34 protein-coding genes and 12 pseudogenes are annotated in these 44740 nt (G+C 59.6%); 27 read left to right on the plus strand and 19 right to left on the minus strand.

The annotated features are described in order from the left end of the window. A partial coding sequence (locus tag GGD61_RS40265) for a hypothetical protein (RefSeq protein WP_210311332.1) occupies positions 1-235 on the plus strand: 235 nt, incomplete at its 5' end. A gap of 138 nt (positions 236-373) precedes the next feature. On the opposite strand, the gene GGD61_RS37610 is transcribed toward GGD61_RS40265, so the two are convergent. Continuing rightward, entirely contained in the window at positions 374-598 is a 225-nt protein-coding gene (locus tag GGD61_RS37610) for a hypothetical protein (protein ID WP_183232265.1), read from the minus strand. Between the two features lie 2194 nt (positions 599-2792). Here GGD61_RS37610 and GGD61_RS37615 point away from each other — a divergent pair. Both GGD61_RS37615 and GGD61_RS37625 read left to right on the plus strand, forming a co-directional pair. Beyond that, positions 2793-4490, plus strand: coding sequence for an outer membrane beta-barrel protein (locus GGD61_RS37615; RefSeq protein ID WP_183232247.1), 1698 nt, complete (start codon positions 2793-2795; stop codon positions 4488-4490). A 579-nt stretch (positions 4491-5069) separates the two neighbouring features. Beyond that, positions 5070-5201: pseudogene (locus GGD61_RS37625) on the plus strand (IS5/IS1182 family transposase); the annotation flags it as partial. 1264 nt (positions 5202-6465) lie between these two features. Here GGD61_RS37625 and GGD61_RS37630 read toward each other — a convergent pair. After that, positions 6466-7490 (minus strand): annotated as a pseudogene (locus tag GGD61_RS37630) (IS110 family transposase). A gap of 212 nt (positions 7491-7702) precedes the next feature. Between GGD61_RS37630 and GGD61_RS40930 the strand changes: the two are divergent. The 3 genes and pseudogenes from GGD61_RS40930 to GGD61_RS37640 form a co-directional block, all read left to right on the plus strand. Beyond that, positions 7703-7825, plus strand: a pseudogene (locus GGD61_RS40930) (IS110 family transposase); the annotation flags it as partial. A 367-nt stretch (positions 7826-8192) separates the two neighbouring features. Then, positions 8193-8471: a helix-turn-helix domain-containing protein gene (locus GGD61_RS37635; protein WP_183232248.1), complete on the plus strand. Its 279-nt coding sequence runs from the start codon at positions 8193-8195 to the stop codon at positions 8469-8471. A 124-nt stretch (positions 8472-8595) separates the two neighbouring features. Further along, the gene (locus tag GGD61_RS37640; RefSeq protein WP_183232249.1) at positions 8596-8769 is read left to right on the plus strand and encodes a hypothetical protein; all 174 of its coding nucleotides are present in this window, start codon (positions 8596-8598) and stop codon (positions 8767-8769) included. A gap of 188 nt (positions 8770-8957) precedes the next feature. Here GGD61_RS37640 and GGD61_RS37645 read toward each other — a convergent pair whose 3' ends face one another. From GGD61_RS37645 to GGD61_RS41745, 4 genes are all read right to left on the minus strand, one after another. Continuing rightward, the gene (locus tag GGD61_RS37645; protein ID WP_246786151.1) at positions 8958-10010 is read right to left on the minus strand and encodes a recombinase family protein; all 1053 of its coding nucleotides are present in this window, start codon (positions 10008-10010) and stop codon (positions 8958-8960) included. Between the two features lie 84 nt (positions 10011-10094). After that, positions 10095-10403, minus strand: coding sequence for a recombinase family protein (locus tag GGD61_RS40935; RefSeq protein ID WP_312012793.1), 309 nt, complete (start codon positions 10401-10403; stop codon positions 10095-10097). A gap of 11 nt (positions 10404-10414) precedes the next feature. Beyond that, the gene (locus GGD61_RS37650) at positions 10415-10801 is read right to left on the minus strand and encodes a hypothetical protein (RefSeq protein ID WP_183232270.1); all 387 of its coding nucleotides are present in this window, start codon (positions 10799-10801) and stop codon (positions 10415-10417) included. 218 nt (positions 10802-11019) lie between these two features. Then, positions 11020-11382: a hypothetical protein gene (locus tag GGD61_RS41745; RefSeq protein WP_409362493.1), complete on the minus strand. Its 363-nt coding sequence runs from the start codon at positions 11380-11382 to the stop codon at positions 11020-11022. Here GGD61_RS41745 and GGD61_RS41750 point away from each other — a divergent pair. Continuing rightward, positions 11263-11634 (plus strand): transposase, encoded by a 372-nt coding sequence (locus tag GGD61_RS41750; RefSeq protein ID WP_409362492.1) that lies wholly within the window; start codon positions 11263-11265, stop codon positions 11632-11634. The two genes, GGD61_RS41745 and GGD61_RS41750, sit on opposite strands and share 120 nt — an antisense overlap. Before the next feature lie 14 nt (positions 11635-11648). On the opposite strand, the gene GGD61_RS37660 is transcribed toward GGD61_RS41750, so the two are convergent. After that, on the minus strand, positions 11649-12230 hold the full coding sequence (locus tag GGD61_RS37660; RefSeq protein WP_246786153.1) for a 50S ribosomal protein L11 methyltransferase: 582 nt from the start codon (positions 12228-12230) through the stop codon (positions 11649-11651). 1278 nt (positions 12231-13508) lie between these two features. Here GGD61_RS37660 and GGD61_RS37665 point away from each other — a divergent pair. The 10 genes and pseudogenes from GGD61_RS37665 to GGD61_RS40950 all read left to right on the plus strand — a co-directional run bounded on the left by GGD61_RS37665 (position 13509) and on the right by GGD61_RS40950 (position 20662). Further along, entirely contained in the window at positions 13509-14588 is a 1080-nt protein-coding gene (locus GGD61_RS37665; RefSeq protein ID WP_183232252.1) for an ABC transporter substrate-binding protein, read from the plus strand. Continuing rightward, positions 14557-15617 (plus strand): annotated as a pseudogene (locus GGD61_RS37670) (ABC transporter permease). Before GGD61_RS37665 ends, GGD61_RS37670 begins: the two are co-directional and overlap by 32 nt. Positions 15618-15621: 4 nt before the next feature. Next, a pseudogene (locus GGD61_RS37675) lies at positions 15622-16386 on the plus strand (ABC transporter ATP-binding protein). Then, positions 16380-17547, plus strand: a pseudogene (locus GGD61_RS37680) (acyl-CoA dehydrogenase family protein). Before GGD61_RS37675 ends, GGD61_RS37680 begins: the two co-directional pseudogenes overlap by 7 nt. A 15-nt stretch (positions 17548-17562) precedes the next feature. Next, entirely contained in the window at positions 17563-17703 is a 141-nt protein-coding gene (locus tag GGD61_RS41755; protein ID WP_409362489.1) for a hypothetical protein, read from the plus strand. Beyond that, a pseudogene (locus tag GGD61_RS41760) lies at positions 17648-18230 on the plus strand (LLM class flavin-dependent oxidoreductase); the annotation flags it as partial. The gene GGD61_RS41755 and the pseudogene GGD61_RS41760, both read left to right, overlap by 56 nt. Then, on the plus strand, positions 18125-18658 hold the full coding sequence (locus GGD61_RS41765; RefSeq protein WP_409362490.1) for an LLM class flavin-dependent oxidoreductase: 534 nt from the start codon (positions 18125-18127) through the stop codon (positions 18656-18658). The pseudogene GGD61_RS41760 and the gene GGD61_RS41765, both read left to right, overlap by 106 nt. After that, positions 18612-19524, plus strand: a pseudogene (locus GGD61_RS37690) (ABC transporter substrate-binding protein). Before GGD61_RS41765 ends, GGD61_RS37690 begins: the two are co-directional and overlap by 47 nt. 519 nt (positions 19525-20043) lie before the next feature. After that, positions 20044-20220, plus strand: a pseudogene (locus tag GGD61_RS41770) (ATP-binding protein); the annotation flags it as partial. Between the two features lie 70 nt (positions 20221-20290). Next, a complete protein-coding gene (locus GGD61_RS40950) occupies positions 20291-20662 on the plus strand; it encodes a hypothetical protein (protein WP_246786154.1) in 372 nt (123 codons plus the stop codon). Between the two features lie 155 nt (positions 20663-20817). Here GGD61_RS40950 and GGD61_RS37700 read toward each other — a convergent pair whose 3' ends face one another. Then, positions 20818-21840 carry a PAS domain-containing protein gene (locus GGD61_RS37700; RefSeq protein ID WP_183232253.1) on the minus strand — a complete coding sequence of 341 codons (1023 nt, stop codon included), beginning with the start codon at positions 21838-21840 and terminating at the stop codon, positions 20818-20820. Positions 21841-22177: 337 nt separating this feature from the next. On the opposite strand from GGD61_RS37700, the gene GGD61_RS37705 reads away from it, so the two are divergent. Then, positions 22178-23527, plus strand: a complete 1350-nt coding sequence (locus GGD61_RS37705) for a globin-coupled sensor protein (protein WP_183232254.1) — start codon at positions 22178-22180, stop codon at positions 23525-23527. A 240-nt stretch (positions 23528-23767) separates the two neighbouring features. On the opposite strand, the gene GGD61_RS40955 is transcribed toward GGD61_RS37705, so the two are convergent. Continuing rightward, entirely contained in the window at positions 23768-23917 is a 150-nt protein-coding gene (locus GGD61_RS40955; RefSeq protein WP_246786155.1) for a hypothetical protein, read from the minus strand. Between the two features lie 28 nt (positions 23918-23945). Here GGD61_RS40955 and GGD61_RS40960 point away from each other — a divergent pair, with 28 nt between their 5' ends. Then, positions 23946-24149 (plus strand): hypothetical protein, encoded by a 204-nt coding sequence (locus tag GGD61_RS40960; protein WP_246786156.1) that lies wholly within the window; start codon positions 23946-23948, stop codon positions 24147-24149. A gap of 1670 nt (positions 24150-25819) precedes the next feature. On the opposite strand, the gene GGD61_RS37720 is transcribed toward GGD61_RS40960, so the two are convergent. From GGD61_RS37720 to GGD61_RS37730, 3 genes are all read right to left on the minus strand, one after another. Then, the gene (locus tag GGD61_RS37720; RefSeq protein WP_183232255.1) at positions 25820-26314 is read right to left on the minus strand and encodes a hypothetical protein; all 495 of its coding nucleotides are present in this window, start codon (positions 26312-26314) and stop codon (positions 25820-25822) included. A gap of 422 nt (positions 26315-26736) precedes the next feature. Beyond that, a complete protein-coding gene (locus tag GGD61_RS37725; RefSeq protein WP_183232256.1) occupies positions 26737-27066 on the minus strand; it encodes a DUF3768 domain-containing protein in 330 nt (109 codons plus the stop codon). Positions 27067-27161: 95 nt separating this feature from the next. Next, entirely contained in the window at positions 27162-27770 is a 609-nt protein-coding gene (locus GGD61_RS37730) for a hypothetical protein (RefSeq protein WP_183232257.1), read from the minus strand. Between the two features lie 33 nt (positions 27771-27803). Here GGD61_RS37730 and GGD61_RS37735 point away from each other — a divergent pair, with 33 nt between their 5' ends. Next, positions 27804-27971, plus strand: a complete 168-nt coding sequence (locus tag GGD61_RS37735) for a hypothetical protein (RefSeq protein WP_210311333.1) — start codon at positions 27804-27806, stop codon at positions 27969-27971. A 244-nt stretch (positions 27972-28215) separates the two neighbouring features. Here GGD61_RS37735 and GGD61_RS40965 read toward each other — a convergent pair whose 3' ends face one another. From GGD61_RS40965 to GGD61_RS37755, 4 genes are all read right to left on the minus strand, one after another. After that, a complete protein-coding gene (locus GGD61_RS40965) occupies positions 28216-29190 on the minus strand; it encodes a hypothetical protein (RefSeq protein ID WP_246786157.1) in 975 nt (324 codons plus the stop codon). 74 nt (positions 29191-29264) lie between these two features. Further along, positions 29265-29840 carry a site-specific integrase gene (locus tag GGD61_RS37745; protein ID WP_183232268.1) on the minus strand — a complete coding sequence of 192 codons (576 nt, stop codon included), beginning with the start codon at positions 29838-29840 and terminating at the stop codon, positions 29265-29267. Positions 29841-30380: 540 nt separating this feature from the next. Then, positions 30381-31550 (minus strand): sensor histidine kinase, encoded by a 1170-nt coding sequence (locus GGD61_RS37750; RefSeq protein ID WP_183232259.1) that lies wholly within the window; start codon positions 31548-31550, stop codon positions 30381-30383. A gap of 235 nt (positions 31551-31785) precedes the next feature. Beyond that, the gene (locus GGD61_RS37755) at positions 31786-32604 is read right to left on the minus strand and encodes an AraC family transcriptional regulator (protein ID WP_246786158.1); all 819 of its coding nucleotides are present in this window, start codon (positions 32602-32604) and stop codon (positions 31786-31788) included. 968 nt (positions 32605-33572) lie between these two features. Between GGD61_RS37755 and opgC the strand changes: the two genes are divergently transcribed. The 3 genes from opgC to GGD61_RS37770 all read left to right on the plus strand — a co-directional run bounded on the left by opgC (position 33573) and on the right by GGD61_RS37770 (position 37840). Then, positions 33573-33956: an OpgC domain-containing protein gene (opgC, locus tag GGD61_RS37760; RefSeq protein WP_409362491.1), complete on the plus strand. Its 384-nt coding sequence runs from the start codon at positions 33573-33575 to the stop codon at positions 33954-33956. Positions 33957-35510: 1554 nt separating this feature from the next. Next, positions 35511-37199, plus strand: a complete 1689-nt coding sequence (locus GGD61_RS37765) for an outer membrane beta-barrel protein (protein WP_183232260.1) — start codon at positions 35511-35513, stop codon at positions 37197-37199. Positions 37200-37438: 239 nt separating this feature from the next. Beyond that, complete coding sequence (locus GGD61_RS37770) at positions 37439-37840, plus strand: hypothetical protein (protein WP_183232261.1); 402 nt, start codon at positions 37439-37441, stop codon at positions 37838-37840. Positions 37841-38652: 812 nt separating this feature from the next. Here the strand turns inward: GGD61_RS37770 and istB are convergent. Both istB and GGD61_RS37780 read right to left on the minus strand, forming a co-directional pair. Then, complete coding sequence (istB, locus tag GGD61_RS37775; protein WP_183232262.1) at positions 38653-39414, minus strand: IS21-like element helper ATPase IstB; 762 nt, start codon at positions 39412-39414, stop codon at positions 38653-38655. 14 nt (positions 39415-39428) lie between these two features. Beyond that, positions 39429-40208: pseudogene (locus GGD61_RS37780) on the minus strand (Mu transposase domain-containing protein); the annotation flags it as partial. A gap of 11 nt (positions 40209-40219) precedes the next feature. Here GGD61_RS37780 and GGD61_RS37785 point away from each other — a divergent pair. The 4 genes and pseudogenes from GGD61_RS37785 (at position 40220) to GGD61_RS40980 (ending at position 43370) form a co-directional block, all read left to right on the plus strand. Then, a complete protein-coding gene (locus tag GGD61_RS37785) occupies positions 40220-40522 on the plus strand; it encodes a DUF5372 family protein (protein ID WP_210311334.1) in 303 nt (100 codons plus the stop codon). Positions 40523-40678: 156 nt separating this feature from the next. Beyond that, positions 40679-40987, plus strand: a pseudogene (locus GGD61_RS41335) (helix-turn-helix domain-containing protein); the annotation flags it as partial. Positions 40988-41421: 434 nt separating this feature from the next. Beyond that, positions 41422-41859, plus strand: a pseudogene (locus tag GGD61_RS40975) (recombinase family protein); the annotation flags it as partial. A gap of 302 nt (positions 41860-42161) precedes the next feature. Then, entirely contained in the window at positions 42162-43370 is a 1209-nt protein-coding gene (locus GGD61_RS40980; RefSeq protein ID WP_312012797.1) for a recombinase zinc beta ribbon domain-containing protein, read from the plus strand. Positions 43371-43473: 103 nt separating this feature from the next. Here GGD61_RS40980 and istA read toward each other — a convergent pair whose 3' ends face one another. Next, positions 43474-44250 (minus strand): IS21 family transposase, encoded by a 777-nt coding sequence (istA, locus tag GGD61_RS37800; protein WP_183232264.1) that lies wholly within the window; start codon positions 44248-44250, stop codon positions 43474-43476. Positions 44251-44740 lie beyond the last annotated feature (490 nt).

Genomic DNA, 44740 nt, shown 5'->3' on the forward strand with positions numbered 1-44740 from the left:
TCGCCCATTGGGCATCAGTCAAAACGAATCGGTTCATTCCAAGCTTGAATCACAATCAAGCGGGAATGAGAATCCTGAATCCAAACAGACCCTAGCGCAACTACCAGGAAAGGGCGAAAGTCTCACAGGCATCCCACCCGAACCGGCTGGTACACCGCGACGCCCATTGGAACGAGGGCACGAAATCACCATCGGCCCTTTGCCACGTGCCCACGGCAGTAACCAGCATTATTGAGGATTAGGTTGAGGCGTCATCATCTTAACCGACAACGATGAGAATCTGGAGGAGGTTTCCGCGCGCTTCACTAGGGCAACGGGCCGACCTGTATGGCGCAACCTGACCGAAATCCTAGTCATAGTGGGGCGTGCGCCACTACGTCTTGGCTGACGCGCGGAATTTTTCAGCGTTCTCCGCGGCCACAGCTAAGGATCGAGATAACTCACGTGCCTGCCCCACCGTCACCTGGAGGTGTACGCCGACGACGCTCGCGATGGCAATGGAGATTTCATCATCTATCTGCTCAACTATGATGGCAGCCGACTTGTCGATCTTGATCTCGGCAATACGCCCAATGATAACATCCTGTTCATTCGCCATCACGACACGGCGTCCATTTGTGGTCGGCTCGGCTGGAGGTGGAGCGGCGGGACCCTATCCGTAGAATCAAATCAAAAGGCGGATAGCAAAGAGCGCCCCGCACCTACCACTGCCGGCATGGCTATCGCGAAAGCTATTCTAGCGGCTTGGATGGCGGTCTCTTGGCGTTAATTCGAGGGTGGCGATCTTGGTGGGCAGATTCACATGCTTCCTCCCCTTACGAGTGACAGTCGCGAGTGGCATTATCGCCGAAGGCGACCTGCGACGCACCTACCAGGATAGTGGGTATTATGAAGATTTACCGGCCTTGTGTGGCAATACCATCCGCTCAATCCTGCCTTTTGACCTACTGAAGGAATATACCGGCGGGACAATTTGCCTTACACAATCGTCTTTACACAACGCCTCCACCCCAGCCACTGACCGTCCTTTCTGCGGCGAGCGGCCACAGGCCTACCATGGTCTTTGCACCATTACAGCCATCTCCACCGTTGAGGCCAGCAGTGCCATTCAAGGCCCGGAAAGCTACGGGTCCAACCGCGAAATCGCGATCGGCCACAAACGGTAGTCGTCCGGAATTCCCTCAACCTGAGGATGGCTCTACAAAGGCATCGCGACGCTTGTTGAGTTTCGGAATAATGTGGGAAGCGCCAACAAGAATAACGGAGAATGAGGGATATGAGCCTGGAGCGCCAGTACCGAGAGCTAAAGCATTTGCAGGAAAAGGTCCGTCAACGGGAACGGAAGAATTGGTCCCGGCGCTCGCTCGAAAGGCAGTCGGTGTGGCGAGAGGTTCTTCTCTCAATTCCGGGACACGTCGCCTCCGAGCCATGCCTGGTGCGGGATCTATCCAGTAGAGGCGCTGGCATTCAGCTTAACGGACTCACGCTTCTGCCGACGGAGTTTTCGATTTCTTTCGATGGGTTTCGCACCACCTCTCCTTGTAGCCTCATCTGGCGACAGGGAGACTTCATCGGGGTGGCGTTCCAAGACACGGGCCGATATCCAGCCCTTGCGGAACCAAATACGAAGCCTGTTTTGCGGTAGTAGCGCCTTGCGTCAGCTTCCAGGCACCGAGAAAATGAGTAGTTGCTAAATTGCGCAAGTTGAGATGAAGACGCCCCCCTGGCTGGAGGCAAAGCCCCAGAGGCCGGCTATGCCAAAGACCATAGCGTTCGATTGCCGAGCACCTCAGGGAGCTCCACGACAAGCGCATCTTGCTTGACGAGCTTGAAGAATGACTTAGTGCTTCGCCGCCGTATGCATACGATGAAGGCGCCAATTGGCACATGCACGTGAGAGTCGGGCTTGCCAAAATACCTCCCGGCCCGGGGCGGGCGTACGCACGTCTTCCGCTGGGGGAACGAACACTGGTGCTACACAACACGGACAAAAAGACACTCAAGTCGTCTTATGGGTCTTTCGGAAAGACGCCTTGGCGACTGCTGGCGCAAATTGCGCTAATTAAGGCCGCATTCGCCCGATGAGCCACAGCTCGACTGCGGCTTTGTGCGTCCATTTCCGCGCCAATTTTCCTCGCGTTTTCTGGCCGTTTTCTAGCTGGTTCGCGGCGCAATCAAAGGCCGAAAGGAAAGCGCGAGATATGCGCAAGGTGCGCGGTCCCGCGATCCCGGGCCGCCTCGGCCTTCCCAAAGTACCTTTGATGGCCCTCGGCGGCCTCGCGGGTCGATCGACCCACGTCGCGGGCCATCCCTTGCGCTCGGCATCAGAGACCACGCGCTGCCGATCCCAGCCGAGCATGTAGCTGAGGATGGGGTGCGTTCGGATCACGCGGCTTGTCGGTCCTAGAACACAGCAGCGTGGAAGTGCGGCGCATCGATCACGATCATCGGCCGTGCCCTTGTCGGCGCGGTTCTCGTCTAATCCGACGAGCTCGATCTTGAGCCTTGGTCCCGGTAGCCGAATGTAGTGCACCGGCTGCGCTGGCTGTTGGCATTGAGACCATTGTCAGCAACTTGACGCCGGACGCCGCGACGAGTGCCTGCAGAGCTCGCGAATTCACTTCGGCACGCGACTTGCTCTCTTTGCCGCATCATCACTAATCGCAGTGCGATGGTCTTCGGGACGGACTCGGCGCGCGTCACTGTTAGCGTCTGATCCGCCCCGACGGTTTTGCTGCGCGATAACTTAAGGGCGCTCGGTCGTGGACCGAGAAAATACAGGGACGTGTTGGATGCGATCTGGAGTTCTTCTTTTGGGAGCCGCGACAATTGCGCTCGTCGCAACGGGTGCAACGAATGCGGCAGACCTCGAGCCAGGAGTGAAACTGCCGCCGGCGGTGTGGTACTGGTCCGGAGGCTATATTGGCGGGCACGTCGGCGGTGGCTACGGCCGGACCTTCTTCAGCAATCCTTACGGTCCCTCGATCTATGGCGATGTCGTCGACACCCCAGTGTTCCTCGCCGGTGGCCAGATCGGCTACAATTGGCAGAAGAACGGCTGGGTGTTTGGCGTCGAACTCGAGGCCAGCGGTGCTATCTCCGATGGCACCAATACTTGCTTCGCGGCGTCCGGCTTTATCTTGAGCGCAAACTGCAAGGCAGGCCCCAACGTATTTGCCACTGGGACCGGTCGCATCGGCTACTCGTTTGGCGCGCTGGGCCGCACGCTGGTCTATCTTAAGGGAGGCGTCGCTTGGCAAAACAACCGGGCCGACGTCATCAACCGCTTCCAAGGCGGCTGGTCACAGGAGAAAGCCCATTTCGACTATGGTCGCCTTGGTGCCACCATCGGGCTGGGCGTCGAGCAAGCGCTTACGCCCGCATGGTCGGTGAAAGCTGAGTATGACTATCTGCATTTCGGCGGACCGAGCGTCGCAACGCCTCCGACGGTGCAGGACCCGCCGTTCGCAATTCTTCCGGAGAACACAACGGGCCTGTCCAGCAACTATCACATCGGAAAGATTGGGTTGAACTACCATTTTGGCGCCGACCCGTGGACGGCGCAATGGTCCGATGCACCGCCGTACGCGAAAGCACGCGCTGGCGTGGCACCGATTGCTTACACGGCCGGTTGGTCGTTCGAAGGCGGATCGCGACTCTGGCTCAGCCGGGGACGATTCCAATGGGACGCCAGCGCCCTCGGTGCTGGCGGTCTTGAAGACCCCAGCATCCTCATATCGAGGCTCACCTATCACGGGCTGGACGGACTGTCCGGGGAATTATTTGGCCGTCTTGACAGCCCGTGGGGAGTGTTCCTGAAGAGCAACATTGGCACCGGACGCTTCAACAAAGGAAACATGAACGATGAAGATTGGGTCGTCCCGCCCTATCTCAACACGATATCAGGCCAGGCAAACGGAAGGTTCACCTATTACACGACCGATGCCGGTTACGATTTCCTGCGCGGCGCCAACTACAAGATCGGGGGATTTATCGGTTGGACGTACTACGAACAAAGCTCCGACTCGACGGGCTGTGTACAGATCGCCAACCCAATCGGTACATGCTTGTCGCCCGGCGACGACAGGGTCATGGGCAGCCAGAATACACAGTGGAATGCACCTCGTGTCGGCCTGAGCGCCGAAACCATGCTGACCGAGCGTTGGCGTTTGAGCACGGACGTGGCTTACTTACCCTGGACCGATTTCAAAGGCCGTGACAATCATCTTTTGCGCTGGGACACCACCTTCGTTGAACAACGGGGCAATGGTGGCGGCGGCGTCCAGGTCGAAGGCGTGCTGTCCTACTTCATCACCAAGAACTTCAGCGTCGGCGTCGGCGGGCGCTATTGGGCAATGTGGACCCAAAGGGACAGCCATTTGAGATGCATAGGCTGTGGTGGTCCGGGAACCATCAGCGGTATTCAGTTTTCGAAGTACAGCATGGAGCGGTGGGGTACGTTCTTTCAGGCGTCCTATAGGTTCGATTGAAAAGATCACACCTCCAGCCAAGCTCCAGGCCTTTTCGATGCTAAGAAATGCCGCGCATCGAGTAAGGTTCATTCGCCGAGCGCCTCATGCGCCAGCACAATGTTAGCGCCAACACGATCGCCTCCTACAGGGGCGCGTTCCGGCTGCTGTTCATGTTCGCACAGGTGCAGCTGCGGAAGCCCCATCGGCCCTGACGCTCACCGATTTGGACGCAACGTTCATGGGCGCGTTCCTAACCGATCTCGAAGTAAAGCGCGGCGCCAGCGCGAAGACGCGTAACCTGCGTCTGACCGCCATCCGATCCGTCTTCAGGTTCGTGTTTCTTCGAGGAGCCGGCACACAGTGCGCTGATCCAGCGCGTGCTCGCCATGCCGACTACCCGACGCCATCGGCGACCCAACTCATCCAGAACATGAAAATATGCGCCTCTGGGGGCCGAACAGTTCGATCCCAACGTCGTCGACCGGAAGACGCTCGAGGCCGCCGTCAACGCATTGCCCGGAATTTGGAAGCCGCGGCGTCGCGCCACGCGGCTCAAATAGACGTCAAGCGTCGATCAAAAAGGGCCGCAGAGCTACGCTTACGCTTGAGCGTGAGTTTGCCGCGCTCCATTCGCCGATTGGACGGCCGTCGATCCAGCCGGAGAAACTGCTTCGGGCGATGCTGTTGCCGACGTTTTATTCCAAACGCTTGGAGCGGCTTCTGATGGAGAATAATTGTAGGCCACCTTTTCATCGAAGACCTTGTTGGGGATTCCCACGTGATAAGCTCGTGGAAATTCAGGCATGCGTGCACAGTCTTGGCCGACTGGAATGTGTTGCGGCTGATCACGCTATGGCTGCAAGCACCAGTCGAGGAGCGAGATAGCAACGGGAAATGGCGCATGAGCGGCGGTAAGAGCAACGAGCCTTGCACGCCGCAGGGGGGTGTCGCCAGCCCGCTGCTCTCCGTCATCTACATGAATCGGTTCCCGAAGCATTAGCGTCTCAGCGCTCGGCGTGAAGCATTCCGTGCCCACGTCATCTCCTATGGCGACGAATTCGTCATTCTCAGCCGCGGCCACGCGGAGAAGGCACTGACGTGGGCGAGAGCGTTGTTGACCAAGCTCGGGTTGAGCCTCGCCGTCACGAATTTCCCTAAGCATCTTGCCCTGATCAATTAACCCGCTCACGACCACCACGTGTTCGTCGCATGTTTGAAACAGCTTTACGATCACACTGTCGGCCTTGCGCTGAAGTTGTCCCGCTGCATACCCTCGGGTTCGTGGCGCGGTGTCGCGTTGATGCGGGCTCAGTTTCCTCTCCCTGCTCATCAAACCAGACGTGCAGTGTTCTCGCATCCGGCTTTTCGACAGGCTTCATCACGAGGCCCACGTCGGCGACACTTTGCGCACGCGGTTCAGCACAAGCACGCCAGGACTCCCATAGATATCACGAGAGAGCCGTCTGACGCCACGGCTGGGCGCATTGTGGCGCCTGCGCAGAAAGGCGAGCACGCGGTTCGGGACACAAGATCTTCCCGTATCTCCTGCGCCATTTGATGGACCCACCGAATCAAGTGTGGGCGGCCGATATCACCTATATGCCGACCGGCCAGGGCTTTCTTGCGGATTCCGATGATCTCGCCCGGGGCGCGAGGCGTTCTGGCTGTTTGGTTTCTGGCATCGGTGAAGCCGCGGGGTCAACCTTGAATCGCGGCTCGAGGCCCTTCTTGGTCTGCTGTTGGTCTGCTGTGATGGGGTTGTCTAATCGCTGCTGAAAGGTCAACCATATGATCTTGTTGAAGTGCTTGCCGGGTGCGCGGTTGTCTTCGCGGTCGACAGTAGCCGCCGCATGATGGAGCTTCGCTGGACGAGCCTTCAATGTGGACGACGCACTTTGCTGAGTCAGCGGTGCAACCCCATCAGCGGAATGGCTCGGCTCACGTCCCAGCAAGGGAACACCTCAAGCGTACAGCTTCAGAACGCTAATCGGATTCACGCCACGGCTCCGGCTTTCGGATTGAACAGCTCGCCAGTCTTAAGCATTGTATGCATTATCACTGCTAGCTTGCGCGCCACAGCCACGGCAGCTCTTTTGAAGCCGATTCTTTTCCGGAGTTGCAAACCTCACGTGCGCAACGTGCTTTCGCTTGAGCTGCGCGTGAGAATGACCGTCGCTGCTTCGTACAGAAGCCCTCGTAAAATGACGGTCGCCACGTCGGGATATATGGCCGTCATAATCGACTTCTCCGGATTGATAGCGGCGCGTCGTCAGGCCGATCCACGCACCAACAGATCGGGATTTCTTAAAGTTGTCCGGCTCCTCAATGGCCGTGGCAAAGGCGGTTGCGGTGATCACACCGATGCCGGGAATGGACATCAGGATGCGGCAAGCCTGGCTCTGTCGCGCGTCGCGGACCAACTGGCGTCCGAGTTCGGCGGCGCGGATTCGAATGCCACGCCAGGCTTCCAACATCGGAAGCACGATCGATGCAAGTCCGTCTTGATCGACAAGAAGGCTCCGGACGTTCTTCTCGAAGGTGCTTCCCTTTCCGGCTGGAACGACCAGACCGAGGGTTTTCATGACACCGCGGATCTGGTTGGAAAGCTCGGTAGCGATTCGGACGAGCCGCGTGCGCGCCGCCACAAAGCGTGCGGGTCAGCATACTGTCGAATCCCTTCACTCGCACCTCACGAAAGAACCCGACTTCCTAGCTGGGCCAGCCCATCGGCATCGTTCGCGTCCGTCTTGTTCGCCGCCATATCGAGTGCCGCTTTAGCATGGCGCGCATCGATGCAGATCGCCGGCAATCCTTCCGTGCGCAGAGAATGATAGAACCATACGGACAGCGTCCGGTCTCGAACACCACTCGTTTTACGGCCGGCGCCCGCTTGCGGATGAGTTCGGCGATGATTCTGGGATCCGATGCGCACTTGCCGCGCCAGATTCGTTCACCCGATCGACGGATTGAGACTGCCGTCTCTTTCATCGACACGTAGAGACCGATATACTCGTCCATGGCTGTTCTCCACTCGATGCTTTGGGCCCGGCGTCCAGTCGTGAGCCCGTATTTCCATCCTATCGGGGAACAGCCGCCCTCCAAGTCTTGTGATTGGTTGTAGGGCAGCGCGCTCCTGCGATTACCCCATGTGGACGCCCCCTCGACGGCATCGATGTGCCAAAGTGAAGGGTGTTGAACAGCCATCACGAGAGAGGAGAGAGGAAGCGTCCGTGAACGAAGTTAGCGCGATTGGACTAGATTTAGCGAAGTATGTCTTTCAGGCCCATGGAGCCGATGCCACCGGAAAGGTCGTTTTTCGCAAACAGCTGCGCCGGAATAAGCTGCTGGCATTCTCAATCCGTTGCTCAACTTTACTCAACTCTTAGACTTCATTGAGACATTGGTGGCTATTATAAATCCTCGCGGCGGGTCGGTTCGCGTCGGGATCGCTGTGCAGGAGAGATTGCGCAACTTCACGGGACTTGGTGCCCCTCCGCATCGGTACCCAGCAGACGCAGATAAGTTAAGGCGTATTCAGGAAAGGCAAAGATGCCCTCGGCAGCTCATCAGTGACGTCATCAGCTCTAAGCGGTTGTTCGATGCCGATCCTGGTCCTCGACCCCGCGGCCACTTTCCGCCTGTTGTCAATTCTCAGCGATCGAATCTAATAGCGGGTTATAGCCAGTGATTTGCCGCCCGCGCTCATGGCATGCTTTGCACATGAAAGCTCGTACACTTGTGGCTTGGAATGTGCGTCGGATTCGGCTTAGCCGCGGTTTTTCGCAAGAGAAATTGGCTTATGAGGCCGGCATTGACCGCTCCTACTTGGCCAGTCTTGAACGGCAATCAAAAAATCCGACAATCGATCTGCTCGGGCGCATCGCTGAGACCCTGGACGTTCAGCTGTCCGAATTCTTCGTTCGTCCTTCCAAAGGTGGGACGGCCAACAGCTTTCCCAAAGGTCGCAAGCCGGCGGGATTGCGTCGTGGCAAGGGATAGACGTCAACGTCATTGAAAGCCTCTGGTTTTAACTACCCGACTTTGCGCGTGCATTCGGACTTCAGTCTCTGCGCAGCCGCACATTTCGTGGCCCCGGCACGCTCCTAAAAGGTGGTAATAGTCCATGCGAAACCTGATCATCGAAGCCTTAGACAACGTCATCCGCCGCGAGATCGCGGAAGCGGACGACGTTCGCAAGGAAATCGCCCAGCGCGGCGCCTATTGGGCCGGCGACGAGATATGGAAGCTGCGCCGCCAAGTCGCCGCGCTGCGCAAGCGTATCGCCGAGCTTGAATAAACCGATCGTGATCTCAGCAGACCGCGAGTATCGCCTCGATGCCCTTCAGAACCGTGGCTTCGCCTCAACCATTGACGGTAGCCGCAAGTGTGCCCGGGCCGCGTGGCGCGCCTTTCTTGTTCAAGGCAGCTTCGATGAAGCGTGGCGAGTTGCCGCCTTCAACAGCTTCTTCATCTGCGGTGTTAGACTCACGAAGGCTGATCCTTGCCGACGCATTCGATGAGGAAGCGTGACAGCGCTTCGAATGTGTCAAATCGGCTTATGGTGCGGCCCTTGTAGACTTCCTTGGAGAACCAGAACATGCGACGACTGAAAGTGAGCCACGCCGAGGGCATCAAGACATAGTCGAAGATCGCTTCGTTCTTCTCGTCCAGCCGAACCGCGACAACCCATCCCTTCGGCCACCTCACGCGGTATTGCAGCGTCCAGCGCAAGGGCCGGTTTTCATAGTTGCGGCATCTCGCGACCCGAAAGACGACATTTACGGCATTATCGATTCGAAGACATTCAGTCGAAGCATTGAGGGTGGCACGGCGACCAAGTCTCTCGAAGGCGAGCTGCATTGTTAAGCTGAAGGGCGGCCCATCGTTGGTGCGCGGCGTATTTGTCAAACCATCCTTGATTGCCGTTGTACCCGATAAGACGATAGATGTTCCGCAGCGCGCCGAAATGCAGAAGATACGAGGACATGGACGGCAGGCCTGGACTGAATTGATGATCGTCTTACTATGCCTGCCTTTCTTCATCAGGACCTTACGAAGCCGAAGCAACATTTCCTCTTCGGGAATGCTGACGCGCCCCTCACCCATAATCTTTTGTGCTCGCCGGAATACTTCGCGATCCACGATAGGCTCGATGGCATTCTCTTTTCTGATCCAGAGCTCCCTTGGGTTACGCGTGACCTTGGCGCCAAGTTTCTTGCTTTTGCGATTGTAGGTCAGAACGCCGATATAAGCTTCGTTCCGGAGGAGGTCACCGACAGCCTTTCCATGCCACGGTCTTCCCTGGCTATTCAAGATCCCTCGCTGGTTGAGCTCTCGGGCAATGGCGGCCTGCGATTTGTGAGGGAGATACTCGTGGAGAATCCAATTCACGATCTCGACTTGATCGGGCGCGCCGGGCATGAGCTTGACATGATCTGTAAGCAAAGATTTACGCTGGCCGATCGTTAAAATGCCCTTCGGCCTGCATTGATCGTCGACGAGACGTCGTTGCAACGCGTAAGCCGTAGGGCCGCCCATTTTGAAGCCGCGATGCGTCAGTCGGACTGACCCTGCGAAAACTTTGGCGGAGAGTTCCGACTGAACTCAGCCGCCATCACTCTCTTAATATTCGTCATGATGCGAGAAGGCTACCGTCATTGTCGAATTGCTCCGCGCACAATAAGCAACCTTGACGCCCGCCTTGCGGCAGATGAACTCGTAGTGCGCGCTCTCGTCAACGTCCTGAAAGCGTCCCCACCGGCTCACGTCGAAGACAAGCAGATGAGCGAAGTCAGCGCGTCCCGATTGCACGTCTTCAACCAGTTCGGTAAGGCCCCCCCGGTTTTCGATTTTGAGGCCGCTTTCTCCCTCGTCACGATAGGTGCGGACGATGGTTAGCTTGTGAAGTTCGGCGTAGGTCGCGATGACCACTGCCCTGATTCTCAATCGAGTATTGCTGGTAATCCGTCGACATGCGGACATACTGCGCCGCCCGTAGCGCTTTTTGCGACCGAGGCAGACGTTTCGCGTGTACAACAAGGGCGTTGCCCATGTTGCCTCCCCGCGGCGATATCACGCCGCGCCGTATTGCGCATCGCAAACCATTTAGGCGCATCATCAAGTCCGCGCCAGCGGAAAGTGTATTCAGAAAGAGTCAACTGCTGTGTCGTATTTCTTGAAAACACGAAGCGACCTGCAGAGGAGTGCGGGCTTGCGCTTTTGGGCCCCGTAGCCGACATGTCCGGCGCAGCTCTTTCGTCCGCTTCTGACGGGGCAACCAGCAGGATATCGTCGTTGTCCTTATCGATGATGTTGAACGCGTCACCCATAAGACCGTGGCGATCGCCACGTCGACCTTCTTCTCCTTATTGCCGGCATTCTTGTTGTTGTAGACGTGGGTCTTTAAGCCGGCCTTGTCAACCATCTTCCAGAATGAGTCGCTTCGGAGGAGGTGGGCCCCACAGTTTGGCAACGGTCTCCTCCCCGCCGACGTATTTGTACAGCTTTCAGTAGTCGAGCATCCAACCGCTATCCATAACGCCGTTTCTCATGGCTTCGGGATGTTCTTCAACCTGCCCTTTTTGACGGCCGATACGCGGGAGCCTTCGCTGTAGAGGTTGGAATTGACGCATAGGTATAGGTGGTCATGCGGGCTCTTCTCCTCTTCTCCAAAGAGGATCGTGAAAGAAATATTCAAAATAATGATGAGTGGCTGCGTCTCGCGTACGCGCTTATCGAGCTCGTTGGAGTTCCTCCTGGCTTTAAGGTCACGTCGGGAATGCAGGTCAATGTGTTGAGCGCCGAGCGTCGGCGGCGACGGAGTTACGACGAGAAGGTCCGCCTTGTCGAAGAGACCTTGCAGCCCGGCGAGACGGTCTGCGTGGTGGCACGCCGGCACGGGGTGGCTCATAGCCTGGCTGTTCACCTGGCGTCGACAAACGCGCCAGGGGCGAGTGGGCGGAGATGCTCAGCCTGCTCTTATTTCCGTCGAGATCACACCTGTAGTGGGCTCCGATCTCGAGCGGCGCACCACAACTGGCCTTCACCGCCTGCGCAGCGTGGCCGAAGGGCTGGAATCATCGAGATTGATCTCAGGGCGGTTGGACAGCTGCCGGGTTGTCATGAGGTCATTCGATCCGATCGACCGGCCTCCCTTGAGTGACGGCAGAAGAAGCTTCACCGAACCGTGAGCTCCCAGATGATGCGAATGTGCCCCCCTTCAATCGATCGTCGGAAAATATGCATGTTTCTAACGCGCAGCTTACTGTCATCGATCACGTTCAGGACGCGCCCAATATCTCCCTGATCAGAAAAGACGACATACATTAGACCATCAGCCTTGAGCCAAATATGCGCTTCCCCCAGAGCTGCGGCCATGGCGCTGTGACCTTCGTCAAAGCAAGAGCGCTCCAGGTCGTCCTTTGCTTTTCGGTTCCAGTACGGGGCGGCAAACAGAATAAGGTCGAACTGTTCTTTAGGCTGTAGCGCAGAATAAATGTCACTGAGGCGCACTTCTGCGTGATCGGAATAACCTAACCGCTCGATGTTTGTCTTCGTGGTGAGAACGGCTTGCGGATTAATGTCGAGAGCCACCAGGCGTTCTGCCCCAGCGCGGAGTGCCCCCAGCCCCAGCACGCCTGATCCGCATCCGAGATCCAATATTGTCGCTCCAGATTGGATGTGCCACTTCGATATCAAGGCGTCGGGAGCGTGACTCAGGCGTGGCGACAGAACGCCAGGGAGAATGTGCAACAGCATACCGCACACCTCCACATCGTGCGGGTGTTCGCACGACCGGAGGTCAGCGATCATTGCGTCTACATCGGACGTTTGGCGCCGCGGCGATACAGCTAGGGTGCAGTCATTTCAACTCTCCAGTTCGCTAGCGCGCGCTTTGCCTGATCCTCGTCCCATCGGATCAATGGATCGCCCTATTGGGCGAGTACGGTAGCTGTCGCACGCTCGGTACTCTGCACAGGGTCCGTTTTAGAGACGCTGCGAGCATGGCTTTCCTATCCTGTCTGAATGCGCGTCGCTCCTTCGCTGACTATCGTCGCCTCCTAGCAACGCCGTGCCATCGGCATTCAAAGCGCGCTTGGCTTCTGATTGTCCTTGAAGAACGGCTGCCGGCAGGCTCTGGCGTGTTCTGCCGCTCCAGCGAGCGTGTCGGCGCCGATGTCGCAAACCCAACACCGTACAACCGAGTTGGTGTACGAATGGCTTCGTGTCGCAGCTCTTCTCACGGTAGGTTTGGGCATAAATCAGAAGTTGCGATCTGAAAACTGACGTTTCGAAGAAAGCTCGTCGTGACGGGCAAGACTTCGCTCAATTCGCGGTTTTGATGTTCCCAAATGACTATCTAGCTGATCTAAGGTTTGGAATCGGCTCGCAAATTTGGCTCTGACCTAAGTTTGGTGCAGCGCCGACTATTCAGAACCGATTAGCCTAGCCTGAAGCAGATCTATTTTACCGCGCCCGTACATTCGTACATTTGACTCGGACGAGCTTGAGGCACGTGATCTGACCTTCTGTCTGGCCGTTGGATCATGGTGAAGTGATTGCCGGCCGTACCGCCGCCTCATCCTTCGCGACTCCGCTGGGCAAACGAGGCAACGAGATTGGCACCGGCGCGCTCGATCCATAGGTGGCACCCCAATGGTCAACTTTACACGCCGATCGGGCAAGAACGGTTTCAGCGCTATATCGTTTTCGAGAATGCCCGATGTGCATGACCGCCCGTGCGCAAGAATGAAGCAGACGCCGGAGCCCGCCAGGCTCCTGCTTGATGATGCGACGCAAAAATCGTTTCATCGTTGTTGCGCGCCGATGGAGAGAATGACTTTGCGGCGCGCCACCTTCGAAATTCCATTTCATTGACGATGCGGCGACCGGGCCGCATGATTTGCGCATCGCATCAAGGCCGCGCGTAACGCGTTGGCGAAAAACATTCTCTCAACGCGGCTCCCTACGGAACATGCGCAGCGCGAAGCGCTGCGCCGACGGCGGAGCCACGCCAACTCAGGAGCGGCGGGGCTGATGGGCAACGACAACAAGCACGACGGATCGGGTCTCGACCGGCGTCATCTGCTCCGGGCGGGGCTTGCGGCTGCCTTCGCCGCGCCGCTCGGCGCGTTGGGCGCGCAGGCGTTCGTGCCGCAAGCACCCGCGTCCGGCATCGATTTCTCCGAATTCCCGCTGTGCCGGACGGCTGCGGATGGCCCGGTGCTGTCAGGCCCGCCGCGCAAGTTGAAGCTGTCGTGGAATGCCGGCGCAGTCTGCCTCGCGCCGCTCCCGGTCGCCATCGAGCACGGCTTCTTTCAGAAGCAGAATCTGGATGTCGAACTCGTCAATTATTACGGCTCGACTGACCAGCTGCTCGAGGCGATCGCGACCGGAAAGAGCGATGCCGGTCTCGGCATGGCGCTGCGCTGGCTGAAGCCACTGGAGCAGGGCTTTGACGTCAAGAGTGCCGCCGGCACCCATGGCGGCTGCATGCGCGTGCTGAGCCGCGCCGATTCCGGTGTTGCGAAGCTCGCCGATCTCAGGGGCAAGATGGTCGCGGTCGGCGACCTCGCCGGGCCCGACAAGAACTTCTTCTCGATCCAGCTCGCCAAGCTCGGCATCGATCCGAACAAGGATGTCGACTGGCGCGCATATCCCGGCAATCTGCTCGATGTTGCTGTCCAGAAGGGCGAGGTGCAGGCCTTCCTGTCGTCCGATCCGCTGGCCTATCTCTGGCTGAAAGACACCCAGTACAGGGAGGTCGCCTCCAACCTCGACGGCGACTATCGCGACAAGAGCTGCTGCATCGTCGGCTTGCGCGGCTCGCAGGTTCGCGAAGAGCCTCACGTGGCGCGCGCGATCACGCAGGCGCTGCTCGACGCCGCGGTGTTCACCTCGCAGAACCCGGCTGTCGCGGCCAAGTCGTTCCAGCCCTATGCACCGAAGGCCGCAACGCTGGCCGATATCGAAGGCATGGTGCGCTACCACACGCACCATCATCATCCCACCGGTGAAGTGCTGAAGCGCGAGCTGAAGGCCTATGCCGACAATCTCAAGAGCGTGCAGGTCTTCAAGCAGAGCGCTGACACGACCAAATTCGCGGAGCGCATCTAAGTCGACGTATTCTCTGTCTGACGGGTTGGCCTCCGGCGCGCCGCGGCTCTCGCGCACGCCGCTGCTTACGCATTGGTTTCTGGAATCCGGCCCGGGCATCCTCGCCAGCGCCGCCTGGATCATCTTCGGTCTCTCCTGCCTGTGGTGGGAGGACGTCGGCGACTGGTCGCGCACGCATTCGCTCGGCATCGTCGCCTTCGTCATCGCGGCGATTGCCTTGTTCGGCACGGTCGGCGCCGACTACCTCGGTTCGGCCGGCCGTGCGCTCCGCCAGCGCGCGCCCTGGCTGGTTGCGCTCGGAGCTTTCCTGACCTTGTGGGAACTCGCCCGCAAAATTCGCCTGGCTGCCGCTACCGTTGTTCCCGCCGCCGCAATCGATCATCGAGGTCTACACCGACGATCTGCCAAAACTGCTCGACAGCGTGTTCGCTTCGGTCAAGCTTCAGCTCGGCGGCTACATCATCGGCGCCACGGTCGGCTTCCTCACCGGCGTCTCGATCGGCTGGTCGCGTGCGGTCGGCTATTGGGTGCATCCGGTGCTGCGATTCATCGGCCCGCTGCCGGCGACGGCCTGGCTGCCGATCGCGTTCTTCACCTTCCCGTCGAGCTGGAGCGCCTCGACCTTTCTGATTGCTCTCGCCACCGGCTTCCCCGTCACGGTGCTGACCTGGTCCGGTGTCGCGAGCGTCAGCAGCGCCTATTACGATTTCGCGCGCACGTTGGGGGCAAAGCCGTCCTTCCTGGTGTTGAAGGTCGCGATCCCCGCAGCGCTGCCGCATGTCTTCGTCGGGCTGTTCATGGGGCTCGGCGTCCTTTGCCGTGCTCGTCGTCGCCGAGATGATCGGCGTCAAGGCCGGGCTCGGCTGGTATCTGCAATGGGCACAGGGCTGGGCTGCCTATGCCAACATGTATGCGGCGCTGATCGTGATGTCGCTGCTCTGCTCCGGCGCGATCACGCTGCTGTTTGCGATCCGCGACCGCCTGCTGGTCTGGCAGAAGGGGACCGTGAAATGTAGCCGCTCTCACTGAGGCGATCACGCGTCCCGCCGCCGGCGCGGCGCTCGACATCGAGCAGGTTAGCCACGCCTTCGACGTCGACGGCGCCGATTTGCCGGTGCTCAGCGATGTCAGCATTGCCGTCGAGCCCGGCGAGTTCGTCGCGCTGCTCGGCCGGTCCGGTTGCAACAAGTCGACCTTGCTGCGGTTCGTCGCGGGCCTCGACAAGCCCAGGCAGTCTGCGTGAGGACGAAGTCCGCATCACCCGACCGCATCCGTCGCGCGTCGTCGTGTTCCAGGATCCGACGCTGTTTCCGTGGCGCACGGTCTGGGACAATGTCGCGCTTGGGCTGGAGGCGCAGGGCTTTTTGAAGAGCCAGCGGCACCGCGTCGATGCCGCGCTTGATCTCGTCGGTCTCTCGGACTTCCGTACCGCCTATCCGCATCAGCTCTCGGGGGCATGGCGCAGAGCGTGGCGCTGGCGCGCGCGCTTGTCAACGATCCCAAGATCCTGATCCTGGACGAGCCATTGGGCAAACTGGGCTCGCTGACCCGCATCACCATGCAGGCCGAGCTGGTGTCGCTCTGGCAGCGCAAGGGCTTTACCACGCTGCTTGTCACGCATGACGCCGAGGAAGCGCTGGTGCTCGCCAACCGCGTCATCGTGTTCAGCGATCGTCCCGCGCGGGTGAAGGCCGACATCCGCGTCAACAGGCCCTATCCGCGTCATCGCGGCGACCCGTATCTGGCCGATCTGCGCCGTCAGATTCTTGGCCTGTTGGGATTGGATGAGACATGGTGACTTCCGCAGCCCAGGGACGGGTGGCGCACAGCGAGGCCGACTACATCGCGCGCGCCGAGACGCTTGCGCCGAGCTTTGCCGCGCGCGCGGCCGAGCATGACCGCACCGGCAGCTTTCCCTTCGAAAATTTTCGCGAGCTGTCCGAGGCTTGCCTGCTGTCACTGACGGTGCCGGCTGCGCTCGGCGGCCCCGGGGCGGGCGCCAGATATGCTGCGCGTGTGCTCGGAATCATCGGCAAGGCCGATCCGTCGACCGCGTTGGTGCTGTCGATGCACTACATCAATCATCTGGTGATGGCGCGGAGCCTGACCTGGCCGGTGCGGCTGTCGCGTAAGCTCGCGCGCGAGACGGTCGAAGGTCTCGCGCTGATCAACGCCCTGCGGGTCGAGCCTGAGCTGGGTTCGCCTGCGCGCGGCGGCCTCCCGGCGACGATCGCACGCCGGACCGAAACCGGCTGGCGCCTGACCGGGCACAAGATCTATTCGACGGGATCGCCGATCCTGAAATGGTACCTGGTCTGGGCCCGGACCGACGAGACCGAGCCGCGCGTCGGCAATTTCTGGTGCCGGCGGGCCTGCCGGGCACGCGCATCGTCGAGACCTGGGATCACCACCGCTTGCGCGCCAGCGGCAGCCACGACGTCATCTTCGATGATGTCGTGATCTCGCTTGAAGCCCAGGTCGATGTCCGCAAGCCCGCGGACTGGAATGCGCGCGACGTTAGGCAGGCGGCCGTGCATACCGTCTTCGTTGCGGTGATCTACGACGGCGTCGCCCGCGCCGCGCGCGACTGGTTCGTCCAGTTCCTGAAGCAGCGTGTTCCCGCGAGCCTCGGCGCGCCGCTTGCGACCTGCCGCGCGCACAGGAAATCCTCGGTGCCATCGAGGCCAGGCTCGCGGTCAATGCCTGGTTGCTCGATACATTCTCTCGCGATTTCGACGACGGTGTCGATCTCTTCACCGGCGAATCCAACGTCGTCAAGCTGACGGTCACCAACAATGCCGTCGCCGTGGTCGAGGATGCGCTGTCGCTGACCGGGAATCACGGGCTGTCCCGCAGCAATCCGCTGGAGCGGCACTATCGGGATGTGCTTTGCGGACGCGTGCGTACGCTGCAGGACACCACGCGCGCCGGCCTCGGCCGCGCCGCATTGGGCCTCTAGCTTTCAGAGACCATCATGTCGGTCGAGTTCATCGGCTTTATCGCAAACAGCAACGCTTCCGAGACCATCGTGCGCCAGGGGCCGGTGCTCGATTCGCACCATATCGAGACGGTGGCGAAGGCCACGAGCTCGCGGGCTTCGACCGCCCGCTGCTAGCGTTCCATTCGACCTCGCCGGACGCGCTGCAAATCACCCAGCACGTGCTCACCATCACCAAGGACCTCAAGGTGCTGATCGCGCAGCGGCCGGGTTTTACGGCGCCGACGTTGCTGGCCGCCAGCTCGCCACGCTCGACCAGCTCTATGGCGGCCGCGTCTCGCTCCACGTCATCACGGGGGGCAACGCCATAGAGCTCAGGCAGGACGGCAACACGCTCGACGACAAGGACGAGCGCTACGCCCGTACCAGCGAATTCCTCGACATCTTACGTCTGGAATGGACCAGCGAGAAGCCGTTCAACTAAGAACGGCTTTTCGCAGGTGAAGCCGTTGCAGAAGGGCGGCATCTACACCTTCGTCGGCGGCGGCTCCGACGCCGCGATCGAAGTTTCGGGCAAACATGCCGACACCTTTGCGCTGTGGGGCGAGCCTTACGCCCAGGTGCGCGACGTCACCACGCGGGTGCGCGCTGCGGCGGCAAAGCATGGACGGCCTGGCCCGCGTTTCAGTCTGTCGGTGCGGCCGATCCTTGCCGATACCGAGGAGAAGGCCTGGAAGAAGGCCGAAGGGATTCTCGAGCGCGCCACCGCCTTGCAGGACCAGACCGGCTATCGCCGGCCCAATCACGCGACGAGGGCGCCAAGCGGCTGCTGGCGGCGGTCGACCAGGGCGCGCGCATCGACAAGCGGCTGTGGACCGAGATTGCAAAGCTTACCGGCGCGAACAGCAACACCACTGCGCTCGTCGGAACGCCCGAGCAGGTCGCCGAGGTTTTTGCCGACTATTACGATCTCGGCGTCAGCCACTTCCTGATCCGCGGCTTCGATCCGCTTCCCGATGCCATCCACTATGGCCGCGAGCTGATACCGCTGACGCGCGCGACCAGCAGCGGGGGATCGCGGCGGAATGATCCGGATCATCATAGCTGCAGCGCTCGCATTTGCGGGCGCTGATCTCGCGGCCGCGCAGACAACGCTCCGCGTCGGCGACCAGAAGGGCAATGCGCAGGCGGTGATGGAGGCCGCGGGCGTGCTCAAGGATGTTCCTTACAAGATCGAGTGGAAGGAATTTCCGGCGGCAGCACCACTGCTGGAAGCGCTCAGCGCCGGTGCGATCGAGACCGGGCTCGTTGGGGACTCGCCCTTCACCTTCGCCGCCGCCTCCGGCGCGCCGGTGAAGGCGATCGCCGCGATCCGACAGACCGGCGAGGGGGCTCGCGATCCTCGTGCCCCAAAACTCTCCGATCAAGAGTTTTGCCGATCTACGGGCTAACAAGATCGCGGCCGGCCGCGGCTCGATCGGCCATCAGCTGATCCTGGCCGCGCTCGAAACGAACGGCTGGGCTGCGAGCGACGTGCAGATCGCGTTCCTGGCACCGTCGGACGCCAAGATCGCCCACACGCAAGGCTCGGTCGATGCGTGGTCGACCTGGGAGCCTTACGTCAGCCAGGAGGAGGTGCTGTTCAAATCGCGCAGCATCATCACCTCGGATGGCCTGACGCCGGGCCTGAGCTTTCAGGTGGCGCGGCCGGATGCGATCCGCGACAAGCGCGCCGAGCTGACCGACTTCGTCCGCCGCCTCGCCGCGGCGCGGGCGTGGTCGCTGAACAACATCGACAGCTATGCCGCGACTTGGGGCAGGTTGATGAACATCCCGACAACAGTGCCGCAGAACTGGCTCTCGCGAGCAAGTATCCGGATCGAGCCGATCGATGACAGCGTGGTTGCAGACGAGCAGAGCACGATCGATCTTTATTTGCGCTGGCGCCTGATCAAGCAGAAGCTGAATGCGGCCGAGCTCGTGGACCGCTCCTTTTGAATCCATTCAATTTAAGCAGCCGGTCGCCTTGTTCTTTCGCTGTGGAAAATCCGGCGCCCAGACCGGGCCGCGGCTTCCGGCCTCCGCTCCGTCTGGAGAGATTAGGCCGACAAATCGATGATCGCCTTCGCATCGCGCCGCCGCAAGGCGAACGACGAAGTCCTTGGCTCGTTCAATGCCGCTGACTGTGCTGTGAGCCGCGGCCCGCAAGCGTCAACTGCAGCCGCTTACCCGTCGGAGAGGGTAACGCCGCAGGCGAGACCGACCTAGCCTTTCTGCCGGACTGCTGTCTTGCAGCATTCTCCTCCCAGTGCTGGCGCAGTGCTGTGGGCCGTCCGCACCAAGCAGATGCGAGTCGACGTTCAAATGGAAGTCGAACCGGAGCTAAGGATCGCCGGCAATGAGGGCCAGTTGCACCAGGTGACCGTCAATCTCGTGGAGAATTGCCATTGACGCCATGCGCGACCCGGAGAAGCCGCGGCTCGTTGTGGCAGCCGTCCGGAATGGCGATGAAATCCTCTGTCCGACAACGGCCCCGGTATCGACAAGGACCACATCGGCAATACTTTCGAGCCGTTCTTCACTACTAAGCGGGTCGGGGAGGGGACAGGACTCGGCCTCTGGATCAGTCATGGCATCGTGCGCGGGCGCGGTGGCGAGCTCACGGCAACCGATAGAGCAAAGGGGGCGACGTTCTCCTTCAGCGTTCTTTTCCGGTCGGCTTCACGCACGGGGTCTCTGACACGTTTTCTAGCAAATCTTTCACATGGAGCTGCCGCAAACACGAATGACGAGGACCTTCTGGCTCATTCAACGGCGCTGGCCGCGAACCGTGACCCGGACGCGTCGACCGCAGCCTCAAGCAAGGCTCGCTCAGATCTTCCTCCAGCTCAACATTTCTCCTCATCTGCTCGAAGTAATGAGCGAGGAAATTCTCGCTGCGAGCGAGGAGGAGGTGCTGCAGACATCCGCTCTGCAAGGATGGATTATCGCCAGCATCGCCCACGAGGTCGGACAGGTGATCCCGTTACTTGCTCCAGTTTGGTTGATAGCGCAGCAGGGTGCGCCGCATGCAAGGCTGCCAACTACGGATTTCCGGCTTGCTTGCCGCAGCGGCAGTAGCCGCATTCTCGTGTAGAAACCGGACATTCGGCTGGAGCCAAGAATCCGAGAAGGCCCGATCTCGTTGGGATCGGACCGGCGCCTGTGGGATGAGGTTCGCCTCTGCCGACTTGGACAACCTGTGACAATGCGCGCACCAGCATCCGGAACAAAGCGAGTCCACTTCGAATTCTATCGCGGGCGTATACCAGGCTTGCCGATCTCCGGAAACATGAACTCGATACCAGCCTGGGTAAGTACGCGCTGAATGGTCTCCAACCCCACCTCGGGTGAGCTTATCGGCCCATCGATCTGCTCATAGCGTCGAATGGTCGTCGGTGAGATCTTGGCTCTCTCGGCAAGGTCCTTCACGGACCATGCAAGCATTCCACGCGCCCCTCTTATCTGAGTTCCCGTCAATTGCTTGGGTCGAGCCGAATTGGGCGAATAGCGCTTCTCGATCTCAATGTCGGTGGACAGGCCGACCAACTCCATCGGCTCGCCTCTGCGGCTGAACACCTGGACGATGATCGTGCGCGCCCATCGATAGGAGTTATCGCGCTGGCGAATGCGATGATCGAACCGGAGCGGAGACCTTGAGAGAGCTGCTTGGCGCCATAGCCCTTCAACAGAAGCCCGCTCATCTGGGTGAAACATGTTCATCCAGTGCTCCGTTTGACGGCCGACGGGCCGTTCGGCGACCGTGTCATCGGACCTCGATATCTTGGTAATTCTTCCATCTTTGTCGCCGAACCAAACGATACCTTGAGCTGCGCGGACCAGAGCCTCGTATTGACCAGTCATAATGTCTAGGGCCTGAAGCGACTCGTGCTGTTTCGTTACGTCGAAGGATATGCCGATCGATTTGACCGGGTGGCCATCGGGGTCCAGAAGCAGTTCGGAGTGCGTCGCGACCCAGCGAATGCGTCCATTCGGACGGATGATCCGAAACTCCCATTCCGCAGGCAGGCCTTCGTTGAGAGTCCGGTTGACGGCTTCGGAGAGAGGGCGGTCCTCCGGGTGCACCATTTGCGAGAGAACGGTAGATGACGGCTTGGTGGATTCAGGTTCAATACCGAGCAGGGCAAAGAAACCGTGAGACCACTGCATATCGCCGCTTGCGAGATCCCAGCTCCATATCCCCGCGTGAAGTTTTTCTTCGATGAAGCGAAGAGTTTCCCGGGCGCCGAGGTCTCCGTCGAACAATATGAGCATTTGGTAACCAGATCGCAGATTGCGCTCTCACACACTTCTGCTAGGTGAAGAAATCCAACTTAAAATCTATTTCAATTTGCCGAAACTGATTCGGTAACGCTAGTCGCGCGCCGCAACTTCGTAAATGGAATGCGGCCCCGCCCCACAGCAAATTTGGTCGATCGGCTAATCATAAGCCACAAAATTTTGCGCGCCGGCGTCGGTATTATTACGGCGACAGACGGAGAATTTGGTCAGTCGATCATTTTTCCCATTAATTCTTCATTTACCCTCGCTCAACCCGCCCGGCCTAGAATTTCAGCATAGTGCAATCCATTTTCTTCAAGGGGCAAAACAGATGGCAGGAGAGAGCACGATCCAGGAACGGCTTCGCTTCAACATGATAGATCAGGCGACGACCGCCATATTGCGTGACGCGAAGTCTTTCATCCTCGCCGAGATGCCGGCGATACTGGATATGTTTTACAATCATGTCGGGGGCTTCGCGGAGACTGCCAAGTTCTTCAGGAGTCGCGATCACATGATGCATGCCAAAAAAATGCAGCTTCAGCATTGGGCGATCATTATGGGCGGCCGGTTCGACGACACCTACGAAGCATCCGTCACCAGGATAGGCGAGGTCCACAACAAGCTCGGCCTAGAACCGCGCTGGTATATCGGCGGCTACAACGCCCTTGTTTCGGGGCTGATCAACTCCATAGCCGATCGCATGCCCGTCGCCAGATTCGATCGCGGCGGGGCTAAGAAGAAGGCGGACCTACAAAGGGCCGTCATCAAGGCCTCCATGCTCGATATGGACCTTGCGATCGCAGTCTATATCGAGGCAGGACGCCGCGACCGACGTTCGGTGCTGGAACAACTGGCCCGTGATTTCGAAAAGACCATCGGGGGTGTCGTCAATATAGTCGCATCGGCCGCTACCGAATTGCAGGCCGCGGCACAGACCATGACGTCCTCGGCGAACGATGCCGCATCCCAGTCGCTTGCGGTTGATGCCGCGTCAAAGGATGCATCGTCCAACGTTCAATCGGTTGCGGCCGCGACGGAGGAATTGACCGGCTCCATTCGGGAGATATCCCGTCAGGTCAACGAATCTGCTCGCACCTCGACCGAAGCTGCGCGCGATGCGGACCAAACTGCCGAAAAAATGCGTCGACTCTCGGAAGGTGCGCAGAAAATAGGGACGGTGATCGACCTCATCAACAACATAGCAGGACAGACAAATCTGCTGGCGCTGAATGCGACCATAGAAGCTGCGCGTGCCGGGGAGGCGGGCCGCGGCTTTGCGGTCGTGGCTTCCGAAGTGAAGTCGCTCGCCGAGCAGACGGCCAAGGCGACTGCTGAAATTGCGGGCCAGATCGGTGATATCCAAGGTGCGACGATGGAATCGGTTGCGGCCATCAGCGCAATAACGAGCGTCATCAAGAGCATGAACGATATCTCCACCGCAATCGCCGCCGCCGTCGAGCAACAGGGGTCTGCGACGAACGAGATCTCACGTAGTGTTCAACTGGCCGCGAAGAGCACCGGCCAGGTTTCAAATAACATTTCAAAAATCACACAATCGTCGGGGGAAACCGGCGCTGCTGCCTCGCAGGTTTTGACTGCGGCTTCGGAACTTTCCTGTCAATCCGAGCAACTTCGCGCAGAAGTCGATAAATTTCTTATGACGGTGAAGGCCGCTTAGAATATGAGTGGGCCCAAAAATTGAGCTAGTCCTGGGCCCAAGGTCACCCGGCGGGAGCGTCCTCGACCAGTACTCAAGACAAGAACGGTGACGCCGCTGCTGCGCCTAGCCCATTTGCGGAGAACACCACGCTTCATGTGTCGGAATGGCGTTCGACAATTGCAACTAGTTCATGTGCTACACGACCGTGCTAGAGCTCAAGGCATCTGCTGGATCGGATCCTGCGGCGCGCCATGCAGGCTAGTGTGCGGCGAGCCGCTGCTCGGAAGGCCCGACGCCGGGCCTCAGCTTCCAGGTGGCGCGGCCGGAAGCGATCCGCGACAAGCGCGCCGAGCTCACCGATTTCATCCGCCGCCTCACCGCGGCGAGGGCATAGTCGCTGAAGAACATCGACAGCTATGCCGCGACTTGGGGCAAGTTGACGAACATCCCGACATCACGGCCGCAGAACTGGCTCTCCCGCGCAACAATCCGGATCGTGCCGATCGACGACAGCGTAGTCGCGGAAGAGCAGAGCACGATCGATCTCTATTTCCGCTGGGACCTGATCAAGCAGAAGTTCGACGCGACGGAGATCATCGACCGCTCCTTTGCGGATGCGATCGCCAAGGCAGGGCCGTGACGCTTCTGCGGACGGCGATCGGAAAGGATGCGGCAGGCTTTAAGAATTTGTGAACTGTACCACTCGCCGCGACAGCGACTCGCACGCGTCGACCGCTTTGCTGCTCTGAAATCAGTGGACCACTCGCAATCTGCGATACTGGAAGTGGATATTCTGATGAGTCGTCAGTCCCAATTTGGTGTACAGGCCCCCTGTCAGTAGTAGCCTCGAACCAACGGGCTGACGTCGCTTTGCCTACCGCGCCGCCCGCGTCGGCAGATTGCAATGTCTGTTCCTCAATATGTTGTTCTTCGCCAACAGTTCGGCGATTGCGCGCAGTTCTCACGTTTAAACCGCTCTGTGCCGTTGCGTCAGTTTGAAAGATTGATCATGCACTCCTCCACACCCGCAGTGCTCGCATCGCTATATTTCTGGTCGTCACGTCTCCAAGAGCCCGTACCATCATTCCTGCAACGAGAATGATGACGGCGCGATTGTCGACGTCTATGTGCGAGACCGCCAACTGTTCAACCGATTTGGAAGCCGACGCGGCGCTTTCTCGAGCATATCGGCTAATTCGCGCCGTTGCTTGCCCGGAGCAGTCACCGCAGAAGGTATGGCGCCGCAACAGCGAGGCGGCTACAAGCGGCACATCACGAACCCGCGCACAACGGGAACTGATCGAGTGCTACGATTGCGGCGGTAGCATCTCGTTTTCAACCATTGCCTGTCCGCACTGCGGGTCTCCTGAGCCAACTGCGCCTTATACGCAAAGCTCAAGAGAGCGGCGCCTACACCGGATCGAAGAGAGCCCCTGATCGGTATGGCGGGCCCTGCGCTCAGGTTGTCGGGGTCTTCTTGTACGGCGCGGTGATAGCCGGCGCACTCAGCGCCTTCGGCTACGGCCTGCTCGGCGCCATCGTCGGCGTGCCGGCGGGCTTCACCGTCAATGTCAGCCGGCGCCTATTTGGATGACGCACCGGACTTCGTATAAGCGAGGGCTCGTTTGTTACTTTGTTACCCACCGGAACAGAGGTCAAAAGTGGGTAACTGAGGCGCGTTTTTTCTGCAATGATTTCAAGCGGCGAAACTTGGGCGCTGGCGATCCCGGAGGACTCGAACGGGGAGTAGAAGTCCGCTACTCGGCCAGATGTCCCCACCTCAGTCTAACGGCCGATGGATCACTGAAATCCCGTGAACAAACCGCGCAAGAGGACGTCAAACAGCGCAAATTCCTGTGTTTTCGTTGGTCTTTTCGATTTGCTACTTGCATTCGTGACGCAGAGAATCTTTCATGCAACTAGCCGGGGGATTTCTTGTTCGACCAATCGCAATAATCGGGTGTTGCGTGTCCCCGCAACCAGCTAAGCATCGGACCATACGGTGTATTTGGAAAGCCGCCCCCGTGGGCGGCTTTCCTATTTTCAGCCGTGTCGCCACCGTGTCGCCACGCCGTCGAAGCTGGTGTGCATGAGGCGAGCTGCCAAAAGGCGCCCATTCAGCCATCTCCGTTCGCCTCGGGGAAGTTCTCGGAGGGGGCTACCTAGACAGAATCAACAGGAAAGGCTGCTGTGTTGAGGACGAGATTGGCGGCGCTCATTGCGCTAAGGTTTTCACGATATAGATTAAGACAAGGGATTTCGCTGGGCAGATTGGTCAAGCGGGTTGACTCTAAAGGGTCCTTGGCCACGTCATTCGTGAATGGATGCTGCCGAGATGTGGCGCAAAAGGACGGGTGCAGGGCGGTCGCTTGTATCCGGCGAGAAGCGTTTTGGCTTTGTCTTGCTTGCCAAGTCGGCGCATCCCGCGATCCCATTGTGGGCTCTAATGAAGCGGGGCAATTCCTTCGGATCGATGTCTTCCGCAAGAGCGTATTCCAAAGCTCTGGTCCAGCGGCTCCGCATGCGCAAATCCGGTTGAATGCAGGTCGCCTCTATGATCATCCGTAAGGAATGCCAATTTGCGCGCACCGGCGTCATCAGCATGCTGGGCGCGATCTCTATAAGGTGCGGCAACAGATTGTTGTCCTCAAAATACCTATAGGCGCGCAAAACAGCCCGCAGATACCTGTAATCGGCGAACCGCCCGTTGTTCTCTGACGCCTGTTTCGATGCCTTCCTTACCTTCCGTATCTGGGCAACGACCTTCTGGGCGGACAGTCCCAACGACGGTAGTGACGATTTCATGAGCACCTCCTAAATTGATGATGCTCAAAATTAGTATCGCAAGCGACCTTTCAGGCGATGTTCGAGGCGAAAATATCTCAAACTTCGAGAGGTTTTTCGAGCTCGCGTTTTCCGAGATTTGTTGAGCGAGTTTGTCAGCGAGAGTGCCCACCGATGGCGGGCATACAGTCAGAGACCATATGCCCGCTGAGGCGATTGGGCGAACCGCAGAAAGCGACGGCCGTCTCGGGCGCAAAAAGCACGTTACTCAAGAGCAACTGGCGTTCGGGGCCGAGCTACCTACGTCCGCGCGATGAAAAGCTGAACGCGGAATCCAAGCCTGCTGGTTATGGCTAGGATTGCTGATGCTCCTCTGTTCTGCGACCAGCTTCTCGCTGACGAGGGTCAGTGAAAAACTAGGAGCGAACAGCGCGCGCCCCTTTTCAATATTCTTCGGCAAGCATCAACGTGATCACTCGCGTCGTGACTGCTGGATCAGCAGGATTTGGTGAGTGACCGGTCATTGATGAGTCGTAATAGTCGATCTTGAAGATGACCTGAGCTCCCTCAAAATCGAACATGCCAAAATCGTGCTCTTCGTGAGGATCGTTGGCATGGCAAAAGTCGTCGAAAACCGAGATGGTGCGGACTAAGCGCCTGACTGCGTCTGATCCAAGTGCGGCGATGCCGGCTGTCATGACGGCGTTGCCGCCGAGCAAATGTTGACGTAGCTCGTCGTTAAGCGCACGTATCCGATCCGTGTCCAAGGACATGGTTGCTCCTGTTGATGATGGATGATTGAAGGGGCGGGAGGTAATTGGAACGGCGCGAGTTCGGCTCGCGCCATTCTAGCTTGCAGCGCGTAGCTTTACTTGCTGCCGCGGCTTAGGAGTGCGACCGCGCGATAGTTCCGGTAGAATTTGGGTAGCTTTGGATAGTCGCGATAGCGGAGGGTCAACAGGCCATCCTTGCGGTCGACAACAATCGCCTCGGCCCAACCGTATTCCGGAGATTCCTGGGCGATGACGAGATGCCCGGTCTCGATGATTTCCCAGCTTTCGGGAGATCCCTTCTGAGGAGGCAGAGGGCCGCCGAGCTTGTCTCGCGGTACTGCGGCCGCGTCGTCTGAAATGCCCACGACGACTTCACTGTACAGGGCTTGGCGGATCTCAGGGACAGAGGCGGAGCCGGTGGTTGGGAGTTTTCCAGCCGGGAGAGCACCCGCCAAGCTGATTGAGTCGGCCGATTTCAGCTCGTACAGATTGAGCGCCGTCTCCTTCGATAATTTGATGAGTTCCTCTTCGTTGGATGTGCGGTATCGCGCGCCGCGTGGCTTTTGGTTTTCATCGAAGCCGAGGAGGATAAAGACCTTGGACCGGGACTTTGCTGCCTCCATCGCCTTCGCTGGAGGGGCCTTTGTTGCCGCGGCGGCACTTGATCTCGCCGGAAGAACGGCGGCCGCGAGCTCGTCGTACAAGCTGCGTTTGATGTAGGGCAGAAGCGCTCTGCCTTGGTCGTGAACGCGTCCGACCGGAATTTTCGCAACGATCTCGACAAGACTTGGGCGATCGACGTTGCAAACAGCGAGCTGAGTGAGCGCGCGGCCTTTTTGGCCGCCGCCGCCTGGCGCTCCGGAAACCGGCCGGCCTTCGGCTTGCCGGTCGCGTCGATCCCGTAAACGATGATTGCCGAGGCGGGGAGTGTCTTTTGGTTCGTAAGATTGGGCTTGGCCATTTTGCCCTCCTGAAAAGCCGAAGGGGCCTTTGGGCCCCTTTCTGAAACGGCGTTGTCGCTGGTCCTGCGGGATGGTCCCGGCAATGGCGGTCTTGTCATTGGACGACTCCTTTGCTGATGACGAGAAGAGTGTTCAAACGATCTCGTCGTAAGTATAGTAAAGCATTGCCGCCAAAAGCGCAATAATTTCAATACTTTAATCGCCGAAAAACCGCGCAGAAAAAAAGATTATATAGCGCTTTTTTGGCGCAATTACTGTGAACAATACACGACGACAGATCGCATGACTTGATATTGTTGCCGTTGCAGACGTTCAAACCGTCAGCAGCGCAGTAACGCCAAAGAGCGTGCTGAACAAAGCGCGGAAAATCCGCCGGAAAATCACAATCAAACTGGCGCGCGTCGATCTGTGCCGAGACGCGCCGCAAGACCTCGGCGCAGCCGCCGTCAGCATAGCAACGGGGACCGTACGGATGAACCATGCCAAGTTGCTCCAAAATCCCGGTTCGGACCAGAAAGTTGTGAACCAGCCGATCCACGACGATCATGGCAATGCCAACTGCATACCAGTCAGGACGCGCCTCGCGATCTGCCATCAAAACGGATGAAAGCGTCATCGTCAGAACCTTGTCCGAAACTCCAAAAACATGACGGGTCGGACCGACTAACGCCTCTTGAGCGGACCGATCGCCCAGTTCGCCCGTCGCCGCGAGCTGGTCATCGATCCACCCAAAAAGATCGGAATCGGCGACATCTCTGACAAAAAGAAAGAAGCTGAACGCGGTCTGGTTGAGATGACCATTTCTCAGTGGAGCCTTGGGAACGGGGCACCGGCGGATGTAGCGGGGGTGGCTGCACGTGCGCCGAGTCTTGTCGTAGCGGCAGCTCTCGTAGGTCCAATAACTGTCTAACAGGGGGCAAGCGGGATCACGCACCATTTGGCTGATCTCATGCCAGGTGATGCCGCCATGGGCGTGAAGATAAGACGCGGCCACCCTGTCCGAAATCCCCTGGAAGCTGAAGGTCTCCACCATCCAGTCAAATAGCGGCGGTGTGTTTCGAGCGCGCACGATCTGGTGGAGGTCCGGATCTGGTGAGCTGACGCTGATCTGAGGCGCCAACGAGGGCAGGCCAGTGCCATTTCGGCAAATGGCGCCGATCAAGCTGGCCGCGGATCTGACCGCCGCTCCGGTCGGGCGGCAGGGTTGCGCTGGCACTGCCAATGATCGGGACTTCGCTAAATCAAAGATACCAGCCTCCTCTGGGCGTCGCTGTCGCCGTCAATATACCGCTCGGTCGTTTGGATCGAACGGTGGCCGGCCAGGAGCTGGACATCCCTTAAGGAGCCGCCGGCCTTGTGAACGAGCCGTGCGGCTCGCGTAATGAAGGTTCGCCGTCCGGAATGAGAGGAGCAGCCGCTGAGGCCAATCGCTTGAAACGCGCGATTGAACCAGACCACGATGCTGAGTGGCGTCATCGGTCCGCCGCGTTCAGATCGCGCGATTGGGCCGTTTCCCGGAGATAGCTTTCGTAACGCGATGAGTGCCTGTCGCAGATCCTGTTGGACCGGGATTCGGCGGCCGTGTCGCCGCTTTGCGACGCTGTCCCGTACCTCGATTGTCGCGCCAATCTCGCCTTCGGCGCCTTCAACCATATCCCATGTCAACTTGGCAATCTCGGCGGCGCGCAAGCCTGCCTTCAGCGACAAGAGGACGATAACGCGATTTCTATCCGGGTGCCGGGTCGTGCCGGCGAAGAAGAGCAAGTCTCGCGCCGCTTGATCAGAAAGGATCTTGGCTTGCTTGCCTGCCATCTCGATCAAACCGAATGCTCGATTCTAGCCGTTCGGCTGATCGCTGCAACACAATAAATGCTTATCAGTTCGTCGAGCGACGAGCTTTCGGAAGAGATCAGCGTATCCGGATGAGAGGTGCTCGGCGACTGATGAGGCTTTGAGAGTTCGCTTATGAGTGCGATCTGGATAGCTCGCGAGGCGAGATTACTCGCGATGTTGTAAATCATTATCGTAAACAAGAGAGGAGGGAGCCTTCCAAGGCAAGATCAGCTATCGCCCGTGAGGGGCTACGCGGTGGAATTCGATAGTCGAACTGTATTTCCCTCTAGCAGCGTACAACAGGATCTTCTTCGAATTCGGCTAGTAAACACGGAGGTCAAGCTAGGCTTCAAGAAATGAGAGGCCCGCTAGGTAGGGCGCGGACTCATTTATGCGCCGCCACAACCGGATTGACGCGAGTTGGACGAACTCAAGGTAGTTGGCGGCGAGCCTGCCGTAGCCACGCCGACGGCGTTGCTTAATCCCATTGAAGAACCGCTCAACCTTGGCCCGAATGGTTCACGTCATCAACGGAAACGTGAGCGTCGTTGTTGTGCCCGTGCCGGCACTTTGCTGCTGAACGTCGCCACCGATTTGTTTGGCAAGCGATGCGATCAGCTTAAGACCCGATCCATGCTCGTTCGATTTCTGGATGCCACACCCATTATCGGATACTGTTAGACGGGCCTCGCCATAGCCGACGCCGCCTACCAAGTGCACCTTGATCCTGCCGCCGTTCCGGTCGAATGCATGTTTAATGCTGTTCATTGCAGTCTCATTTAAGATGAGGCCGACCGGCAATGCTCGGTCGATGCTCAGTTCGAGCTCGTCGCACTCGACATCGATTTCGACTCCTTCAACCTGCTGACGGATCGCGCTGCAAAGTGCGCGTATGTAAGATGATAGGTTTACATTATGGCCTTCGTGTCGAGGGGCGAGTTGATCATGCGCCAGCGAGATGGCGTTGATACGGCTAGCGACACGATCCAGCTCGCGATGAACCTCTGTGCTCTGATGCCGGCGCTTTTGGAGGGAGATAGAAGATAAAACGAGCTGAAAGTTATTCTTGACGCGATGTTGCATTTCCCGAAGTAGCACTTCTCGCCTTTGAGCTTCGGCGGCAGCAGCCATCAAACGCGCTTTTTCATCCGGCCGCGCATAGTGGCGAAGTACGGCTCCTATCAGCGCGGCAGCGGCGGTCAGAAAATCGGTCGTGTCCTCGGTGAACTCTCTCGCCTTGGTGCTGTCCACTTCGAGCACACCCCAGGCTGCACCATCTATAAGCACAGGAACGTTGGTCAACGAGATGATGCCATGCTCCTTCAGAAGATCCGAATGAATGTATTCTTGTTGTTCACCGAGATTTTGGACGGTGACGGGTTCTGCCGTCTGAAACGAGCGCCCGGGTGGAGAGCGTAGGTCGGCCGATAATGTCGCGGTCCCTACGACCCCATCCTTCCATCCCACACCTGCGACTAGGAGGAGATCTGAGGAGTGCGGACGATATTGGAGAATCTTTACGTGGTGTATCTCCACTGCGCGCGCGACTTGAACGACCGCTTGATTTAGAAAGCGATGCAGATCGACCTTTTCACCCCCGAGTCGTCCGATATCGACCAGAATGCGGACGTGGCGCCGGAGCCTATCCAGCGAGTCACCTTCGTTCATTCCGGGCGCCAGTTCTTTCATTTACTTCCAATGCCACGCACTCCGAAAAGTGCCAGGGACAGTTGCTGAAGCCAATCTCTTATCCGACCGCTCTGTCGGTCATGCAGATGACGAGGTCATTGTTCCGATCGCGACCGGCGGGCGCAGGAAAGCGGGCGACGAAGACCAATTTCTCAAACTGCTCCGGGGCCGCGATGGGTCAAACTCGATAATGTGAGCATAATAGGTCTACTGCCAGGCGGATAGCTCCAAATCCCTAGGCGGGAATGCGGACATTCGCTAGCAAGATGTCGCGCACGCGCCGATCAGGGGCAGGTGGCTCGGCCGGGATCCCCGCTGGCGTAACGAACCCACGCGGCGAATCGCCGAACCGAGCTCGGAACAGGCGATTGAAATGCGAAACATCCGAGAAGCCTACCTCGAGCGCGATATCGGAAATTAGCTGCGCGCTGACGCGCGCCTCGGTTAACAGTTTGGACGCAAGTTGGAGACGTAGCTCATTCACATGCCCGGTGAACGATGATCCTGATGATGCCATCAGGCGCTGCAGATAGCGAGGTGAAATGCCTTGGCGATGAGCGACCTCCTCGACGCTAAGCCCGGGCTTCTGAAAGTGTGCCGCGATGCAGTCGAGTACGGCGCTGTGGCGCGCGGCCACGATCGCACTCGCATCGCTCTCGCCCAAGGGGGCGCACTCGCTGACGGCGAGCGCAACAAGATCACAGGTGTGAGCTACGACCGCGTCACGCAGCTTGGGGCGGGCCAGAGGCCCCTCCTTAAATGCTGACTTCAGATAGGCCATGAGGAGGCGGAGTGCTTCATTTCGCTGAGGAATCGGCCGTATTGCGAGGCTCTCGATGTCGGTCACGCGCTGCGCAAGTGCCTCGCGGGGTACCGCCAGACCAAATAGTATTCCGTCGATATAGGTGACAGTCGCGGGCTCCGAATGCAGAATCGAGGTTGCCTCGCCGGCGCAGAGCTTGATGTCCCGGCCGCGCTGCGACAAACGACTTTTGCCGGGTAAGGAGACGATAAGGCCGATCGAGTCATCGCCGTCAGCAACGCTCGTCCGCAAGCGCTCGAACGCATGGGCGAGCCTTTCAGTGCGAGCGTGCGTAGACCCCGGAGCGCTTGCAATGTTGCGTCGGCTTGAAACGGCACGTCCGTCAGAGGTTCAACATCGACATGAACTATTCCCCGCACAAACCTCTCGCGCCATAGTGGAAGTCGCATCCGCTCCGGATGCTCGCGCGTCGAGAATCGATGCGATACGAAATGGGCTGCGTCCAGAGACATGAGGATCTCCAGCCTTGATAAGCTATTGTGTCAAAATGCGGGCCAGCTGCCGGTATCCGTAGTTTGCAATTCGCGCACCGACCATCTCCTCAGGTACGCAAGATTCCAAGAAGCTACTTCATTTGTCTGCTAGTCTCATTCACCTGTGATTAATGCTGATGTGAACTGGCTCACGTGGCGACCAGAAAATTACGGCAATTTTTGATTGCAAATGTAGCGAGCCAATCTCTCCTTTAAGAGGAAATGATTGCAATAGTTCTATTTCAAATTGCTGCCATCGGATCCAGTTTGAACATCCCTGGCTGCAAGACTTTATCGCACTGCTCATCGCAGGCGGAAGTTCTGCAGAACAACTCTAATCCGGTCTCCTATCGTGCCTTGATCGCCGCATCACCTTAAGGTTCGTCGGAGCCAATGACTTCCCGGCACCGTTCCTTTTTAGCTGGCGGATGAAATGGTCGAAATCTGTCACATGGGACGTCAACATGGTGATCAGGAGAGGTTCGATCATGTCCATTATACTCGACATGCTTTACCGCGAGTACTGCCGGGCCCGCCTCACCGAAATGCGAAAGCAACTTTTGATCCGGGGCGTTGGCGAAAAAATACCGGAAGCCCCTTGGGAAGACGATGACCCTCCCGACCCTGGCGCTCGAAGGACTAGCTGGGCGACGAACGAGCCCTCATCATCCATCGGATAGCTGGAGCGCGCTATCGACCCTATGAGGCGCGGACGCGGGCCAACAGATGGACGATCGGACTCAAACCTCGAGGCGATTGTTCGGCGAGACTCCGCCGGAGTTCAGAGCGGCCGGCCGCGATCTGCGTATCGACGTCTGTCGCGGGATCGCGTTATGGTGGATCTTTCTCGATCATGTCCCCAATAACATCGGGAGCTGGCTGACACCGCGCAACTACGGTTTCTGCGATGCCGCCGAGATCTTCATGTTCCTCTCGGGCGTGACCTGTGCCTTGGCCTACGGCAAGGCGCGTGAGCGCGAAGGCTGGAGCGGCATGATCGGCCGTTCGCTGCGCCGGGGATGGGACATCTACGCGGCGTTTCTACTGCTTACACTTGCTTGCGCCACTAGCGCGAACAATAGATGCTCGTCCTTCGGGAACAACTTCTGAGCGAATTCAATGCGCGCAGCGTGGTCTAGCCCGGATATCGAGGAGCCCGCACGATTAAGCGCGTTAGAGAATCTGCGAAGACTACGATCATGACGAGCAGCGCTGCCTGCCGGCACGCCACTGGCATTAAGCCGCTCCGAGAGGGGCGCGTCTTCCGCTGAGGGGATCGTGCGCGGCCGCCCGCCAGAAGATACATAGCTCGGGTTATGATACGCACGAAGAACACTCACGCCTTTCTTCATGTCTTGGTCTTTCGGGAAGTAAGTCTTGACGTGACGGACCAGGGACTCGTGGTCCCCCAGATCAATCTTTTGGCGATCAACGCCAAGATGATTTCCAAGTTGGCGAAGCGCCTGAGTGTAGCGCTTAATCGTCTTCAGTTCTGGGTTTTTCTGAGCCGCATATGGGCAATGGCCTTATCGATAATGTCCCGGGATGGTGGTTGCGCCGCACCGGAGACAGGAACCGGACGGGGTGGGCGCGCCTCGGCCAAGTGCTGCTCAAAGCCCTCTTGCCCGGCATGGTCCACCTGCGTCTCTTCCGAGACGTCGTGCTGCACCTGCGACCAAGCTGTTACGTTCGATGGGTCAAAGTTCTGCCGGTCCGCGCTAGCCTCACGTCCAAGATCACCTGAGCAGACTCGTAGTCGCGCGAGCTTTCGAGAAACTGACGCGGGCCGCGTGGAGCCGCGGCAGGATGTTGCTCGGCTTGCCCGAGGTGCGTCTGTATAGCGCCTTATGGCTCGTGGGCACCCCCAAGATAGCCCCTGCAGCAGTCTTGAGGGGCGGCCCTCTAGAAGGTTGCGCGGGTGCGTCTTAGCCCCCTCGTCCGTATCTCGCGTGGCCTTAGCCGCCGCTCCTCCTGCTTGCTGACGAAACACCGCTGGCGCAAATTGCGCTGAAGCCGCACTCGCCCGATGGGCCACACGCCGATGGCGGCTTTATCGATCGAAGCGGCCATTTCGAGAGCCGATTCCCGATTTATTGGCCGTTTCCCGGCCGTCCGGGGCTCAATCAAAGCCCAAAACGGAAAGCCCCTGATCTGCGCACGGTGCGCGGCCCCGCGATCCCGCGCCGGATTGCCGGATCGGTAGGACCCGGTGAAACCTCAGAGCGCAAGAACGCTGCGACGACGCGCAGAAATATTCCTCAACCGGGGGGTGAGTGGCCTAACGGCGCATGCCCGCCCGACAGCCACCCCATATACCGCCCGAGGAGCGCATGGTCAGCCGAGGAAGACCAGCGCATTGTGAGCGTACACCCATGACGCCGCGCTAGCCACGTATTGCTGGGGCAGTGGCTGCGCGGCTGTCGGTATGGAGACAATGTCAGCAACTTGACGCCACACGCCGAGACGAAGTGCTTGCAGGTCCTGCGAATTCACTTCGGCACGCGACTTGCTCTCTTTGCAGCATCATCACCATTCGCAGTGCGATGGTCTTCGGGACGGACTCGGCGCGCCTCGCTGTTAGCGTCTGATCCGCCCCGACGGTTTTGCTGCGCGATGACTTAAGGGCGCTCGGTCGTGAACCGAGAAAATACAGGGACGTGTTGGATGCGATCTGGAGTTCTTCTTTTGGGAGCCACGACAATTGCGCTCGTCGCAACCGGTGCAACGAATGCGGCAGACCTTGAGCCAGGAGTGAAACTGCCACCGGCGGTGTGGGACTGGTCCGGAGGCTATATTGGCGGGCACGTCGGCGGCGGCTACGGCCGCACCTCCTTCAGCAATCCCTACGGTCCGTCGATCTATGGCAATGTCGTCGATACCCCAGTGTTCCTCGCCGGTGGCCAGATCGGCTACAATTGGCAGAAGAACGGTTGGGTATTTGGTGTCGAACTGGATGCCAGCGGTGCAGTCTCCGACGGCACCAATACCTGCCTCGCCGCCTCCGGCTTTGTCGTGAGCGCAAACTGCAAGGCAGGTCCCAACATTTTTGCCTCCGGGACTGGCCGCATCGGTTACGCGTTTGGCGCGCTGGGCCACACGCTGGCCTATCTCAAGGGAGGCGTCGCTTGGCAAAACAACCGGGGCGACGTCGTCAACAACTTCGAAGGCGGGTCGCCACAGGAGAAAGCCCACTTCGACTATGGTCGCCTTGGCGCCACCATCGGGCTGGGCGTCGAGCAAGCGCTTACGCCTGCATGGTCGGTGAAAGTCGAGTATGACTATCTGCATTTCGGCGGGCCGAGCGTCGCAACGCCTCCGACGGTGCAGAATCCGCCGTTCGCAATTCTTCCGGCGAACACAACGGGCCTCTCCAGCAACTATCACATCGGAAAGATTGGGTTGAACTACCATTTTGGCGCCGACCCGTGGACGGCCCAATGGTCGGATGCGCCGCTGTACGCGAAAGCACCCGCCGGTGCGCCGATTGCTTACACGGCCGGTTGGTCATTCGAAGGCGGATCGCGGCTCTGGCTCAGCCGGGGACGCTTCCAATGGGACCACAGCGCCGTGGACGCTGGCGGCCTTGAAGACCCAAGCATTCTCATATCGAGGCTCACCTATCACGGACTGGACGGACTGTCCGGGGAGCTATTTGGTCGTCTTGACAGCCCGTGGGGAGTGTTCCTGAAGGGCAACATTGGCCTTGGGCGCTTCCACAAAGGAAACATGAACGATGAAGATTGGGGCCTCCCGCCCTATGTCAACACGATATCAGGCCAAACAAACGGGAGGTTCACCTATTACACGACCGATGCCGGTTACGATTTCCTGCGCGGCGCCAACTACAAGCTTGGTGGATTTATCGGCTGGACCTACTATGAACAGAGCTCCGACACGACGGGGTGTGTACAGATCGCCAACCCGATGGCTACATGCTTGTCGCCAGGCGACGATAGGGTCGTTGGCAGCCAGAATACCCAGTGGAATGCACTTCGTGTCGGCCTGAGCGCCGAAACCATGCTGACCGAGCGTTGGCGTTTGAGTACGGACGTCGCTTACTTACCCTGGACCGATTTCAAGGGGCGTGACAATCATCTCTTGCGCGAGGAGACCACCTTCGATGAACAACGGGGTAATGGTGGCGGCGGCGTCCAGGTCGAAGGCGTGCTGTCCTACTTCATCACCAAGAACTTTAGCCTCGGCATCGGTGGCCGCTATTGGGCCATGTGGACCAAAAGGCGGGGGGACTCTTTGTGCAGCAGCAGCGGCTGCATCGGTGCACCGCCCATTTTTGCGAAGTACAGCATGGAGCGCTGGGGTACGTTCCTTCAGGCGTCCTATAGGTTCGATTGAAAAGATCACACCTCCAGCCAAGCTCCAGGCCTTTTCGACCCTACGAAATGCCGCATCGAGTAAGGATCATCAGCCATGTCCTTACCGGTCGCGGCCGTTATGCAACGAGCAGTTCGATCTTGAGCGCATCATCAGTGGACGTGCGATTCGATACCCACCGCATGTTTCCCTCCCTTACCAAGTGCGCATCTGATCGGTGACCGTTCTCCCCGATCGTCGCGCCACATCCGGACGGTCTCGTGACAGTCGATGACGCCGACGAGAGCGATGTCGGCGCGGTGGTGAAACGCCATCAGCTCGATTTCCTTGCTGACGTCGCCGACGCGCCACGCCTAGAGCGCCAAATCGCCGAACTTGCCTACCTTTGCTCGGCTGCTTGTTGTAGTACCCACGAATGTGCCAGTCCGCGGCCATCAGAACACCGGCAACATGTCTGCACGGAGGCCGCGCGCGATGATCTCGCATCCCTTGTCGTGACGCTGGCGCCATGTGTCGGCGTAGCCGCCGCGCTCGCCCGCGACCCATTCGGAATCGCGCTCCATCGAATACCCGATCGCGACGAGGTTGACCGCGCGTATCAGGTGCTCCGCCTGGGCCAGGAAGTGCGCAGGGCCAATATATCGCGATTTCCATCCGGGTGACGTCGCTGTAGCTCGGAAGCAGCCGCGCCCAGTTCTGCATGCGCTGCGTCTTTTCCAGTTCGCCTTGCTCCTGCTGCGCCAGCAGGTCCTCCCATTCATAGGCATAGGCGGGCCACGCGCTGCTGTAGCCAGCGATCGCGCGCATCGGCAGCATGCGGAGCCTTCGCATCGGCTCCGACGCCGCTTGCCGACATGCGGACCGTCCCAGACCGACCGGGCAATGTCCTCCATCAAGGCGTCCTCGAGCGGGTTGAACTTGAGGAGAGCGTCCTGCCGGGTCAGAATGCAGTCCATGTTTTACCTCCCGTTCGGCGCATAGAGCTTGCGAACAAGCCTCTCACGATGCGCCTGTTGCGTGTTTGTCGATCAGTGTCGGCTGCAGACAACAGCCCATCGCTCCAGCTTATGGCAGTCAGCGCAGACTGCTTCCAGGTCTTCGAGGCGCTCGCGAAAAATTCGCTCATAGTTGTCCGCGCGCTTTTCTCGCCCAGCTACCGGACAGCATCCCGCCACCGACGGCCGCTCTGCACCAGCGGACAGCGATCACCGACCAATAACAGACAGATCGCGCCGGCATATGAGCAATGGCTGAAGATGAGCAAAAACCAGCGTGTCGGATTGAGCGCCATAAACCTTGGTATCGTTCGGGCCCCCTCTGTAGATGCCGGACGTTTGCCAAGGTGCGCATTCCGACGAAGTCGGCCGTGGATTCCGAGCGAAGCCGGCCGCCTGTACCGATTGAAGCCGGCCAGGGATTCCGATGATCCCGGCCGCCTACCGAGGCGGGCTCTCGCGACGACGTCGTCATCAGGTCAGTTGGCGGGCTCGTCGTCAAGCGTCTGACGCTTGGCGGCGGCTTTGCGTAGGCTCTCGCCCTTGAGGGTGAGCCTGTGGGCGTTGTGCACGAGGCGATCGAGGATAGCGTCGGCAATGGTTGGGTTGCCGATGAGCTCGTGCCAATGCTCGACCGGGAGCTGGCTTGTCACCACGGTCGAGCCGCGGCCATGGCGATCCTCCATCATCTCCAAGAGGTCGCGTTGCTGCTCGGCAGTCATCGGGGCAAGTCCCCAGTCGTCGAGGACCAGAAGCTCGACGCGCGCCAGGGTCCTGAGGAGGCGAGCATGGCGGCCGTCGCCCCGCGCGAGGGTGAGCGCCTCGAACAGCCGCGGCAGTCGTTGATAGAGCACGGAGCGGTTGTCCCGGCAGGCCTTGTGGCCCAAGGCGCAAGCGATCCAGCTCTTGCCGACGCCCGTTGGGCCGATGATGAGCAGGTTCTGGTGCCGGTCGATCCATTCGCCGGCGACGAGCTTTTGGAACAGCGGCTTGTCGAGCCCGCGCGGCGCCTTCATGTCGATATCCTCGACGACGGCGTTCTGCCGGAGGCTGGCGAACCGCAACCGAGCGATCAGCCGCTTGTTCTCGCGTTCGGTCGCCTCACGGTCGACTAGCAGTGCGAGGCGCTCCTCGAAGGCCAGCGTGGCGATGTGGGGCTGTCGCTGCTGTTCGTCGAGGGCCTTCGCCATGCCGTTAAGCCCGAGTGCGACGAGGCGGTTGTGGGTTGGATGTGTCAACATCGTCTCTCCTTTCTTCAGTGGTAGTAATCGGTGCCGCGGATATTGCCGTGGCGGATCGGTGGGTCGTCCGGCGGCCTCTCGTTTGCGTAAGCGCGATCGAGCCCGTGCTGCAGGATCGACTTGATCGAGCCGTAGGAGGTCGCGCCGATGTCGTTACCGCGCCGGCAGGCGGCCTCGATGCGAGCCGAGCCGTAACTGCGCGCGAGCCGCAGAATGCCGAGACAAGCCCGGAAGCCCTGCTCGGGATGTGGCTTGGCTTTCATGATCGCCTCGAGGAGAGCGATCGTGGCGGGGCCGATCTTGGCGGCTTCTCGTTTGATCCGTGCTGGCGTCCATTCGGCATAGCGCCGGTGCGCGCTCGGCATGTGCTCCGGGATCGTGGTGTGGCGATGGGGCACGTCAGAGCGGGCGTGGCTGGCGACCCGGGCTCCCTTGTGCAGGATCTCGATCGTCCGGTCGGTAATGCGCGCCTCAAGCTCTTCGCGGATCAGACGCGAAGGCACCGAGTAGTAGTGACCGGCGATCTCGACGTGATAGTCCGGCGCGACGCGGCACTTCTTCCATTCGGCGTACTGATACGGCAGTGGCGGCAAGGCTTTGAGCGCCGTCTTGTCGATCTGTGCGAACAACTCGTTGCGGCTCACACCGAGCTTGCGCATGATCCTGGCGTTGAGGTCGGCAACCGCCTCGCGGATGGCCGCGTTGAGCTCGTCAAGCGAGAAGAAGCGCCGGTTGCGCAGCCGCGCCAGCACGAACCGCTGGACGATTTGCACCGCCACTTCCACCTTCGCCTTGGCAAAAGTTGTTGACTGCAGGTCATGCGGGTACGACCGAGCAAAAGGTACGGATCACGCATCCCTTCCATCCGCTTTGCGGTCGCAAGTTCGAGCTGATCTGTCGGCGCCGTCATTGGGGCGAAGACCGGGTGGTCTATGAGGGCCAGAACGGTCGACCGTGCACGATCGCGAGCGCCTGGACCGATATCGATCCACCCGATGAGTTTAGGCTGGTCGCTGCGGGTAGAGCAGCCTTTTGCGTGGTTGACCTGCTGGCGGTTTGTGACGCGCTTGACCGGCTCGCGGAGAGCATTGGCGTCAGCGATGCGTAAATATAAATATGCCGCATGTGTAAAGATAATGATGCCATGCCATGGACACGGTGCGGCGTACAATCACTCGGATGCTCGCGTAAAATCTTCATATTGCGTCGAGACCTCCATTGACGCTCAATGCGTATTTAGATTTACGTAGGGTTGATGCTGAGCATGGCCAGGGCGAAGAAGCAGGATCCAAAGAGCGAGGCGCTGGCGCAAGACGGCGTCCTCAATCCAAATCCGGAAGCTGTCCGCGACCCCTCGTTCGTCAGCAACCCATTCTTCGATGCGAAGGACCTGGTGCAGGTCCGCTACGAGATGGTGCGACGTCACCAGGTCGACGGCGTTGCGATCAGCGAGGCCGCCGAGACATTCGGCGTCACGCGGCCGACCTTCTACAAGGCGCAGAGCGCCCTGCAGACCGCCGGGCTTGCCGGCCTGTTGCCGAACCGGCGAGGCCCCAAAGGCGGCCACAAGGTCTCCGCCGAGGTCGTTGCATTCGTCGCCGCTCTCAAAGCTGCAAGACCCGAACTGACGACGTCGCACTGCCTAAATGCGATCGAGGCGCGGTTCGGCGTCAAAGTGCACCGACGCAGCCTAGAGCGGGCGCTGGCGCGCAAAAAAAAAGACTCAACCCAGCTTGATCGTCGCGCCTGCGGACGCAGCGGACCGCTACGAGAAGCTACGCGCCGCCGCATTGCGTGCCGAGTTCACGGCCTGCCCGGGTCTCACCATTCTTCGTCGACGGGGATTGGCAGCGTGGATCCGAGCACGCGGACAGGACGTCGATACCGAGGCGGCCTGCCACGACCATCGGATCGCGCACTCGGCCCCAGACAATCCGTCGCCCGCAACAAGCGACGTCACGCGCCTCATCGCCGGCATCCTCGTCGCCATCGCAATGGAGCCCTTCCATGCCTGAGCTTAAAGTCACCGCCGACCATCTCAAGCGCGACGCTTACCTCTATGTCCGCCAATCGACCCTTCGCCAGGTCGCCGAGCACGGCGAGAGCACCGAGCGCCAATATGGGTTGCGGGATCGAGCAGTTGTGGCCGGCTGGCCGGTCGAGCGCGTTCACGTTATCGATCGCGATCTCGGCAAGTCCGGATCAAGTACGACAGCACGCGACGGCTTCCAGCAACTGGTGAGCGAGGTGGCGCTCGGCAAGGCCGGTATTGTCATGGGGCTGGAGGTCTCGCGCCTTGCGCGCAACTCGGCCGACTGGCACCGGCTCATCGAGCTTTGCGCATTGACGGCGACGCTCATCCTTGACGAAGACGGTATCTACGATCCAGCCAGCTTCAACGATCGCCTCTTGCTCGGCCTCAAAGGCACGATGAGCGAGGCCGAGCTGCACATCCTCAAAGCACGCATGCGTGGTGGTCAGCTCAACAAGGCGCGTCGCGGCGAGCTCGAGATGTGCCCTCCGGTCGGGCTGGTTTACCGGAACGATCGGACGATCGGCCTCGATCCCGACCTCCAGGTGCAGAATGCAATTCGTCTCGTGTTCGATACCTTCGAGCAGACCGGAAGTGCGATGCAGACAGTCCGCTTCTTCCGGAGCAAGGTTTGCTGTTCCCGCGCCGACTCCGGACAGGACCGAACAAGGGTGATCTCCTGTGGGCGGCGCCGCACCATGCGCGTGTTCTGCAGGTGCTCCACAATCCACGCTACGCCCGCGCTTTTGCGTATGGCCGAACGCGCATACGGCACCGGCCCGATGGTGGTACCAGTGTCGTCAAGGTTGCCAGGGCCGATTGGCAGTTCGTTATGCCGGGGATGCACCAGGGCTACATCGACTGGGAGCGCTTCGAGGCTAACCAGCGGCGGCTCGCCGACAATGCTCGTGCCTTCGGTGGCGAGCGGCGGTCGGGACCGGCGCGCGAGGGACCGGCGCTCCTCCAAGGTCGCGTGGTCTGTGGCCTGTGTGGCGAACGCATGGGTGTACGCTATAGCCAGGAGCACGGCAGCACCGTCCCAACCTATCTGTGCCAGGCGAACGCGATACGCCGGGCGGGATGGACCTGCCAAACGGTTCCCGGGAAGGTCGTCGATGCGGGGATCGCAGACCTGATGATCGAGCTGATGACGCCGATGACGCTGGCCGTCACCCTTGAGGTGCAGCGCGAGCTTGAGGCGCGCGCCGCAGAGACCGATGCAGTGCGGCGCCAGCATGTCGAGCGGATGCGCTATGAAGCCGAGCTAGCGCGTCGACGCTACATGAAGGTCGATCCCGACAATCGACTCGTCGCCGATTCACTCGAGGCCGAATGGAACGACAAGCTGCGCCGTCATGCCGATGCCGCCGAAGACTACAAGCGCCGTAGCAAACAGCAGGCTGCGGCACTCAGCACAGAAGCCCAGCGACGCATCCTTGGCCTTGCCGAGCAGCTTCCGCGGATCTGGCAAGATCCGCGAGTTGACTCGCGCGAGCGCAAACGCATCGTGCGTCTGCTCATCGACGACGTAACCTTGATCAAGTCGCAAACCATCACGGCCCATGTGCGGCTGTCTGGCGGCGCCACGCGTACCTTGGTGCTCGACCGGTCGCTACCCATCGCCCAGATCCGCAAGTTCAAACCTGAACTCGTCGCCGAAGTTGATCGTCTTCTTGACCATCATTGCGATCGCGAAGTCGCCGAGATTCTCAATAATCATGGATGGCGTACATGGGAGGCAAAGGCGTTCAATCTGAAGAAGGTTGCCTTCATTCGCTGTGCCTACAAACTTGCGAGCCGATATGAGCGGCTGCGTCGGCGTGGTATGCTCACGACGCGAGATCGCCGCCAAATTCTGCGTCTCCGAGACAGCCGTACACACGTGGGGGCGCCAGGGGCTCTTCACAAAATGCTATACCGATAGCCTGAACCGTGGCCTATGGGAGGTCCCGCCTGGCATGACGATCCGCAAGGGCTGCGGTGGGCGCGGCGCCCGCCCGGCGCAGCTCACCGCCATCACCGCGCCATCAAAGGAATGAGGTGCAGTATGAAGCGCTCGCCTTGTCGCGCGGCTTCCTCGGACGCGCGGGCAGGATCGCAGTGCGGTAATGCTCGGCCAGTTCCTGGTAGGTGCGATTGATGCCCGGTTCATAGCGGCAGGTGGCGGTGACGCCGGCCTTCAGATTGTCGCAGACGATCGCCTTCGGCACGCCGCCGATCATGCGCAGGGCATTGACATGTAACCCGATCCAGTCGGCCAGCCCTTCCGACCAGCGCGCCTCGGCAAAGGTGTAGTTGGATGCTCCCAGCACTGCGACGAAGACATGGGCCAGCCGCTGCGCGCCGGTCGCGGCATCGAACACCGGCACGGTGTCGCCCGCGAAGTCGACGAACAGCTTCTCTCCGGGCCCGTGCACCTGCCGCATGGTCGGCGAGATCGTCTCGCTCCATTTCCGGTAGAGATCGCAGAACCGGCTGTAGCCATAGCCGTCGGCGTGCTCGGCGCGATATTCCTCCCACAGCAGAAGCAGCGTCACACCGCGCCGCTTCAGCTCCCGGTGCACCGCCGTCCAGTCGGGCAACGGCCGCGCCGGTTTCTCCTCGAACGTCGGCGGCGTGAACAGCCGGCGCTCGAGCTCGCCGTCGTCCATCCCCTCCGGCACCGGCCACGTGATGCCGATCACCGGAGCCCGCCGCAGATACTCGCCAACCGTCGATCGGCTGATGCCGACGGTGACCGCGATCTGCCGTTCGCTCACGCCAAGGGCGTGCCGCAGTCTCAAGACTTCTCGAACTTTCCGCATCGGCGCTCTCTCGGCGGGCATCAGACCTCCCCTTGCTTGACCGCAAAGGAGGGCTGGTCCGCGATTCGGTCGCCGTCTTCGAGAGCGTCAGGCCGGTCTCAACAGGGTGGCCGGCTTCGATCGGAATGGGTGGCCGACTTCCCTGCATGGCTTCTGCTCGTGAGCCCGGTAGTGCTCTTCGCTTCTCTATGAAACTTAGCATCGCCGCAAGGTTTTCCTCGGCAATTGGCCTGTCAGCTAGCGCGATCCAGAGCAATCCGATTAGGCCCCGCCTCGCCCGACTCATCACGGAGAGATGTTCATTCACTTCCGGCTTTTCGTCCGTGACGAACTGCCGCAAGAACTGTATCGGTTGACGAATTCGCACGCTCGTGTGGTGGTCGTACATCTCTCGGATCCTATCTGCTCGAAACGTCCTGTTAGCTTTAACGCGAGAGCAGTAGGCCAGAATGTAGGTTCGACCGTCGTCCTGCGTTACGTCCAAAATAGT

Source organism: Bradyrhizobium sp. SBR1B (assembly GCF_014198205.1).
Classification (GTDB): domain Bacteria; phylum Pseudomonadota; class Alphaproteobacteria; order Rhizobiales; family Xanthobacteraceae; genus Bradyrhizobium.

Excerpts from the sequence above, each read along its gene's own strand:
- GGD61_RS37610 (WP_183232265.1), bottom strand. The coding sequence starts at position 598 with ATGGCGAATGAACAGGATGTTATCATTGGGCGTATTGCCGAGATCAAG.
- GGD61_RS37615 (WP_183232247.1), top strand. The coding sequence starts at position 2,793 with ATGCGATCTGGAGTTCTTCTTTTGGGAGCCGCGACAATTGCGCTCGTC.
- GGD61_RS37635 (WP_183232248.1), top strand. The coding sequence starts at position 8,193 with ATGAAAGCTCGTACACTTGTGGCTTGGAATGTGCGTCGGATTCGGCTT.
- GGD61_RS37640 (WP_183232249.1), top strand. The coding sequence starts at position 8,596 with ATGCGAAACCTGATCATCGAAGCCTTAGACAACGTCATCCGCCGCGAG.
- GGD61_RS37645 (WP_246786151.1), bottom strand. The coding sequence starts at position 10,010 with ATGGGCGGCCCTACGGCTTACGCGTTGCAACGACGTCTCGTCGACGAT.
- GGD61_RS37650 (WP_183232270.1), bottom strand. The coding sequence starts at position 10,801 with ATGGGTGACGCGTTCAACATCATCGATAAGGACAACGACGATATCCTG.
- GGD61_RS41745 (WP_409362493.1), bottom strand. The coding sequence starts at position 11,382 with ATGAGCCACCCCGTGCCGGCGTGCCACCACGCAGACCGTCTCGCCGGG.
- GGD61_RS37660 (WP_246786153.1), bottom strand. The coding sequence starts at position 12,230 with ATGCTGTTGCACATTCTCCCTGGCGTTCTGTCGCCACGCCTGAGTCAC.
- GGD61_RS37665 (WP_183232252.1), top strand. The coding sequence starts at position 13,509 with ATGGGCAACGACAACAAGCACGACGGATCGGGTCTCGACCGGCGTCAT.
- GGD61_RS41755 (WP_409362489.1), top strand. The coding sequence starts at position 17,563 with ATGTCGGTCGAGTTCATCGGCTTTATCGCAAACAGCAACGCTTCCGAG.
- GGD61_RS40950 (WP_246786154.1), top strand. The coding sequence starts at position 20,291 with ATGGAGCTGCCGCAAACACGAATGACGAGGACCTTCTGGCTCATTCAA.
- GGD61_RS37700 (WP_183232253.1), bottom strand. The coding sequence starts at position 21,840 with ATGCTCATATTGTTCGACGGAGACCTCGGCGCCCGGGAAACTCTTCGC.
- GGD61_RS37705 (WP_183232254.1), top strand. The coding sequence starts at position 22,178 with ATGGCAGGAGAGAGCACGATCCAGGAACGGCTTCGCTTCAACATGATA.
- GGD61_RS40955 (WP_246786155.1), bottom strand. The coding sequence starts at position 23,917 with ATGTTCTTCAGCGACTATGCCCTCGCCGCGGTGAGGCGGCGGATGAAA.
- GGD61_RS37720 (WP_183232255.1), bottom strand. The coding sequence starts at position 26,314 with ATGAAATCGTCACTACCGTCGTTGGGACTGTCCGCCCAGAAGGTCGTT.
- GGD61_RS37725 (WP_183232256.1), bottom strand. The coding sequence starts at position 27,066 with ATGTCCTTGGACACGGATCGGATACGTGCGCTTAACGACGAGCTACGT.
- GGD61_RS37745 (WP_183232268.1), bottom strand. The coding sequence starts at position 29,840 with ATGGCAGGCAAGCAAGCCAAGATCCTTTCTGATCAAGCGGCGCGAGAC.
- GGD61_RS37750 (WP_183232259.1), bottom strand. The coding sequence starts at position 31,550 with ATGAAAGAACTGGCGCCCGGAATGAACGAAGGTGACTCGCTGGATAGG.
- opgC (WP_409362491.1), top strand. The coding sequence starts at position 33,573 with ATGGACGATCGGACTCAAACCTCGAGGCGATTGTTCGGCGAGACTCCG.
- GGD61_RS37765 (WP_183232260.1), top strand. The coding sequence starts at position 35,511 with ATGCGATCTGGAGTTCTTCTTTTGGGAGCCACGACAATTGCGCTCGTC.
- istB (WP_183232262.1), bottom strand. The coding sequence starts at position 39,414 with ATGTTGACACATCCAACCCACAACCGCCTCGTCGCACTCGGGCTTAAC.
- istA (WP_183232264.1), bottom strand. The coding sequence starts at position 44,250 with ATGCGGAAAGTTCGAGAAGTCTTGAGACTGCGGCACGCCCTTGGCGTG.